Consider the following 50,108-nt stretch of genomic DNA (forward strand, 5'->3'; position numbering starts at 1 on the left):
GCTGTCAAAAAACCTGTAACTGATCCTCAGCATAGGAAATTGCTGCTGCAACGCGCTGAGCTCACTGTCGCTCAGGCACGGTCGTGACGAGGTGTCGCCAAGCGCCAGGATGATGTCGGCGCACACCCCCGCCTGCAGGGCGAGTTCGGCAGCGCGCGCCAGGCTGGTCGCTGCCCTGGCGATCGCATCATGGTCGAGGTGATAAATGATTGACTGTACCTGAACGCAGCGTGCCTGCGTTTGTACATGGCTGGCAGGGATATCTGTCATGGTGTTTCGGCGCGCCTGTTTGCTCAGATGAATCCAGAGGCTTGCAAATAGCGGCCGACCCGTTCCGCCCCCTCTTCGAAGCTGACAGTTGCCCTCACACCTGTCACTTCATACATCGCGTTTGTCGCAGCGACGGCGGAACGTACATCCCCATCCCGAAACGCCCCGCAGACGACAGGTGGCGGAGCGTTGTGCAATCTGGCGATGATCCTGGCCGCCTCATGTATAGTGGTCGCCTCGCCTGAGCCGACGTCGAATTTGTGATTGTCACGTCCGGGCTCTTGTAATAGTCTGGATAAAACGCGCGCGACATCCTCAATATGAATGAAATCACGGGTAATATTGCCGTCTTCATACAATGGGATAGATTGGCCTGACCGGGCAATCCGGTGAAATATATTGATAATGCCTGTATACGGATTATGAGGAGACTGCCCTTCACCGTATACATTTTGCAGGCGCAGGATGCTGAGTGGAATTGTGTAGGCGGCGCACCAGCCCTGAAGAATATGCTCCTGCGCCAGCTTCGTCGCGCCATAGATGCTTACGGGATTGGGGGCGACGGTCCCTGCATCATGGGGCGCCGCCGTCGCGGGCAATCCATCGCGCCCTCTTGGCTCCCATTGGCCGCAACTGAGCGCATAATGGCTGCGCAAAGGTGGATAAAACAGTTCGCCGGAAGCGCTGCGCCACGCACCCTCGCCATAGACGGCGCGGCTGGACGTCAGGATGATCCGTTCCGGAAAGCAGCCGACGAGACGCACCGCGTCCAGCATGCGCGCCGTACCCAGCACGTTCGTGGCCGCATGGCGGCTGGCCTCTGTCAGTGACTGGGCCGTTCCTGTTTCCGCAGCCATGTGAATGATTTGTCTTGGACGCCACCGAGCGAGCAGGCTGTGCCAGAACGCGGCGTCGGCAATGTCGCCCTTTTCAAGGATGACACGCTTGTCAAGCCACGCGGGTCGTGCGCCTGAGTGGTGGACCTGGCCAAGCATGATATCTGCCGCAACAACGGTAAGGCCCATCTCACAGATTTTGGTGCTCAGCGCCGAACCGATGAAGCCGGCGCCGCCAGTCGACAACACGCAATCCAGCATGTTCGCCTCATATAGTATATAAAGGAATATTATATTTAGAATATATGCATATCATGGCAAAAAGCAGATGTGATGAGAAAATGTAAATGATACAATTTGGCCTGAAATGAAATTCGGCGCAAAATTGGCGGGTGCTCCCGCGATTGGCGTTGAATACATGGTGGGACGACAAATTCAGTCCCGCTTGGGGCATATGGCATCCGGCCGCTAATAACGCTGGCCCAAGCACGTGCTGTCGCACAAGCAAACGGGAAACGGTGATACGCGTCGCCTCTTTATGAGCGGGATGTCAGGCTCGGTTTAGGCTTGCGTTTCAACCTGGCATGCGAGGGTGATGACCTCGTGCAATTGGCGTCGGCGAGACGGCGCGATGCACTGTGCAACGGGGTCGGTGGCTTATGGCGGGGCAAGATACCCCCGTGAAGACCTCACGCGCATCTTTTTCAAGCGAGGCCACTCATTCCCCTTCATCCAGCAACCGCTCCAGCGCCGCCAGTTCGTCAGCCTCGGCGGGTGGCTTGTCCCAGCGGATGCGGTGGATGCGGGGGAAGCGCATGGCGAGGCCGGATTTGTGGCGCGGAGAGCGGCGCAGGCCTTCGAAGGCGATCTCCAGCACCAGGCCGCGGTCTGGTTCGTGCGCCACTTCGCGCACGGGTCCGAAGCGGTTGATGGTGCTGTTGCGGACGAAGCGGTCGAGTTGCGCCAGTTCCTCATCGGTGAAACCGAAATAGGCCTTGCCCACCGGGGTCAGCCGGCGCCCGCCATCCTCCTGCGGCTGCCAGACGCCGAAGGTGAAATCCGAGTGGAATGATGAGCGCTTGCCGTGGCCGCGCTGGGCGTACATCAGCACGGCGTCGACCAGATGCGGATCACGCTTCCATTTGAACCACGGTCCCTTGGGCCTGCCGCTGACATAGGCGCTGTCGCGGCGTTTGAGCATGCAGCCCTCGACGGCGGCTGCGTCGTCGCCCGCGCCAGCGCTGGCCGGGTCAGCGCGCGCCGCCGCCAGCGCGGCCCAATCGGCGAAATCAATGATGCGCGACAGGCTGATGCGCGGATGCGCCAGCTGCGCCGCCAATTGCTCAAGCCGGGCGCGGCGGCTGCTCCACGGCAGGGGGGTGAGGTCCTCGCCATCGAGCGACAACACATCCCAGGCCCTTATGTGCGCCGGGTAGTCACGCTGCAGTTTTGGCGTGGCCTGCTTACGGTTCAGGCGCTGCTGCAAGGTGTTGAAGCTCTGCACGGCGCCGTCGCGCAGCACCAGCAGCTCGCCGTCAATGGCGCCGTCGAAGCGCGCCGCGCCGGTCAGTTCGCCGATCAGGTCCGGGAAGGTCGCCGAAATATCCTCGCCGCTGCGCGACCACAGCCGCGCCACCGGCTGGCCGTCGCTATCCGTGCCGACGGAGGCCTGCACCCTGATGCCGTCCCACTTCCATTCCGCTACGTAATCGTTGGCATTCAGCCCTTGCAGTTCGTCCCAGTCGATCGGCTGCGACAGCATGGGTGAACGGAAGGGCGTCAGCGACTGGGCGGCAGGGCGTGGGCCACGGCCCTCAAGCCAGGCAAACAGGCTGGCGTAAGGCGGCTCGAGGCCATGCCACACCGCTTCAATCTCGTCGATGTCGCGGCCGCCAAACTGGGCCAGCGCCGTGCGGGCGAGGCGGCCAGAAATGCCGATACGGAAACTGCCCGTCACCAGCTTGAGCAGCGCCCAGCGCCCGGTTTCATCCAGCGCGTCGAGCCAGCCTGCCAGCAGCGGCGCCATCTCTGGCCTGAGCGCCCCGGCCATGGTCTCCACCACGGCCGACAGCGACAGATCGTTGCGTCGCGCGGACTCCGGCGCCTCCGTAGCGCCGTCATGGCCGGCAGGCTCTGCGGCGGGCCAGAGCAAGGCGACTGTCTCAGACAGATCGCCAACATAATCATAGGAAATCGCGAACAGGGTGGGGTCAGTGCGCCCGGCGATCAGCTGGCGGATCAGCGCTGGCTTGGCGTTGGGGAAGGTCAGGCCGCCGGTGAGGGCGGCGAGGGCGTAGCCGCGATCCGGATCAGGGGTTGAGGCGAAATAGTCCTGCAGGATGCGCAGGCGCGCGTTGCGGCTGCTCTCATAGGCCAGCTGATCGACCAAAGCGGCGAAGCGCTTCATGCCAAATCCCCCGGCGTCGCTCCGGATCGGGCCTGCGGCGGCGGCTGGCTCAGGTCGTCGCCATCGTCCGCCTCTTCATCGCCATAACCGAGCATGTTCAGGGGGCGCGCATCCAGCCCCTGGGCGCCGCACCAATAGACCAGCGCGTCTTCCTGGCCATGGGTGACAAGAATTTCACCGGCGCCGGTCTCGCGAATGGTCCGGCACAGGTCCGGCCAGTCGGCGTGGTCGGAGATCACCAGCGGCAATTCCACGCCGCGCTGGCGGGCCCGCGCCCGGGTGCGCATCCAGCCGGAGGCGAGGCAGTGCACCGGATCGGCGAAGCGCCTGCTCCAGCGATCCTGCAAGCTGCCCGGCGGGCACAGCACGATGGCGCCGGGCAGGTCGACGCCCTGGCGGCGGCCCTCACGCGGCGGCACAGGCGGCAGATCGCCAAGGGCGACGCCGAACCGCCGGTATACGTCGGTGACGCGCTGCATGGCGCCATGCAGATAGATTGGCGCGTCGTAGCCGGCGGCGCGCAGCAAAGCGATCAACCTTTGGGCCTTGCCCAGCGAATAGGCCCCGACCAGATGGGTGCGTTCGGGAAACATGCGCAGCGAAGCCAGCAGGCGACCGATCTCATCCAGCGCCGGCGGGTGACGGAAGATCGGCAGGCCAAAGGTCGCCTCGGTGATGAACACGTCGCAGGGCATGACCTCAAACGGCAGACAGGTCGGATCAGCCTCGCGCTTGTAATCGCCCGAGGCCACAAGCCGCGTGCGGGCGCCGCGTCGGTTGCGGGCTTCAATCAGGATCTGCGCCGAGCCCAGCACATGGCCGGCGGGCACGAAGCTGACTGTAGCGTCGCCGATGGTCAGGGGTTGGCGCAGCGTGACGCTCTGCTGGGCGCCGGCGAAATCAGCGCCATAGCGCGCCGCCATGATGGCGAGGGTCTCAGCCGTCGCCAGCACCTGACCATGGCCGGGCCGGGCGTGATCCGCGTGGGCATGGGTGATGAGCGCGCGCGGAACCGGCCGCAAAGGGTCGATATGGAAGTCGCCCGCAGGGCAATACAGCCCCTGGGGCGTCAGCGACAGTAGCGACTCCGCCGTGGGGCTAACCGTGATCGCCGCAGGCTCCATGCTGCCTCCCTGGCTGTTTCAGTCGCCTTGAGCGAACTAAGCGACGCCTGCGGCATGATTGCTGGTCGAAGCGCCGGCGGCAACGGCGTGCGGATGAACAGGATGAGACCTGCCTTAGCTAACGCGGCGCCGCCTGTCGGGTTCCGCGCGCCGCGCCGCCTGGCTGCTGTGACGGACAAGCCGCACAGGCTGGGCGGTGACCGGGCGACGTCATCAACGCCATGGCGCGCGGCGGCGCACAGAAAAAAAGCCCGCCAGCATCGCTGCTGGCGGGTCGGATCGTGTAATGGCCGGTCGTGTCATGGCCGGCGCAAGCGGTCGGTCACAAGGCGGCCATGGGCTGAACAATCAGCCCTGGCGCAGAGGACGGCTTACTTGCCGGTCCACACCGGAGCGCGCTTTTCGGCGAACGCGATGGCGCCTTCGCGGGCGTCGTTCGACTTGAACACCGGCTCGATGTAGGCCTTCTGCTTCTCCCACATCTCGGACGCCGACCACTCCTGCTGGTCGTTGATGATCTGGCGCGACACGGCGACGGCGAGCGGGCCATTGGCGGCGATGATGCGCGCCAGCTTCAGGGCTTCTTCCAGCGCCGTGCCGTTCGGCACCACGCGGTTGATCAGGCCATAGGCTTCGAGCTTGGCGGCCGGAACCATGTCGCCGGTCAGGGCCAGCTCCATGGCGATGCGATAGGGGATCTGGCGCGGCAGGCGCATCAGGCCGCCAGCAGCGGCGACGAGGCCGCGCTTCACTTCCGGCACGCCGAACTTCGAGCCCTCGGTGGCGACGATCAGGTCGCAGGACAGCGCCAGCTCGCAACCGCCAGCCAAAGCGTAGCCTTCGACAGCGGCGATCAGCGGCTTCTTCGGCGGCGCTTCGGTCAGGCCGGCGAAACCGCGACCTTCGATCGACACCACTTCGCCCTTGACGAAGGCTTTCAGGTCCATGCCAGCGCAGAACGAGCCGCCAGCGCCGGTGATCACGGCCAGACGGATGTCGTCGCGGCTGTTGATCTCGTCCACGGCGGCGGCGACGCCACGGGCCACATCGCCATTCACGGCGTTCTTCGCCTCAGGGCGGTTCAGCGTGATGATGGCGACGCCATCTTCGACCTTGAATTCAACAGCGCTCATCAAACGTCCTCCAGAAACGATCCGCCGGTTGCAGCGGAGCAATGTCGCGGCGTGTCCAGGATGCGTGCGGCGATTCCCGGCAGACCTGCAAAGGGGTTGATGCACCCCTATCAGATTGCCGGGGCGCCTTTCCAGTGGGCGCGCTGCGAATGTCGGCGTCTTTCACGCGGTCTGCGGCGCCGGCGCCGGGGCCAGCCGCAACACCAGCGCGCCAAGGATGGCCGCCAACACCGAGCCGCAGATGATGCCGAGCTTCACCTCGCTCTGCAGCGCCGGATTGTCGGCGAAGGCCAGCAGGCCGATGAACAGGCTCATGGTGAAGCCGATGCCGCACAGCAGCGACACGCCCAGCACATGCACCCAGCGCGAATTGGCTGGCATCTCGACGAGGCCGCTTTTGACCACCAGGAAGGTGGCGCCGAACACGCCGACCAGCTTGCCCAGCAGCAGGCCGCCGGCGACGCCGAGGGTCAGCGGATCAATAAGATTGCCGAGGGTCATGCCGCTGAGCGACACGCCGGCATTGGCGAAGCCGAAGATCGGGATGATGATGAACGGCGTGACGTCGCGCAACGCATGCTCCAGCCGGTGCAGCGGCGAGGCGTGCAGGTCGCCGGCGAGGCCAGGCGACCGGCGCAACGGGATGGTGAGCGCCAGCAACACGCCGGCGATGGTGGCGTGGACGCCAGATTTCAGCACGAAGAACCACAGCAGCGCGCCGAGCAGCAGATAAGGCCCAAGGTGCAGCACGCCGCGCCGGTTGAGCGCAATCAGCGCCGCCAGCACCACCGCCGCGCCGCCCAGCGCCGGCAGCGACAGATTGGCGGTGTAGAACAGGGCGATGATGATGACTGCCCCGAGGTCATCGATAATGGCGAGGGCGGTGAGAAACACCTTGAGCGCCGCCGGCACGCGATTGCCGAGCAGCGACAGCACGCCGAGGGCGAAGGCGATGTCGGTGGCGGTGGGGATGGCCCAGCCGCGCATGGTCTGCGCATCGCCATGGTTGAACCAGACGAACACCAGCGCAGGCGCGATCATGCCGCCGAGGGCGGCGACGCCGGGCAGAATGCGGCGCGGCCAGCTGGCCAGCTGGCCATCAAGCATCTCGCGCTTGATCTCAAGGCCGACGAACAGGAAGAACACCGCCATCAGCGCGTCATTGATCCAGTGCGCGACGCTGAGCGGGCCGAGATAGGCGGAGAGGGCGGCGAAATAGCTGGGCGCCAGCGGCGAATTGGCGACGACCAGCGCCGCCGCCGCCGCGAACATCAGAACAAGACCGCCAGAGGCGCTGTTATCGAGAAACGCCCGGAACATCGAAAACGGGCGCCGTACAGGCCTCATGGTCATGTTCACCTCAAAGGTCTATTTGCTTCAGATGCGCTGGCGGCGACCAACCGCAGGCCATTTGGGCCAGCATTCACGGCGATGCTGGAGCCATGACCGAGACGGCAAGGCTGCGGTTTGCGATCCCGGTTCCCTCGGGCCGTCGGCGCAGTCAGGGCGGCGCCTTATCCACCGGATGCAGCGCCCGGTTTGTCGCGCACGGCACAATCTGGGCGGCGGCGCAGGTCACGCTAGCAACAGAGCGTAATGGCCATCAGCCAGAACGCGCTCTGGGGCTGGTATGCCAGCCGGTTGTATGGCCTGTCCAGAATAACCGGATGGGGAGGTCAGGTGCCGCAGAAGGTGAGGTGCAGGCCCTCGCCAGGCGTCCGCCATGCCACGTCGCCGGTGAATGGCTCATAGGGATTGGCCAGCGTCTCAAGCGCCGCCTCAAACGGCGCCATGTCGCCAGCGACCGCCGCCGCCAGCACCGATTCCACCATATGGTTGCGCGGAATGACGGCGGGATTGGCGGCGCGCATCATGGCGTTGGACTGCGCGCGATCCATGGCGTTGCGCTCCCGCCGCGCGTCCCAGCCCTGCCTCCACGCCACAAAGGCCGGATCGGCGAATGCCTCAGGCACAGGCGCAGTTTCATCGCACAGGGCGCGGAAGCTGTTGGTGTAATCAGCCCTGGCGGCGCGCATCCAGTTGAGCAGATCGGCGACCAGCGCCATGTCGTCGGCCTCGTCGCCGTCGAGGCCGAGCTTGCGCCACATCATGTCGCGCCAGCGTGTCTGGTAGAGCGCGCCATAAGCGTTGAGCAATTCACCGGCCTGCCGGATCGCCACATCCTTGTCGGCGTTGATCAGCGGCAGCAGCGCCTCGGCGAGCCGGGCGAGGTTCCACTGCACGATTGCTGGCTGCTGGCCGAAGGCATAGCGGCCGCCCTGGTCGATCGAGCTGAACACCACCGCCGGGTCGAAGGCGTCGATAAAGGCGCAGGGGCCGTAGTCGATGGTTTCGCCGGAGATGGTCATATTGTCGGTGTTCATGACGCCATGGACGAAACCGATGCGCAGCCAGTTAAGCACGAGATCGACATGGCGCTCCATCACCTTGCGCAGGAAGGCCAGCGCCGCCCCTGGCGTGCCGGCGAGGTCAAAATCATGGCGGGCGATGGCGTAGCCAAGCAACTCCCCGAGCAATTCATCGCGCCCGAGCGCCGACGCATACTGGAACGTGCCGAAGCGCAGATGGCTCGCGGCGACGCGGGTCAGCACCGCGCCTTGCAGCGCCGTCTCGCGGTAGACGGTGTCGCCGGTGGCGACGACGGCGAGGCTGCGCGTGGTGGGAACGCCGAGGGCATGCATCGCCTCAGACATCAGATATTCCCGCAGCATCGGAGCAATCGCCGCCAGGCCATCGCCATTGCGGGAAAAGGCGGTGGGGCCTGAGCCCTTGAACTGCAGGTCGAAGCGCTCGCCATCGGGGGTGATCTGCTCGCCGATCAGCAACGCCCGGCCATCGCCCAGCATGGTGAAATTGCCGAACTGGTGACCGGCGTAAGCCTGGGCGATCAAAGCGGCGCCATGCGGCAGACCTGTGCCGGCGAACAGCGGGGCGAGGGATTGGGCATCAATTGCCGTGGCGTCGTCCGCGCACAGGCCGAGTCGCCTGGCCAGCGGCTGATTGAAGACCAGCATATGCGGCGCGCTGGCCTGACGCGGCGTCGCAGGGGCCCAGAAGGCTTCCGGCAGGCGGGCATAGGAATTGTCGAGCCGAAAGGTCAGGGCGGCGTTGGCGTCAGTCATCATGGCCTCCGGGCGGCGCGGCGGATGGTTGCGCGCCTGTCATGACCGGCCTGCGCCCGCCTGGCAAGCGGGCGCGGCCCGCACGCTCCGCCCCCAGTAAGGGCAACCGCTGGCGGCCCCTGCGGTTCCCCATTGTCCAGACCCCCGGCCGGGCAGGGATCATGCCTGCGATGGCCTAAGCGCCCTATTCGCCGAATGTGCCATGGCGTCCGGCGCCTTGTTCAAAGCGCGCCGCGCCGGCGCGGCCTTCCATGGCGACGATCGGGGCGCCGTCGCGGCCTTCTTGGCGCAGGGCGGCGTCGAGCGGCAGGTCCCACTGGCTATAGGCTGAGGCGCGGTCGGCCAGCATGCAGGCCTGGGGGAAGGCGGCGATTTGTAACGCCAGGGCTTCGGCCGCCGCCCGCGCCTCGCCATCGGCGACGACACGATTGGCGAGGCCCATGGCCAGCGCCTCTTCGGCGCCAACCGGCCGGCCGGTGAGGATCATGTCGAGGGCGCGGCCCATGCCGACAATGCGCGGCAGCCGCACCGTGCCGCCATCGATTAGCGGCACGCCCCAGCGCCGGCAGAACACCCCAAAGGTGGCGCTGGCCTCAACCACACGCATATCGGCGAGCAGCGCCAGCTCAAGCCCGCCGGCCACGGCATAGCCGGAGACGGCGGCGATCAGCGGCTTCGACAGCGCCATGCGTGATGGCCCCATCGGGCCATCGCCGCCGCCTTCCGGATCGAGCACATGGCGGCGCGCCGGATCATTGACGGAGGTGAGATCGGCGCCGGCGCAGAACACGCCATGGGCGCCCCACAGCACCGCCACGCGCAGGCTTGCATCCGCCTCAAACTGCTGGAAGGCGGCGCGCAACGCCGCCGCCATCGGCCCATCCACCGCGTTGCGCCGCTCGGGGCGGTCCATGATGATGGTGGCCACCGGGCCATTGCGCTCCAGCCTGACCACTTCGGCGGGGGTATTGTTCATCTGCGTCGTCTCCCTTGTCTGACTGGCGCGGCCTGGCGTCGTTGTCTGGCGTAAGCTTTGCGCGCCGGACGCCGGCATTGCTGCGCTGGCGCTTGTTGCGGACAAGTCTAGAGTGGAATGTCAGCGGGAGAAATCAGCCAATCCATCAGATTGGCTCCCGGTGAGGCCGCTAGCGCGGCCCTAGACAGGTCCTTTCCGGGCGTACCGGCCAGGCGCCGCTGATTAGATGTGGTTTGCGTCAGCGCTTACGCTTCCCGTCATTCTCTCGCCGCCGCCGCCAGGTCATGATAGGCGCGAGAAGGGCCAAGGGCCGCGACCATCGCCAGCGCCGGACATCGCAGCATGTCCGCCGGGCGATCAACGCCGCCACACAGGGAGAATGCCTCATGTTCATGTGCACGGGTTTCGCCGCCGGCGATCCACAGACGCCGCTGGCGCCATTCTCATTCGAGCGGCGCGATCCCGGTCCCCAGGATGTGCTGATCGAGATCAGCCATTGCGGCGTCTGCCACTCCGACCTGCACACGGTGCGCAATGAATGGGGCGGCACGCTGTATCCGTGCGTGCCTGGCCATGAGATCGTCGGCAAGGTCACGGCGGTCGGCGCTGAGGTGACGAAGTTCAGGGTTGGCGATACGGCGGCGGTCGGTTGCCTCGTCGATTCCTGCCGCACCTGCGACAATTGCCAGGATGGACTGGAGCAATATTGCGCCCGGGGCGGCACAGGCACTTATAACGGCAAGGACCGGGTCAGCGGCGGCCACACCTTCGGCGGCTATTCCAGCCATATCGTGGTGACGCAGGATTTCGTGCTGCGGGTGCCGGATAATCTCGACCCCGCCGCCGCAGCGCCGTTGCTATGCGCCGGCATCACCACCTGGTCGCCGTTGCGTCACTGGCAGGCAGGGCCGGGCAAGACCGTCGGCGTCGTCGGTCTCGGCGGGCTTGGCCACATGGCGGTCAAATTCGCCCACGCTCTGGGCGCGAAAGTGGTGCTGTTCACCACCTCGCCGTCCAAGGTTGCGGATGGCAAGCGCCTGGGCGCCGATGAGGTGGTGCTGTCCACCGACCCCACAGCGGTCGCCGCGTGGCGGTCGAAGCTCGATCTGATCATCGACGCTGTGGCCGCCCCCCATGACATCAATGTCTATCTCAACATGCTGAAGCGGGATTGCACGCTGGTGCAGGTCGGCGCCCCCGACAAGCCGCTGCCGGTCAATGTCTTCAGCCTGCTGCCCAACCGGCGCAGCCTGTCTGGCTCGATCATCGGCGGCATCGCCGAGACCCAGGAGATGCTGGATTTCTGCGGCGCCAACAATATCGTCTCCGATATCGAGATCATCCCGATGCAGGAGATCGAGACCGCTTACGCCCGCATGCTGAAGAGCGACGTCAAATACCGTTTCGTCATCGACATGACGACGCTGGCTGGCGGCGCCGCGTAACGCCTTACGTTGCGTGCTTCCGCCCTTGCGCGCTGCTGGCCGGCGGCGCCATGGGCGGAACGGAAATGCCCCGGGCGCATTTCCCCTCCGGGCATATGGAGGGATCATGGGCAAATCGCAGGCCGCCGCCAGCAAGGGCAAGAAGCGCAGCAGCGCCTCCAGCAAGACTGAGGCTAGCCAGATCGCGCCGGTCGTCGCCAGCGGCATCGCCGCCCATGGCGCGGCCCAGCTGTCGTCGGTGCTGGTCGACAATTACAATCTGGAAATCCGCGACGGCGATGGCTTCATCGGCGACCGCGCCAGCGGCCGCGCCTTCCGCGCCACGCTCGATGACATCCGTAAGGTGCTGCGCCGCACCGATGATGATCCATTGGGCGACGACCCCAGCGCCAGCATCAGCAAATCCCAGCTCGACCTCGCTTTGACTCGTGGCGATGCGGCGGCGGCGGCGGTGGTGCTAGGTGCCATCGAGCGCTTCGCCGGCGAGCTCGCCCATGTCACCGGACGCTTTCTCAAAGAGCCGGCGTGGAAAAAGGTCGAGCGCATCGTGGTCGGCGGCGGCCTCAAGGATAGCCGGGTCGGCGAGATCGCCGTCGCCCGCGCCGAAATGCTGCTGAAGGCCAGCGGCGCCGATGTCGATATGGAGATCATCCGCCACCACCCCGACGAGGCCGGACTGATCGGTTGCGCCCATCTGGCCCCTGCCTGGGTCTATGAGGGCCACGACGCCATTCTGGCGGTGGATGTCGGCGGCTCGAACATTCGCTGCGGCGTGGTCGACGTTAACATCAGGCAGCGCGCCGACCTGTCGCGCGCCAAGGTCTGGAAGTTCGAGCTGTGGCGGCACCGCGAGGACAAACCAGGCCGCAATGAGGCGGTGGGGCGGCTCACCGACATGCTGGCGTCGCTGCGCAAACAGGCCGAGAAAAAAGGCCGTCGTCTCAGCCCGCTGATTGGCGTCGGCGTTCCCGGGGTGATTGAGGCCGATGGGGCCATCGCCCGGGGCGCACAAAATCTGCCTGGCGACTGGGAGAGCGCCCGCTTCAATCTGGCCGAGGCCATCCGCAAGGCCATGCCGGAGATCAGCGGCCATGAGACCATGGTGGTGATCCACAATGACGCCGTGGTGCAGGGCCTGAGCCAGACGCCGTTCATGCAGGACGTCACCCGCTGGGGCGTGCTGACCATCGGCACCGGCCTCGGCAACGCCTGCTACAGCAACCGGTCAAAGCTGGCCGACTGAGTGCTGCCGGCATAGGCCCGCATGGTCCGGCCAGCACGCGCAGCGACGCTTTCGGTGTCTCGGCGCCGCGCCTGAATGGGAGCACGGCGCCTGGCGCTTGAAGCCCAGGCGCCGGTGAGGCCTACCATCAGATCCCGATGAGCATGACAGATCGGGATTTGGCCAGGCCCGTGCTGCGACTGGGCATTCCAGGTCTCGGATGCGTCAGCAGCCTCGCAGCCTGGATAAAGCTCGCTCAGGTCCTGTCGCCCTGAAGCTTGTCCTGGGTCTTCGTGTCAAAATCCGAGGCGTCGTGGCGCTCGTGCAGCTGGTTTTCCGGCTTGCCATTGACGTTGTTGACCTTGCGGCCGCGCTGCACGGCGGGCCGGGCCAGCATCCGGTCGGCCCAGGCGTTGAGGTGGCGGTACTCGTGCACGGAGAGGAAGGTCCCGGCGTTGTAGATCAGCCCCTTGGCCAGCGCGCCATACCAGGGAAACACGGCGATGTCGGCGATGGAATAGTCGTCGCCGGCCAGCCAGGGCGTTTCGGCCAGCCGACGGTCCAGCACGTCGAGCTGGCGTTTGGCCTCCATGCTGAAGCGGTCGATGGCATATTCGATCTTCACCGGCGCATAAGCGTAGAAATGGCCGAAGCCGCCGCCGAGATAGGGCGCGCTGCCCATTTGCCAGAACAGCCAGGACAGGCACTCGGCCCGCGCCGCCGGGTCGGTGGGGACAAACGCCCCGAACTTCTCCGCCAGATACAGCAGGATGGCGCCCGACTCGAACACCCGCACAGGATTGTCGCCTGAGCGATCGAGCAGGGCCGGAATTTTGGAATTGGGGTTCACCGCAACGAAACCCGAGCCAAACTGCATGCCCTCATTGATGCGGATGAGCCAGGCGTCATATTCGGCGCCGCTATGGCCCGCCGCCAGCAACTCCTCCAGCAATATGGTGAGCTTCTGACCATTGGGGGTGCCCAGCGAGTACAGCTGCAGCGGGTGCTTGCCGATGGGCAGCTCCCTGTCATGGGTCGGACCGGCGATGGGGCGGTTGATGTTGGCGAAGGCCCCGCCATTGGCCTTGTTCCACGTCCACACCTCTGGCGGCGTATAGTTGACGGCGTCGCTCATGGCAGTCTCCCTGGCGGGCCAAGGCCCGCGCAACTGATTCAGGCGGCCACGGTGGCGCCCATCGGCGCAGGGCGCAATGGCGCGGCGGCGGCGCGCGCACGAGGTCTCGCCAGGGTTCGCAAGGGCGCGTCAGGCGCGAGCCTTTGGCAGGCAAGCGCCAAACAGGTGGCCAGGGCTCCGGGACATGAGGCGGCTGCATGTCCCATATGCGCCCGCCTGCGCGCCCTTCGGCGGAAAGCAGAAAAATCTTCCACGCCCGCCCTCCGCGCGGGCTCTCGCCGCTCATCAAACCTGCGCCAATGCGCCGTCGCGCCATTGACCGGCATCGCCGCGAAGTCCGACACTCACGACTGCAGCCGGAACACCGGCGCATGGCGCATGGCGATCTTCGCCACGCCAGACAAAATGGAGGAAACGGCATGACCAGTCATGGCATGAACCGGAAGGCGGCGGCCGTTGGGCTATCAGCTGTGATGATGGCGCTCGCCTTGAGCTGTGCTCCGGCCCTGGCCCAGAGCAAGGCGGGTGAGAAAAGCGATCTGCGCGTCGGCAATGTCAACGCCTATAGCGGGCCGGCGGCGGTCTATGCGGTGTTGGGCAAGATCCCGGCGGCATATTTCCGCAAGATGAATGATGAGGGCGGCGTCAATGGCCGCAAGATCAGCTTCATCACCTATGACGACGCTTACAGCCCGCCCAAAACGGTGGAGCAGACCCGCAAGCTGGTGGAGAGCGACCAGGTGGCGGTGATGTATGCTTCGCTCGGGGCGCCGACCAGTTCAGCCACGCTGAAATATCTCAACAGTCAGAAGATCCCACATATCTTCATCGCCTCGGGCGCGACGAAGTTTGGCGACCACGCCAACTACCCGTGGACCATGGGTTTCCAGCCCAGCTACCAGACCGAAGGCAAGGCCTTCGCCGCCAATATCCTTGCGACGAAGCCAGATGCGAAGATCGCCGTGCTGTACCAAAACGACGACTTTGGCCGTGACGTGCTCAAGGGCTTCAAGGACGGGCTCGGCGACAAGGCCAATATGATCGTCGCTGAAGCCTCCTATGAGAGCACCGACCCGACCATCGACTCGCAGATCGTCAAGTTACGCGCCTCTGGCGCCGACACTTTCATGAACATGACCACGCCGAAATTCGCCGCCCAGGCCATCCGCAAGATCGCCGAGCTGGGCTGGAAGCCGACGCATTATCTGGGCAGCAACGCCAATTCGATCGCTGCGGTGATCGGCCCGGCGGGCAAGGATAACGCCAAAGGCATCATCTCCAGCGCCTATCTCAAGGATCGCGATGATCCGACGTGGAAGGACGATCCGGCGTTCAAGGAGTGGAACGCCTTTTACGACAAATATCTGCCCGAGGCTGACCGCAAGGATGCGCTGACCGTCTATGGCTATGTGGTGGCCCAGGCCATGGAGCAGGTGCTCAAGCAGGCCGGCGATGACCTGTCGCCCGCCAATATCATGAAGCAGGCGCAGAACCTGAAGAACTTCCGTTCCGAGCTGATGCTGCCTGGCGTCAGCGTCAATACGGCGCCAGACGACCACTTCCCCATCGAGCAGTTGCAGCTGATCCGCTTCAACGGCGAGCGCTATGAGCGCTTCGGGCCGGTGATCGACAGCGCGACGAAGAAATAACCGTCTGCGACCATGGCCAGACGGCGCCGCTGGCGGCGTCTGGCGCGCCAACCAGGGGCATGATCGCCGCCGACCGGCTCATGCCCGGTTCCCCAGTCACGGCCCGCCGCGCCCGGCGGCGCCCACGCTTCCCGCGCAAGGGCAAGGTCCGCGCTGGAACGGAGCTTTGTGCATGCACCACATCCCCCCAGAGGCCCTCGAAGGCCCAACCGTCAGCGCCATCTTCACGGCGGTCGCCGCCGCCTGTCCCGACCTGCCGTTCCTCGCTGTCGGGCCGCTGGCCAGCCGCGCCTATCTGCCCGAGGGCCGCTCCTGGACCTATGGCGAAACCCGGACGATTGTTGAGGCGCTCGCGACGCGCTACCGCGCCGCTGGCTATGGCATGGGCCACCGGGTCGCCGTGTTGCTGGAGAACCGGCCCGAGCATTTTTTCCATTTTCTGGCGCTGAACAGTCTCGGCGTCTCGCTGGCGCCGGTGAACCCGGACTATCGCCCGGATGAGATGCGCTATCTGCTCGAACATGCCGAGGCGCAATTGCTGGTCGCGCTGCCCGAGCGCCTGGACCAGGCGCAGCGGGCGCTGGAGCTGTGCGCCACGCCGCCCGCGCTGGCCGACGTCAGCTCCGACGCGCCATTTCCTGCGGCGCGCACGCCGGCGGCGGCGGGCGTCCCTGGGCTGTCGACGGAAACCTGCCTGTATTACACCTCCGGCACCACCGGGCGGCCCAAGGGCTGTGTCGCCGACAACCAGTATTACGTCGGCGTCGGGCGCATGTGCCGCAACAACACCGGCATGGCGCAATATCGCATCGGCGAAGAACGCATCTACAATCCGCTGCCGCTGTTCCACATCAATGCCGGCGTGTTCAGCTTCATGGCCGGGCTGACCACCGCCGGTTGCCTGATCCTGCCAGACCGCTTCCACCCCCATAGCTGGTGGCGCGAGCTGATCGACAGCAAGGCGACCATCGCCCATTACCTCGGCGTCATCCCCGGCATGCTGATGAAGCTGGAGCCAACGCCGGAGGAGACGGCGCATGGCCTGCGCTTCATGCTCGGCGCCGGGGTGGAGCCGGAGATTCACGGCCCGTTCGAGGAACGCTTTGGCGTGCCGCTGATCGAATTGTGGGGCATGACCGAGACCGGCGGCGGCTTTGTCGCCGACAGCGAGCCGCGCATGATCCACACCCGCGCCTTCGGCCGGCCGCTGGGCCGCCCGGGCCTCGACATGGACGCGCGCGTCGTTGACGCCGACGACGTCGATGTGCCGGTGGGGCAGGAGGGGCAATTGCTGGTGCGACGTTGCGGCGACAACCCACGCCTCGGCATGTTCCGCGAATATCTCAAGAACCCGGAGGCGACGGCGGAAGCCTGGCGCGGCGGCTGGTTCCACACTGGCGATGTGGTGCGCCAGGACGATACTGGCATGCTGTATTTCGTCGACCGCAACAAGAACATCATCCGCCGCTCTGGCGAGAACATCGCCGCCGCCGAGGTGGAGGCGACGTTGCTGGCCCATCCCGATGTGGCTGAGGTGGCGGTGATCGCCGCGCCCGATGAGCTCCGCGAACAGGAGGTGTTCGCCTGCATCGTGCCACGCCATCCCGAACAGGCCGGCGAGGCGCTGGCGCAAGCGCTGTTCGCCTGGGCCAATGAGCGGCTCGCCTATTACAAGCCGCCGGGCTGGGTGCTGTTTCTGGGTGAGCTGCCCAAAACCAGCACGCAAAAGGTGCAAAAGGGCGAATTGTTCGCCGCTGGCGCCGACCCACGGGCAGCCCCTGGCGCGATTGATCTGCGGGCGCAGAAAAAGCGCGGCTGATGCCAGAACCCGATGAGCGTGACTCATGGGGTTCTGGCCAGGCCAGTATGGCGCCTGAGCATTTCAGGATGCGGATGCGTCAGCATCTTCGCATCCTGGTATGACCGTACGACGGAAAGGCTTGCATCCTGCCAGGGCCTCGTCCAGGTGTCTGGCCGAGGATGGCGGACTGAAACCGCCACAACGAAATGCGGCAGGGAGAGCATGATGAGCGGCGCACACACGGCCCAACACCACCGTCCGGCTTTGGCGCGGGCGGATTTTGGGCCGGTCACCGTGTTCTTTGGCGACAAGAACGGCAAATATCCCGACGGCAATCAGGTCATTGTCCGCGGCGCCGATGCGGTGGCGGTGTTCGATTCGCCCATCAGCGCCAATTATATTGGCGCCGCGTTCAATGACGCCGATCTGTGCATCCTTGGCCATGTGCACGAGGACCATATGGCCGGCCTGCATCTGCTGGCCGGAAAGCCGGTGCATGTGCATGAGGCGGACCTTGCCGCCATCCAGAGCTGGGATGGCCTCGCCGGGGCCTTCGGCTATGAGGGCGCGGAGCGCGAGGAGACCCGCAAGCGCTTTGAGGAAGAGTTCCACTACCAGCCGACGCCAGACGCCATCCCTTATCAGGATGGCGCCAGCTGGGATTTGGGTGGCGGCGTCACCGTGCGCGCCATTCATTTACCCGGCCACACCCCCGGCCATTGCGCGCTGCTGGTCGACCCTGTGGGCGTCGCCTTTATCGGCGACATCGATCTGAGCACCTTCGGTCCCTATTACGGCGACACCAATGGCAGCCTCAGTCAGTTCCGCCAGAGCCTCAAGGCCGTCGCCGACATTCCGGCCACCACCTGGATCACCTTCCACCACAAGGGCGTCTATACCGAGCGGGAGCGGTTCGACGCCGATCTGGCCGCCTATGCGGCGCGCCTCGACGCGCGTGAACACAAATTGCTGGCCATGCTCGCCGACGGGCCGCAGAGCATCGCCCAGATGGCCAAACGCCGGCTGCTCTATCCGGCCCATGTCACCGAGAGCTGGGTCGATGGCGTCGAAGCCCGCTCCATCGCCATGCATCTGGAAGAGATGGTCGCTGACGGGCGGGTGAAGGCGGAAGAGGCGGGACTTTATCGCTTGGCGTAATACCAAATGCCGGTGAGCATCACGCACCGGGTTCTGGTTAAGCCCGTGCGCCGTCTCGCTTCGCCAGCGTGGCGCGCCTCGCCCTATTGGGCCCGGATGTCGTTATATTCCGGATGGCGCTGCGCCACGGCGCGGACATAGCCGCAACGGGGGATCATGCGGCGGCCGCTGGAGCGCAGCATGTCGAACACGCCGAGCACCAACTGGCTGGCGAGGCCGGAGCCGCGCAGGGCCGTTGGCACCTCGGCGTGGTCGAGGCTGACGATGTCGCCGGCCTGGCGGTAACTGATGAAGGCCAGCCCCGCCGGGGTCGGCATCTCAAAGCGTCCGGCGGCGGCGTTATCGGTGATCTCGGCGGCGTCAGCCATAATGCTCTCCCTTGCCTCAACCCGGCGCGGCGCAATCCGCCGTGAGCGGCGCTCAATCCGGCAGCGGAATGAACTCGTCGCGGTCGGTGGGCGGCAGGTCGAACTGGCCTTCGCCCCATTTGCCGGCGCGCCACTCATCCTTGGCGTGCTCAATCTTATCGCGCGACGAGGCCACGAAGTTCCACCACACATAGCGCGGCCCGCCCAGCGTGGCGCCGCCGAGCGCCATCAGTCGCGCGCCCTGGGGGCCGGCGGCGATGGTGATCAGATCGCCAGGCCGGAACACCATCATGCGCCCGGCCTCAAAATCCTGGCCGGCGATGCTCACAACGCCCTCCATCACATAGACGCCGCGATCCTCGTGATCGTCGGGCAGCGGAAACAGCGCGCCTGGCTCCAGCGCCACATCGAGGTAGAAGGTTTCGGAATACAGCGTGGCGGGAGCGCTGGCGCCGAAGGCCGTGCCAAGCACCAGCCGCGCCTTGACGCCGCCATCCTCAAGGGTCGGCAAATCGGGCTTGCCGAAGTGCTGGAAAGACGGCGCCACCTCCTCGTGCTGCTCGGGCAGCGCCATCCAGGTCTGCACGCCGAACAGTTTGTGCGGATTGGCGCGGGTTTCCGCGTCGGTGCGCTCGGAATGGGTGACGCCCTTGCCGGCCACCATCCAGTTGACCTCGCCAGGCTTGATCGGCTGTTCGGTGCCGAGGCTGTCCCGGTGGTGGAACTCGCCGCGATACAGATAGGTGACGGTGCCAAGGCCAATATGCGGGTGCGGGCGCACGTCGATGCCGCCGCCGGTGAGAAACTCGGCGGGGCCCATCTGGTCGAAGAAAATAAACGGGCCGACCATCTGGCGGCGCGGCGCTGGCAGGGCGCGGCGCACCTCAAAGCCGCCGAGATCACGGGCGCGCGGGATGATCAGGGTCTCGATGCTGTCCATGCCGAGGGCGTCGGGGCAGCCTGGCGTCAGCGCCGGGTTCCAGCTCATGTGATGTCTCCCTTGCATCCGGCGCGCCGCGCGCCTGCATCCCGACCGCCGCGCATTGACAGGCTGGCGCGCAGCGGGCGATGACCTTGCGTCCATAATGGAGTGCGTAATGTGCCTTGCAAGCGTCAAGGCGTTTCTCGCCGAGAAAGCGCCAGACATTTCCGTTATCGAAACCGGCCAGCGCACGGCGACCGTCGCCGAGGCGGCGGCCGTGCTCGGGCTGCCGCCAGCCCGCATCGCCAAGACCCTGTCGCTGCGCAAGGGCGACGACGTGTTCCTGGTGGTGGTGCGCGGCGACGCCCGGCTCGACAACCGCAAAGCGCGCGAGGCGTTTGGCGGCAAGGTGCGGATGCTTGACCTGGCCGAGGTGGAGGCCCTCACCGGCCATCCCGTGGGCGGCGTCTGTCCCTTCGGTCTCGCCCAGCCCCTGCCAGTCTATTGCGACGTGTCCTTGCAGGCCTTTGATGAGGTGGCGCCCGCCGCCGGCTCCATCGACAGCGCCGTGCGCCTGAGCCCCGACCGGCTGGCCGCCATCACTGGCGCGACCTGGGTCGATGTCTGTCAGCCGATCAGCCCGGCGGATGGCGTGGACACAGCTGGCGAGGCCGCCGCCGCCGGCTAGGCGCGCGGCCCGAAACACGAAAACAAGGCCCAGCCTTTTAACGCGTCGCTTGCCAGCCGCCCGCACCGTTGTGGGCGGCTTTGTCATGGAAGCACCATGACAGGCGCATGGCGGCGCGCTACAGATAAAGGATATCACAAATCACAAGCGCCGCCGGCCAGGCGGCCACCGGGAGAACGACGATGGATATGGCAAGCGCGCGTCCCTATGGCGGGCCGCTGGCCCTGATGGGGGCTGGCCTGACGCTGGGCGATCTGTTCGTGGCGGAGGCGGCGCGCGGGGCGCAGCGTCCAGCCGTGCAGCACGGCGCGCGGGTGCTCAGCTATGGGGCGCTCAACGCCAGGGTCAACCAGCTGGCGCACTGGCTGCTCGGCAAGGGCTGTGTGCGTGGCGACCGCGTGGCGATCTTCGCCGAGAACTGCCCTGAATATATCGAGTTGCAACTGGCCGCCGCCAAGCTCGGGCTGATCGTCGCCTGTCAGAACTGGCGGCTCGCCCAGGAGGAGCTGGAACACTGCCTGTCGCTGGTCGCCCCGCGGCTGACGCTGGTTTCGGAGCGCCACGCCACCATGCTGGCGGGGTTCGATTGCGATGGCGGCGAGACGCTGGTGCTTGGCGAGGCCTATGAGCGCGCCCTCGCTGGCCAGAGTGATCACGAGCCGCCCGCCGGGGTGGCCGAGCCGGAGGATGGCCTCGTCATTCTGTACACCAGCGGCACCACTGGTCTGCCCAAGGGCGCGGTGATCAGCCAGCGCGCCATGATCGCGCGGGCGCTGGTGGGTCAAATCGACGGCACCTTTATCGCCGGAGCGACCTTCATCGCCTGGGCGCCGATGTTCCACATGGTCTCCACCGACAATATGCTGGCCACGCTGATCACCGGCGGCAAGGTGATCGTGATCGATGGCTTTCAGCCCGAGGTGATTGTCGCGGCGGCGGCGGGCGAGACCATTGGCTGGCTGCAGGTGATGCCCGGCACGGTGGAGCAGATCCTGGCCGAGCTGAAATCTACCGGCCAGCGACCGGCGCGGCTGGGCAGCGTCGGCTGCATGGCGGATCTGGTGCCGCGTCAGCAGATCGCCGAGCTGACCGATCTGTTGCAGGTTCCTTACATCAACAGCTTCGGCTCCACCGAAACCGGCAGCCCGCCGGCCAGCCGCAACCTGTTGCCGCCTGGCCATGCGCCGGCGCGTCTGCCCAAGCAGCAGAATTCGCTGTGCCAGATCCGTCTGGTCGATCCCGATGACCAGGATGTGGCCGACGGCGAGCCTGGTGAGCTGGCGTTTCGTGGCCCCACCCTGTTCAGCGGTTACTGGCGCGTGCCCGAGGCCAGGGACTTCCAGGGCGGCTGGTTCCACATGGGCGATGTCTTCGTGCGCAATCCGGATGGCGGGCTGGAGTTCGTTGACCGGCGCAAATATCTGATCAAATCCGGCGGCGAGAACATCTATCCGGCCGAGATCGAGCGGGTGCTGCTGGCTTCGCCGCGCATCGCCGAGGCGGTGGTGGTGCGCCAGGCCGACGCCCGCTGGGGCGAGGTTCCGGTGGCGTTCGTGGTGGCCAATGACCAGGAGCTGACCGGCGAAGAGGTGATCGCCATGTGTCGGGGCAAGATCGCCGGCTACAAGTTGCCCAAGCGGGTGCGTTTCGTCGCCGACGCCGATCTGCCGCGCAGCACCACCGGCAAGATCAAGCGCCACGAGCTGGAGGACGTGCTGAAAGGCGAGGTCGCGACAGCTTGAATTGCACCTTCCTTCCCCGGCGGCATGCTCAGGGCTGTCGCGTGCTGCGTGGCGGAGCACGCCGTGGGCTGGGAGAAGGCGATGGGTATCAGAAACGACGGGCGCGCCCGGTTGCGCCGGGCGTGCGCTGTGGCGTGTGGCGTGCTGACGTTTGGCGTGCTGGCGATGGCAGGCGGTATGGACGGGCCGGCGCAGGCGCAGGACCCGACACGGGTGTTTCTGCAGGTCGATGTGCCAGGCCGGGCCAACGCCAATCGCCACCGCCTCACGGTGATGCAACGCCAAGCCGATGGCCGCGACAGCATGCTGGCGCTGTCGTGCCGCGTCGCCGACCCGTCGGCGCTTGGGGCGGTGCTGCAACTCGGCGAAGGCGCGGCGATCCCGCCTGACGGCTTGCGCGTCGCCATCACCACCCAGGCGCCAGTCCATCGGCTCAGCCGGCGCATGGGTTCCAGCGACGCATATCTGTTCATGAACGGCGACGAGGCCATCGCAACCTTCCGCCAGTTGCTGGCGGCGGAGGAGGTGCGTTTCGACGCAGGCGCCGCCGGCGACGCCAGCTTTCGTCTCGCCGCTGACCGGCCGCGCGTCGAACGCTTCCGGCAATTATGCGCGCTGCAATAGCCAGGGACGCGGCGCGCCGCCTCCAGCCAGGGCCAGGCGCGGGTCAGAACAGGCGCACGTCGAGGATAAAGCTCTCGACGGATGCGATGGTGATGCGGGCAGCGTCAGGATGTCGGTGATTGATCAGCACATTCATATCGGGCGAGCCCGACAGGGGGACGATGGCCGAGGGAACGCGCAGCAGGGGGGTGGCGCCGCCGCCCAGCCATTGATCGCCGCGACGCTGGGTCCAGCTCTCCTGGCGTCGCCAGTTGCGCGGCAGATCGTCGACCTCAAGGGTCTCAATCGCCAGATCGTCGGGCGCGTCATAGCGCACCATGCTGAGCGCCGGCAGCAGGTCGGGGTCTTCCACATGCACCAGCTTTTCCAGCACGCACAGGGCTGGCGAGGTGGCGCAATAGGTGAGGGGCCGCCCGGCGGTGTTCCAGCGGCCGTCATATAGCAGCCCATAGCCGCCATCGAAGGACTGGGCGAAAGACGCGCCCGACAGCCGCCACAACACCATCAGGCGGCGGCGCCCCAGGCGATGCGCGCCAGCAAGCCCTCGATCACCCGCGCGCCAGCTTCCGTCTGGGCGACGTCGAGCGGCGCCTCGCCATCCAGCGCCGCCAGCGGCCGCCGCAGCCACAGGCTGGCCTTCTCGCGGTCGTCAAAGGTGTCCTCGGCCAGGGTCTGGATGCGCAACAGGCGCACGGCGCGGTCGGATTCCTCAACCGTCAGCGGTTGCTGGCTGGCGGCGCGGTGGCGACGGGTGCGCTGGGGGATGACGAAGCGGTCAATCTCCTGCTCGGTCAACCCCGCAGTGGCCAGGCCCTTCAGCGCCTGCAGCGGCAGCCGCTCGCGCACCAGCAGCGCCAGATCGGCCTGGGAACGTACGGCGCGGCCCAGAACGCTCTGGCCGCCAAGCTTGCGCGCAACTTCTGCAATAACGCCCGACATGATCCATCTCCGGCAACCTGCCGTTAATGTAGCGGCAAATTGCCGAATTGCAAGCGTAAGGCTGGGCCAGGCGGTTTCGCAAGCGTATGAAAAACTTGGTATTCCTGCCAGGCAGTCATGATCGGGCGCGGCGTCGCGCCCGAACAAGCGGCGAAGGCGGCGTCTTCAGCGTGCCTGTGGGGCCTGCCGCTAGCGGTTGAACTGGTTGGCGTTGCGCGCCGTGGAGACCATCATGTTGTAGTCGCGCACCAGCCATTCGAGGTCGCGCGCGGCGCCCTTGCGCACGTCGCCTTTGGAAGCCTGCAGTTTCTCCCGGAATGACCGCAGCTTGCCGAGGAAATCGCCGGGCCGCGAGGCGAAGACGAAGAACGCATTGGGGTGATCCGCCGCATAGGCGTCCATGTCCTTGACGGTGGCGGCGTAGCTCTGGATGGCCTGCTCAAAGGGCGGCAGCGCAATCACCGGCTGGTTTTGGGATGGAAACAGGTCGACGACGCGGCGGGCGTGCAGCATGACATTGGCGACGTGCCAGCGCGCCGTGCGCCCTTCAGTCTGCTCTATCAGCGCCAGCTCCGCCAGATCGGCGCGCGCCTTCTCGGCCCCCAGCAGGGCGTCGGCGCGGGCGCGTTCCTTGCGATAAGTCTCGATTAGCGGGGCCAGTCGGGCGTGCAGCGCCTTGCCGCCAGCCATGGCGTCGTCGGTGTAGTCCTTGCGCGTGTAGTAACGCTCGGCCTCGGCCACCACGGGCGCCAGCGCCTCATAGGCGGCGATGTAATCGGGCATCGCCGCATCAAGTTCGGTCAGCTTCGGCTCCTCGGCCACAGCGTCCTTCGCCTTGCCGATTTCACTGCGCACGTCATAGAGCGAATACATCCCATAGATCACGCGCTCCTTGCCGGTCGGGCCGGTGCGCATATTGACCCAGCTGGCGTAGCGATTGACTGAATCCGAAGCGCGCATGGTGCGGTTCATCAGCGCCACATAAGCGTTGAGCTTGCTGATCAGCGCGCGGGTCTCCGCCTCATCGGCTGGCGGTTTCGTCGCCGCGCCAGCAGGCGCTGCCGGCTTTGCCAATGGCGACTGCGCCTGCGCCGCTGACCACGCAACCGGCGTGAGCGCAGGGGCGAGGCTGGCCCCCAGGCCAAGGGCGACGCCCAGCGTCGCGCCAGGCAGATGGCGGCTGATCAGGGGAACCCTCGTTGCACGCAAAAATGTCACCGTAACGCTCCATGTGTCTATGCGCCGCTCGCCAGAAACGCATCGCGTGGCCGCGACCTGGAGCCGCCCAGGCGAACGGTATGGACAAGCCACTATCCATGCCCAGGTCGCATGGCTACTCACAAATCCGGCGCCGCGCGGCGGCGTTTGGTCGAGGTCAAGCCATTGCAATATCAGTAAAAGCACCGTTCAAGCTTGCCCGCGCAGCGTGCCGTCAGCCTGGCTGATGCGTCGGTCGTCGCGGTGCCCGCCGCTCGGCTGGTTTGTGTGGCGCGCATGGCTGCTGCTAACAGTTTTTCGTGGCTCTGGCGGCCAATGCCATGAAACGACGCGCATATTCGCCGCATTCGCTGCGCGGACATGGCGGATTTTCTTCATGCATTTGGTCTTGATGGTTGTGAAGGCGGCTGATCTGGCGGTCAATTCTGGCGCGCCGTTCCAGATTAGTCATGCGAAATCAGCAATACTTTTCGGTCGGTAGCTACAATAATACTGATGCGCCAATCACGCGCTGTGTCCGGGTAATCGTGGCTGTCGCGGGGCGCCTGGCAAGACGGTCTACGTGCGGGGGCACGTGACGCGTTCTGGTCAGAAGCGGGGGGAACATGAGTCACGATATGCGCGAGCTCAGCATCATCGTCGGGATCATCCTGTTGTTGGGGGCGCTGTCAATGATCTTTATCGGCTAGGGCGGCCGGCGTTGCGCCGGGGGGCGCGGCGTCTGACGTCCGTCAGCAGGAAGCCAGAGTGAACCCCTCCTCGACGAAAGATACCAACTGGTCGGTATTGAAGGTCAGGGGGCGCCGTGCATACATCCTCGCCACGTGCGAGGGAGATGACCGGCCATGGCCGCGACAAAACGCAAGAAGCAGCCAGATGCGGTGAAGCGGGCGTTGCTGGACAACGCCGCCCGGCTGGCGCTCGCCCATGGCCTTTCGGCGGTCACCGTTCAGGCGGTGGCTGAAGCTGCTGGTGTGTCCAAGGGCGGCTTTTTCCATCACTTTCCCAACAAGCAGGCGCTGGCTGAGGCGGTGGTCGCCGATCTCACCGGGCAGTTCGAGCAGGAGATCGACGCGCTGCTCGCGCAGGAGCCGATGGCGCCTGGTCGCTTCACCCGCGCCTATATCGCCGCCAGCCTTGGTAATCTGCAGAACGCGCCGGCGCGGCATTACGCTGCGCTGCATGTGGCGGCGCTGGCCGAGCCCGCCGCCGCCCATGCGTTGGGCCTGCGCTTCAACGCCATGCTGGCGCGTCACGCCGCCACAGACGGCGATCCATATTTCGAAATCCTGCGTATGGCGGCGGATGGGGCGTGGGGGGCGGCGTTGCGCGCCCCTGCCGACGCCCCGGGCCCGGATATTCCCGCTTTACGTCAACGTCTCATCGCAATGAGCAGGCAGCATCAGGCATGAACTTCTTTCGCGTCGCGCAGGCCTGCCTGCTGGGCTCCCGTCTTCGTCCTGACGCTGCAGCAAGGCGCGGCGGCCAGCGCGCATCGGCAGCTGGCATGGCGCAGCGCTGTCTGCTGCTGTTGGGCGCAGCCATGGTGCCCATGGTCCTGCTTGCCCCATCTGGCCTGATCAGCGCGGCCATGGCGCGCGACGACGCGCCGAAGGACGACAGGGCCGCCGCCCGCGCGCCGCTGGTCAGCGTCGTCACCGTCGACCGGGCCCCACTGGTGCAGTCCGTGGTGGCGACGGGCTCGCTGATCCCGCGCGACGAGATTCTGGTCGCGCCAGAGATCGATGGCCAGCAGGTGATCGCCGTACTGGTGGAGGAGGGCGACCGGGTCGAGAAGGGCCAGGTGCTGGCGCAATTGTCGGCGGAGCTGATCAATCGGCAGATCGCCCAGCAGCAGGCCGTGGTGGCGCGGGCCGCCGCCGCCATCCCCCAGGCGCAGAGCAATATCGCCCAGGCCCAGGCCGCCAATACCGAGGCGCAGCTGGCTTATGAGCGCGCCAGCACATTGCTGAAGGGCGGCAACACCACGGCGGCGGTGATGGAGGGGCGCGTCGCCACCCTGCGTCAGACCGAAGGCCGGCTGGCCCACGCCAGGAGCGGCCTCGCCGCTGCTGAGGCCGAGCTGGCCCAGGCCCGCGCCATGCTGGCCGAGCTGGAGCTGCGTCTCGCCCGCACCCAGATTCGCGCCCCCGAGGCAGGAGTAGTCAGCCGCCGCGCCGTCCGGCTCGGCATGAATGTCGCCGCCGGCGGCGAGCCGCTGTTCCGGCTCATCGCGCGCGGCGAGATCGAATTTGAAGGCGAGGTGCTGGAGACGGCGCTGCCGCAAATCCGCGCCGACGCCCCGGCAACGGTCGAGGCCGGCGGCCAGAGCTTCAGCGGCACGGTGCGGGCGGTCTATCCCGAAGTTGATCGCGCCACCCGGCTCGGCAAGGTGCGGGTGCGCCTGCCGGCCGATCCGCGCCTGCGCATCGGCTCCTTCGCCACCGGCCGGATTGAGCTGGCGCGCAGCGACGGGGTCGCCGCGCCGGTCAAGGCCGTGGCGTTCAGTGGCCCAGGCGAGGGCCGCGTGCTGGTGGTGCAGGATGGCGTGGTGCGGGAGCGCGCCGTGCGCACGGGCATCACCGAGGGCGACCAGGTGGAGATCCGCGAAGGGCTGGCGCCCGGCGACATGGTGGTCGCCCAGGCCGGCAGCTTTCTGCGCGACGGCGACGCGGTGCGCGTCCGACAGACCCGTACGCCGGACCCCGCGCCTGCGGTCAAATCCGCGGCGCGCGAGCCGCAGCCAGACCGCCGGTCGACGTCTCATTAAGGCAGCCCATCGCCGCCCCCGCCCATCGCCCTGAGCTTCGCCTGACGCCTGTCACGCAACATTGGACACCATCATGCGTCTGAATATTTCGGCATGGGCCATCCGCAACCCGATCCCGCCGGTCGTGCTGTTCTTCGTGCTGACCATGCTTGGCCTGTTCAGCTTCCGCAGCCTGCCGGTGACGCTGATGCCCAATGTCGACATCCCCGTGGTGTCGGTGACGGTGACTCAGGCCGGGGCGTCGCCCGCTGAGCTACAGACCCAGGTCACCCGCATCATCGAGGATTCCATCGCCGGCGTTGCGGGCGTCAAACACATCCTCTCGACCATCAATGAGGGCGCCTCGGTCACCACCGTACAGTTCGTCATCGAGACGGGCGTCGACCGGGCGGTGAACGACGTCAAGGACGCCGTGGCCAAGGTGCGCATCGACCTGCCGCGCTCCATCGACGAGCCGGTGATCCAGCGCGTCAATGTCATGGGCATGCCCATCCTCACCTATGCGGTGCGGGCCCCGGCGATGACGGGCGCCGATCTGTCATGGTTCGTTGAGGATACGGCGGCGCGGGCGGTGCAGGGCGTGCGCGGCGTCGGCGGCGTCACCGTGCTCGGCGGCGTCACCCGGGAAGTGCGGGTGGAGCTGAAGCCTGACCGGCTGCAGGCGCTGGGCGTCACCGCCGCCGAGGTTAACCGGCAATTGCGCGCCACCTCCGTCGACATGGCCGGCGGCCGGGGCGAAATCGGCGGACGCGAGCAATCGATCCGCACCCTCGCCGCCGCCAACACCATCGACAAATTGAAGGCGACCAGCATCGCCCTGTCTGGCGGGCGCAAGATCCGCCTCGATGAGCTGGCCGATGTGCATGACAGCCATGAGGAGCCGCGCACCTTCGCCCGCCACGATGGCGCCCCGGTGATCGCGCTCGCCGTGTCGCGCGGCGCAGGCGCCAGCGACGCCACCGTGGCGGAAGCGGTGCAGAAGAAGATCGACGCGCTGAAGGCGCGCTATCCCGAGGTGCAGTTCGACCTCGTGGACAGCACGGTCGGCATGACTTTGGGCAGCTATCGCTCGGCCATGCAGACCCTGCTGGAGGGCGCGGCGCTGGCGGTGATTGTGGTGTTCATCTTCCTGCGCGACTGGCGGGCGACGATCATCACCGCGCTGGCCCTGCCGCTGTCGGTGCTGCCCACCTTCTGGATCATGGAGTCCATGGGCTTCACGCTCAATATGGTGAGCCTGCTGGCCATCACCCTGGTGACAGGCGTGCTGGTGGACGACGCCATCGTCGAGATCGAGAACGTGGTGCGGCATTTGCGGATGGGCAAATCGCCCTATCGCGCGGCGCTGGAAGGCGCGGACGAGATTGGCCTCGCCGTCATCGCCATCACCGCCTCGCTGATCGCAGTGTTTGCGCCGGTGTCGTTCATGGGCGGCATCGCCGGGCGCTATTTCGTGCAGTTCGGCCTGACCATCGCCGTATCCGTGTTCATGTCGCTGCTGGTGGCGCGGCTGATCACGCCGTTGCTGGCGGCCTATTTCCTGCGCGACCACGGCCATCAGGCCAGGGAAGATGGCTGGCTGATGCGGCTGTATATGCGGATGGTGCGCTGGTCGACGCGGCATCGCGTGCTGACGCTGGCGCTTGGGCTGGCGCTGTTCATTGGCTCGCTCGCCTCGGCCGGCCTGCTGCCATCGGGCTTCCTGCCCCGCCAGGACAATTCGCGCACCATGGTGGTGGTGGAGCTGGCGCCAGGCGCCCGCCTCGCCGACACCATCGCCACTACCGAGCGGATCTCGAAGAACATTCGCACCTTGCCAGAGGTGGCATCGGTGTTCGTTGACGGCGGCCGCCAGGGCGTGTCGAAACAGGAGACGCGCGCCGCCAATATCATCATCAACCTCAAGCCGAAGGCGCAGCGCGACCGCAAGCAGGAGCAGGTTGAGGCGGCGATCATGCAATTGCTGCGCGACGAGCCGGACATCCGTTTCTGGACCATGCGCGACAATGGCCAGCGCGATCTGGCCCTCGTGGTCAGCGGCGACAATATCGACCAGGTGACCGAGGTGGCGGCGCGACTGCAGCGCGATATGGCCAAATTCCCGCAATTGGTGTCGGTGATGTCGACCGCGCCGCTGGACCGCAATGAAATCCGCATCCAGCCGCGTGAAGCCGTGGCGGCGGAGCTTGGCGTCGCCACGGACGTCATCGCCGAGACGGTGCGGGTGGCGACCATTGGCGACGCCGGGATGAATTTGCCGCGCTTCAACGCCGAGGATCGTCAGGTGCCGATCCGGGTGATGTTGCCGGAATATTATCGCGACAACATGAGCCATCTGGAGAATCTGAAGGTGCCCACCCGCTCCGGCGCGGCGGCGCCGCTGGCGGCGGTGGCCAGCATCAGTTTTGGCCAGGGCCCGGCGGCGATCGAGCGCTACGACCGCGCCGTGCGCGTGGCGGTGGAAGGCAATATGGCCGGCACCGACGCTCTGGGCTCACTGCTCGCTGCGGCGCTTGAAACCCCAACAGCCAGGTCGCTGCCGCCAGGCGTCACCATCAGCCAGACCGGCGACGCCGAGGTGATGGAGGAGGTGTTCAGCGGCTTCTACATGGCCATGGGCGCTGGCGTGATGATGGTTTACGCCGTCCTCGTGCTGCTGTTCCGCTCGTTCCTGCAGCCCATCACCATTCTGTTCTCGCTGCCGCTGTCGATCGGCGGCGCCATGCTCGGCCTGCTGCTGAGTAATATGGCGATCTCGATGCCCGTGGTGATCGGCATGCTGATGCTGATGGGGCTGGTGACCAAAAACGCCATCATGCTGGTGGACTTCGCCGTGGAAGCCATTCGCCGTGGCGTCGACCCGGTCACCGCCATCATCGACGCCGGTCACAAGCGGGCCCAGCCGATCATCATGACCACCATCGCCATGGCGGCTGGCATGGCGCCCTCGGCGCTGGCGCTGGGTGAGGGCGGCGAGTTCCGCGCGCCCATGGCCATCGCCGTCATCGCCGGCCTCATGGTCTCCACCTTGCTGACGCTGGTGTTCGTGCCGGCGGTGTTCCTGCTGATCAACAGCCTGGAGGGCTGGCTGGGGCGCAGGCTGGGCGTGCTTGTCGGGCCGCGCGATGAGCCCGATGCGCCCGAACGCGAGGCTGGCGCAGGCGCCGGCTGAGCCAGGGCGAGGCTTACGCACGCAATTAGATGTTGACCATCATCATTATGCGTTTATATGATGATTAACATCTAATTTGATGAGCGGAGCCGCCATGAAAGTCACCCGCGCAAAGGCTCATGAAAATCGCGCCCGCGTGGTGGCGGAGGCGAGCCGAATGTTTCGCCGCAATGGCACAGAGGCGGTGGGCATCAGCGAACTGATGCGCGCCTCGGGCCTCACCCATGGCGGCTTCTACAAACAGTTCCCGTCGAAAGAGGCGCTGGTCGGCGAAGCCTGTCGCGCGGCGCTGGAACATACCCATGCCCGTTGGCAGGCCTGGCTGCCCGAGGGCGCCGGCCGCCGCAGCGCTTTCATCGCAGGTTATCTGTCGCAACAGCATCTGGCCGATGCCGGCGATGGCTGCGTGTTGCCGGCCCTCGCCGCCGAAGCGCCGCGCCATGGCCCGGAGGTGCGCGCCGTATTCACCGACGCCATCGCGACCTATGCGCAGCTTCTAACCGACGCGTCGCAACCTGGCGCAGAGCGTGATGGACCAACCCAGGCCGGCGTCGCGCAAGAACAGGCCTCTACGCAAGAACAGGCCTGCTGGCAAGAATTGGCCCCGTCGCCCGCCGCCCGTCGCGAGGCGCTGGCCGCGCTGTCGCAAATGGTCGGCGCCGTGCTGCTGGCTCGCGCCACCAATGATCCCACCCTCGGCGCTGAATTGCTCGACGCGGCCCGCGTCGCGCTCGGCGTCGCCACTTCCGCCAGCCCAGGCCCGCAGGCCGAGGAGAGCACGCCATGATTGACATGATGACTGCCGACGCCGCCGGCCTCGCCTTCGTACGTAGCCTGCGCGACGGCGCGCTGACCCCGCCGACGATGATCGGCCTTGTGCCGGCGAGCATCGCCGAAGCCAACCCTGGCAAGGTGGTGATGGAAGCCACCCCTGGCCCTCGCCACGACAATGGCGCGGGCATGGCGCATGGCGGCTGGGCGATGACCCTGCTCGACACCGCCATGGGCCTCGCCGTCCGCACCCTGCTCGACGGCGATCGCACCTGCGTCACCACCGATCTCACCGTGCGCTTCCACAGGCCGGCGCGCCCCGCCCAGGGCCCTTACCAGATCATCGCCCAGGTGCTGGTTGACGCCGGGCGCAGCTTCACCACGCTCGCCCGCATCGAGAGCGCCGACGGGGTGATCCACGCCTCGGCCACCGGCGCGTTTCAGGCCGTGTCCCTGCCTGCCCATTGAGCCGGGCAGGCGGTCGCGGCGCTGGCTCGTCGTCATACCACCGTCGCAGCTATTGTTGGCGTCGCCGCTCAGGCGGCGCGCGTTTCAACCCGCTTGATGCGTCGCCACACCTGATCGACGTCGGCAATGGCGAGGTGAAGCGTCCCGGCCAGCGTGGCGGCGAAGTCTTGCGCATCGACAATCTGGCGCTCGCTGACGCCGCCCGCCGTCACATGGCGCAGCGTCGCGTTCTTGAGCGCCACATAGCCGTCGGGCCTGTGGCGGAACATGGCCAGCGCATTGGCGAAGGGCGAACCTTTGTCCTGCATCAGCCAGGCGTGGGCGGCGGCCATCGCCGCTTCATCACTGTAGTCTGGCCGGAAGTCAAAACTCGGGGCGACGCCGAGCCGGTGATTGCGGAACCGCAGCCAGCCGTCGTCGGTCTGCTCAATCGCATAAGCGAAGCCGCGTTGGCGCAGTGAGCCGACGCGCATGGGCGTGGGCGAAAGAATGGCGTCGCCGACGCCGACCTCGGCGAGATAGGGCTGGTCAAGGTCGACGCGCAGCGTCAGGTGATTGCCGACCGCCATGGGGCCAAGCTTCTCGCGGTCAACGCCGCCACACAGCCGGGTGACCTGAAAACCAAGGGCGGTGAGGGCGGCGCCGAACAGGCCATTCATCTCATAGCACCAGCCGCCGCGGCCCTGCCGCACCAGCTTGTCAAAGCCGGTGGCGGGCGGGGCCTGCTGCGGCCAGCCCATGAAGGCGTCGAGCGTCTCCCAGGTGAAGCTGAGCAGATGGGCGCGGTGCAATTGCGTCAGGCCCGCCAGATCAGGCGTGACCGGCTGGCGCACGCCGATGCGCGCCAGATAGGCGGCGCATTGTTCCGGCGACAGCGAGGGCGCGGCGGTCGTCGCCGGCGCAGGGGTCGGGGCGTTCATGTTGGGCATCCTTTTGCACAAGAGCTGCGGCTGGCCATCAGTGCGGCGCTGTCCTGGCGACAGCGGCAGGCGCGTCCTGTGGCGACACATGCACCGACGTCGGCAGGGCGCGACAGGCTGCGCCTCCGGGCCAGCCGCCGGCATGACACAGTTATAGTCGTCGGGCGGGTCCGCCATTTCCTAAATGATTGTCAACTCCGGCCGCCACATACTAAAACAATGCTCACCCCATGGCCTTGATTGAAGCAGACCCATGCAGGCAGACTCTGCAATACTTGCGTTGTTACAGGCCCCGCTCATGGGGCTGGCGGCGGCCAGTGACGCCGGCGGCCGGCCGTCGGTGGGGCGGGTGGTGGGCGTGGAGGCGGTTGAGGGCGGGCGCATGTTCGACATCTGCTTCTCCGCCTGGCAATGGCCAGCGCTGGCGGCGGATGTGCGCGGTCATGGCCGGCTGGCGGTCACCCTGGTGCGCCCCGCCGATTATCTCTGTCACCAGCTCAAGGGGCGCGCCGCCCTGCGCGCCGCCAACGCCGCCGATCACGCCGCCGCTGCGCGCTTCATCGCCCGTGCGAAGACAGAGCTGGCGCGGCTCGGCGTGGCGGAGGCGATGAGCGATCTGTGGCTGTGCGACCGGGATCTGGTGACGGCGCGTCTGCGGCTTGAGGAAGTCTATGAGCAGACGCCAGGCCCGCGCGCCGGCATGGCGGCTGTGGCTCCGGCGGCGGGCGCAGCGCCATGAGCCTGCGCCTCGCCGATCTGTCACGCTGCTTTGACGGGGTGATCCCTTCGGTGATCGCCACCGCCGCCGCCGACGGCACGCCAAATGTCTCCTATCTGTCGCATGTGGTGCGGGTCGACGCCGATCACATCGCTTTGTCCAATCAGTTCTTCGCCAAGACGGCGGCGAATGTCCGCGCCAATCCGCAGGTGACGGTGTTGCTGGTCGATGGCCTGACCGGGGCGCAATTCGCGCTCGACGTCAGCTTCGTGCGTCCCCTTGACCACGGCCCGTTGTTTGACCGCATCGCCCGCCAGCTGGCGGCCAGCAGCGCCCAGGCCGGCATGGCGGATGTGATGCGCCTGCGGAGCGCCGACGTCTTCCGCGTGAAGTCGATCAGCGCCGTGGCGGCGCCGGAACCCTCCCTCGGCCTGGCGGCGCACGGGGGCGATGACGCCGGGGCCGGACAGGTGGGCGGCGCCCATGTGCAGGAGCCGCCGCATTTGCCCGCCCTTGCCGATGCGGCGCGCGCCATCCTGCAGCAGGACGACGCGGCGGCGATTATTGACACGCTGCTGATGGCGATCCGCGAGACCCTGGGCTGTAACCACGCGCTGGTGCTGATCCGTGACCAGCGTCGCGGTCGTCTCGTCACCACAGGCGGCATGGGCTATACGCCGCCCGGTATTGGCTCTGAAGTGAGCGAGCACGATGGGCTGGTTGGCGCCGCCATGGCGCAGGGGCGCACGGTGCGGATCAGCGACCTCAGCCGGGTGCGCCGCTTTGGCGCCGCGATGGGCGCGACGATCGATGACGATCCGGGGCGCATGGTGGCGCTGCCCCGGCTCACCGGGGCCATGAGCCAGATGGCGACGCCCCTGATCGCCCGGGGCCACAGCCTTGGCGCGGTTTTCGTGGAGAGTCGCGCGCGGCTCGCCTTTAGCGAGGAATGCGCTGCGGCGCTCGAGCTGCTGGCAGGCCATGCCGCCATGATGTTGTGGGCCAATGAGCGCGACGCCCAGCCTGTCGACGGCGCCAGCGCCGGTGCGACGGATGGCGTTGCGCCGCCAGGCCCGTCGCCAAACCCGCCTCCAGGCCCGCCACCAAACCCGTCGCAGCAGACCCAGCCGCCGCCAGCCGCCAGTCTGGCGATGGCCCGGCAGGCGGGCGGACGGCCCATCAAGGTGACGCATCACGCCTTCGACGACAGCATTTTCATCGACGGCGTCTATATCGTGAAGGGCGTCGCCGGGGCGCTGCTGCAACTGATGTTGCAACGACATCTCGCCGATGGCCGCACCGCCTTCAGCAACCGCGAATTGCGCCTCGCCGCCGGACCACGCATGCCCGACATCAAGGACAATCTCGAGACGCGGCTACTGCTGCTACGGCGACGGCTGGAGGAAAAACAGGCCCCCATACGGCTGCTGCGCACCGGTCGCGGCCAGATCCAGCTGGACATGACAGGCGCGCCGCAGCTGGAGCAGGCCCCCTGAGGGCGCGTACCCTCTGCAGCGCGCGCCGGGCCGGCCCGCCGTTCAGGAGGCGACGCCCTGGAGCGCTTTCCGGTCAAACGGAATAGTTTGATCGATCCGAATTCGCTCCCTGCACAGAGCGCTTTCCGGTCAAACGGTTCGTTTGATCGATCCGAATTCGCTCCCTGCACAGAGCGCTTTCCGGTCAAACGGGTTCGTTTGACCGATCAGAATTCGCTCCCTGCATAGAGCGCTTTCCGGTCAAACGGGTTCGTTTGACCGATCAGGATTCGCTCTCTTCATAGAGCGCTTTCCGGTCAAACGGTTCGTTTGACCGATAAGAATTCGCTCCCTGCATGAACCCGGTGAACATGTGGCGTTCCTGAGAGATCGACGCATGCTAGATGCTCTGTCCGCCCGAGGCCTCGATGCGCTGCCCGGTCACCCAGCCATTGTCGTCGCGCAGCAGGCTGGCGATCATCGGGCCGATGTCGTCGGGTTGGCCGACCCGGCCAAGGGCGGTGATGGCGGCGAACCGGGCGTTGACGTCGGCATTATCGCGCACCAGCCCGCCGCCAAAATCGGTGGCGATCGCGCCGGGCGCGACGGTGTTGACGGTAATGCCGCGCCCGCCAAACTCGCGCGCCATATAGACGCCCAGCATCTCCACTGCGGCCTTCGCCGCCGCATAAGCGGCGAAGCCGGGATAGGATATGCGCGTCAGCCCCGACGACAGATTGATGATGCGACCGCCGTCGGCAAGCAGCGGCGCCAGCCGTTGCACGAGAAAGAAAACCCCCTTCACATGCACATCGAACAGGCCGTCAAACTGCGCCTCGGTCGTGTCATTGATCAAAGCGAATTCGCCATGGCCGGCGTTATTGACCAGATGATCGAACCGCTCGCGCCGCCAATGCGTCGCCAGAAGGCGCTGAAGCTGCGCCGCGGCCTCAGGAAGTTCAGCGAACTTGCCGACATCGAGCCGTAACGCGGCGGCCGTGGCGCCAAGGGCGCGGGCTTCGGCCACGACGGCTTCGGCCTGCCCGGCGGCGCCGCGGTGCGCGATGATGACGTCGCCGCCGCGCGCTGCGATGGCGAGGGCGGTATTGCGGCCAAGGCCACGATTGGCGCCGGTGATAAGAGCGATTTTGCGCATCAGCCTGTCCTTTCGCTGTCTGATGCGCTGAACATGCGGCGCCAGCGAGCGGCAAACTTGCCTGATCCTCGCGATTGTTTGCCCGATCTTCTGGCGCTCCACCCGGAGCGGGCGCGGGAGGCGCGCCATGGGTTGGGCCACGACCAGACGGCGGCGACAATTTACAAGAAAAATCAGTGTCGAAGCCCTACGTCGCCAACTGCCGAAGAGTTATTGCAATCTGGCGCGCCAGGCGCAAAATGCCCCCCGCGATCGCCCGGCTTGCCTGAAAGCATCCCATGTCCGCCAATCTTCTGGATCTGTGTCGTCGGTATGCCGACGCCCACGCCGGTCCCGACGGGGTGGCGGCGACGCCTGCGCAGGGCGTGTCGGTGGTCCGCATCCTGCGCCCCGGGGAGCTGCAGATTGCGGTTCAGAAGCCGCTGATCGCCATGCTGCTGTAGGGGCGCAAGCGCGTCACCACCGCGCGCTTCAGCTTCGAATATGCGGCGGGGGAGGCGATGGTCATCGCCGCCGACGTGCCGACGGTCAGCCAGGTGACGGTGGCGAGCCGCGTCGCGCCTTATTACGCGCTGGTGCTGGAGTTTGACCCGGCGTTATTGCGCGAACTGGCCGACGCCGCGCCAGTGCGCCCCGGCGCTCCCGGCGCGGTGCAGGTCGCGGCGATCGATCCGGATGTGGCCGATGCGGCGCTGCGGCTGGCGCGGCTGTTCGACGAGCCTGCAGCGATGACCGCGCTGGGCGCCGGCCTGTTGCGCGAATTGCATTACTGGCTGCTGGCGGGCCGCCATGGCGCGGCGATCCGGGGCCTTGGCGCTGCGGACAGCCACGCTATGCGCATCAACCGCGCCGTGGCGATGCTGCGGGATGGCTTCGCCCGCACCATCCGGGTGCAGGAGCTGGCGGCGGCGGCGGGCATGAGTGAGCCGGTGTTCCACCAGCATTTCCGCGCCATCACCACGCTGTCGCCGCTGCAGTTTCAGAAGCAGTTGCGGCTGATCGAGGCGCGCCGCCTGATGCTGGCGCAGGGCCTGAACGTCGCCCAGGCGGCCCACGCCGTTGGCTACGCCAGCGCGCCGCAATTCACCCGCGACTACAGCCGCCTGTTCGCCTGCCCCCCAGGCCGCGACGCCCGCCTCGCGCGGGCCGGCGCCGGATGACCGGCGGCAAGGGCAGGAGGATTGGACTGAAGGTGCTGCGGGCAAGGCGAAATTCGCCCTGACAAGGTAACATGATACCAGGATGCGAAGATGCTGACGCATCCGCATCCTGACATGCTCAGGCGCCGCACGGGCTTAACCAGAACCCGATCTGTCATGCTCATCGGGTGCCGGCATAAGCCAGGGGCACGCCAGGGTACGCCAAGGCTGTGTCCACGCTGCGCCGATTGCGCCAGGCTGCGCTTTCATGGGCGCCCGAAAGACTAACCCCACCCTCGAAAAGCTTAGACGCCGCGCCGAACGCACAGTTTGCGCCAGCGCGCGCCCCAACAGGAATATGCCTCAGGAAAGCCTGAATGACGGCATGACGCCAGAACCCGATGAGCATGACTCATCGGGTTCTGGCCAAGCCCGTGCGGCGCCTGAGCATTTCAGGATGCGGATGCGTCAGCATCTTCGCATCCTGGCATGACGCCTGTTGTGGAGCATCGCCATGATCATCGTCCGAAGCCCATTGCGCGTGTCGTTTTTCGGCGGCGGCACAGATCACCCGGCGTGGCTCGATCGCAACGAGCCCGGGGCGGTGCTGTCGACCACCATCAACAAATATGTCTATGTGCAGATGCGTCGCCTGCCGGCGGTGTTTGATTTCAACTATCGCGTCGCCTGGGGCATGCTGGAAGAAGTGGCCAGCATCAATGAAATACAGCACCCGGTTGTGCGTGAATCCTTGCGGCATTACGGCGCTGACGGCGACAGCGGCTATGAGATCATCTACAACGCCGACCTGCCGTCGCGCACCGGGCTGGGTTCAAGCTCGGCGTTCACCGTCTCCTTCCTGCATGCCTATTTCGCCAATCTTGGCCGGCTGTCGCACAAGGGGGCGCTGGCGCGCGAGGCGATCTTCGTCGAGCAGCAGCTGCTGAGGGAGACCGTTGGCTATCAGGATCAGGTGGCCGCGGCGCATGGCGGTTTCAACCGGATCGATTTTGATCAGGGCGGCGATTACCGGGTCAAACCGCTGAATATCCTGCCCGCCCGCCGCGCCGAGCTCGAAGGCTCGCTGATGATGTTCTTCACCGGCTTCAGCCGGTCGGCCAATGCGATCGAACAGAAGAAGGTGGCGCATTTTGGCGAGCGTCGCCGCGAGCTGCGCGCCATCTATGACATGGTCAATGAGGGTGAGCGTATCCTGACCGATCACAGCCGGTCGCTGTCCGATTTTGGTGATCTGCTGCATGTGGCCTGGTCGGAAAAGCGCAAGCTGGATCCCTGCGTCTCCACGCCCATTATTGATGAATACTATGAGCGGGCGCGCAAGGCCGGGGCGCTGGGCGGCAAATTGCTGGGGGCGGGCGGCGGCGGCTTCCTGCTCACTTTTGTGCCGGAGACAGCCCGCGCCGCTGTGATGGAGGCCATGGCCCCGCTGGCCTATGTGCCGTTCGGCATGGAGCGCGATGGCACGTCAGTGGTGCTGTACAACCCCGACCTCACCGCCAATTACCTTACGGCCTGCGCAAGGGTGTCCTGACCATGACCACGCATGTTCACCCGATGCCGTCTGCGCCATCTGTCGCCGGCGCACATGAGGTCGCGCCCTACGTCTGTCCGTCGGGGAGCGGTCTGTGGGCCGCCATCGAGCAGGCGCTGGATAATGGCGATGGCGAGTTGTTCGTCACCGACGACGGCGGGCGCTTTTTGCGGCAACTGAGCCTCGCCGACCTGCGCGCCGCCGTCCGCTCCGGGGCCTATCGCACGCAATTACGGCTGGGCGATATCGCGGCGCAGGCTGAGACCGGGCGGCCCGCGCCGCCAGTCACCCCCGTGCTCGACGACGCGAGGCGGGTGGTCGGAGTCCGCCGGCATGCGGAAGCGGCCTTTGTGCCGGTGGCTGAGCCGGATCTCACCCACGCCGAATTGCGCCATGTGCTCGACGCCTTTTTGTCGACGTGGATTTCGTCGAGCGGCGATTACATCGGCCAGTTCGAGCAGGCCTTCGCCACGCGCATGGGGTGCAGCCATGGCGTCGCCACGTCGAATGGCACAGTCTCGCTGCAGCTGGCGCTGGCGGCGCTCGGCATCGGCCCCGGTGATGAAGTCATCGTGCCCGATCTGACCTTCGCCGCCTCGGCCAATACGGTGATCCATGCCGGCGCGACGCCGGTCATCGTCGATGTCGACCCCTACAGCTGGTGCGTGACGCCGGAGGCCATCGCCCGGGCCATCACCCCCCGCACGCGCGCGGTGATGCCGGTGCATGTCTTCGGCCGCCCCGCCCCCATGCGGGAAATCCGCGATCTGGCCCTGCGCCATGGCCTGTATGTGATTGAGGACGCGGCTGAGGCCCATGGCGCGGGTTATGACGGGGCGCCGGTCGGGTCCTATTCTGATATCGCCAGCTTCTCATTCTTCGCCAACAAGATCATCACCACCGGAGAAGGCGGCGTTTGCCTGACCCGGAACGCTGATCTTGCGGCGCGTCTGCGCATGTTGCGCGATCACGGCATGCGCCCTGAACGCAAATACTGGCACGAAGAGGTCGGCTTCAATTTCCGCATGACCAATATCCAGGCGGCGATTGGCTGCGCGCAGCTCGAACGCATGGACGAGCTGCTCGCCATGCGGCGCGCGGCGCATGCCCTGTACGAAGCCGCTCTGGGCGACATCCCTGGCGTGACCTTGCCGCCGCCCATGCCGGAGCGCTGCCAGCCAGTGACCTGGTTCTCCTGCGTGCTGGCGCCGCCGGAACACCGCGCGGCGCTGATCCAGGGCTGTCGCGACATCGGCGTCGACTTGCGGCCATTCTTCAACGGCCTGTCCGCCATGCCGGCCTACCGGCGTTACGCCCGCAATTGCCCGGCCAGCGCTGCGCTCTCCGCCAGCGGACTGAACCTGCCGACCTCGCGCAAGACTGACGCGGCCCTGGTGGGTCGTATCGCCGGTGTTTTTCGTCGCGTGCTCTCACCGGGGCTTCAACGCGCGGCGGAATAGTCCGGCCACGCGCAACCCTTTTCTCCGAAGGAACTGATGATGGCGTCACCCGTCCTGTCCGTCATTATCTGCACGCATAACAGGGCGCCAGACGTGCGCGAATGCCTGGAAGCGCTCCACCCGCAGCTGGAACTGACTGACACCGAGCTCATCCTCGTCGACAGCGCCTCCAACGCCGCCCATCGCGCCGAACTGGAGTCGCTTGCGGCGCAGTTCGCCAGGGTCAATCTGGTGACCATGGCCGAACCGGGCCTGTCAGCCGCGCGCAACGCCGGCATGGCGGCGGCAAACGGGGCATGGCTGGCCTTCGTTGATGACGACGCGGTTCCTGCCCCCGACTGGCATGACAATCTGCAGGCGGTGCTGGGCGGCGCGGCGGCCGATTGGGGCGCCATCGGCGGCCGCATCCTGCCGCGCTATCCCGCAGCGCTGCCGGCGCCGGAAATAGGCAGTCGCTGGAAGGTTTATCTGTCGCTGAATGAACGCACTGGCGCGCGCGACTGCAGCGACCGCTTCGAGTTGATCGCCGCCAATAGCTGCTTTCGCAAATTGGCCTTGCAGGGCGTTGATGGCTTTCCGGCGAAGCTCGGTCGCGAGAAAGGCTCTCTGCTCAGCGGTGAGGATGTCTATGTGATGCACCGGCTGCGACAGGCAGGCTGGCGCATCCGCTACGACGGCTCGTTCTGGGTCTGGCACAAGATACCGGCGGAGCGGCTGACCAGGCGCTGGGTGCACACGCGCGCCTTCTGGGAAGGCGTCACCACCATGCGCCTCAAGGGTCTGATGCATGATCGCCGGCGTTTCCCGCTGCTGATGAAGGCGCTGGTCATGACGCCGGCGGTCGGGCTGCTGTCCCTGATGGTGGGCGGCGGCGCCGAATGGGATCTGCGCTTCTGGTTTGACTACGGCCTGCTGTTCGAAGGTTTCCGCTTCGGTCGCGACGACGCGCGCAGTTGATGGTTTGACGGTCTGCAACGTCCGCCTGCGGCCGGCGCCATGGAGACGTTGCGGATGATTGATCGAGGAATGTTACAATGAGCACCCCGGGCCAACCCCAATATCTGATGGATTTCTCACTTGGCCTGATCAATCGCACGGGCGCTTATGTTATTTGCCGCGATCTGTTGCAGGAATTACCGCAGCATTTCTCCGCCGTGCGTTATTGGCGGATGCTACGCCGCCAGACGCCAGATGGTTTGCCCCGTCGTATCGCCGGGCGGCTGATGATGTGGGAAATCCGCATGCTGCGCGGCGCCAGCGCGTTGCGCTGGCCTGATGGACCGGCGCGCAGCGGCGCCCCGCGGCTGATCACTGATCCGCTCTATGTTCTTCGATCGGGCTTGTCGCGTCAGGATATTGTCCAGTGTCATGACATCGGCCCCGTGAGCCACCCCGAGTTGTTCGGTCCGTCAGTGTCGGGGCTCTATGCCGAGGCCTATGACCGGATCAGGGAGGTCGGCCCTGGCATGGTGTTTGTCAGCGACGCCACCCAGCAGGCGTTCCGCGAGCGCTATGGCGACCAGTACCGTTTCATGCAGACCGTGGCGCAATATGTACGGCCGGGCGTGTTGAGCGGCGATATGGAGCCCTGCCCAGGCCTCGACCGGCCATTTCTGCTAACGGTCGGCGCGCTGGAGCTGCGCAAGAACCATCTGCGGGTGATCGAGGCCTACCGTCGCTCCGGCCTGTTCGAGCGTGGCGTCGATTATGTGTTTTGCGGCGCGCGCGGCATCGGCGCCGACGCCATTCTGGCCAAGGCGGCGGAGACCCCTGGCGTCAGGGCGCTGGGCTATGTCAGCGAAGCGCAACTCCGCTGGCTTTACGCCAATGGAACCGGCTTTGTGCTGCCCAGCCTGCTGGAAGGCTTTGGCCTGCCGCCGATCGAGGCGGCGCAGCGCGGGCTTGTGCCGATGGTCAGCGCCGGCGGCGCCCAGGAAGAGGCGATCGGCGGCGCAGCCGTGCTGGTCGACCCCGAGTCGGTGGAGTCGATCGAAGCCGGGCTTTTACGCCTCGTCGAGATGAGCGGCGTGGAGCGCCAGAGCATTCTGCGCCGGGCGGTGCATCGTGGTTCGGTGCTGACCTATGAGCGCTATATCGCCGGTTGGGACCGGGTGCTGGCGCGCAATGACGCATTCCCGGACACCGATGGCTGGGCGCGTTCTGATCGCGAAGAGGGCGGCTTCACCTTCACGCATCCGGTGTTTCAGGGCGGCGTTCAAGCGCAAGCCCGCGTTTGATCGTTCCATGTCTGCGCTGGCGTCGGCGTGGCGTGATCCGCCATGCCCCTGGCGCAATGCACGGCAGTCGCGGCGCCGCCTGCCGCCCACGGGAGGAAGACCACGCCACCCTGGGCTGATGCGGTTTGCTGCGGCGTCCTCACCGCAGCATCAGGGCGCCGCGCGCAACGTCAGATGCGCAACACCGGCTGGATCAGCCGCACAAGGCGGCTGGTGAAGCGTAGCGGCGCGTCGGTGACGGCGAGGCAGATGCAGTCTTCATCCTCGGTCGCGATCGGCTGGTGCACCACATCGTCATGGGCTTCCTCAATATCGCCGCGCCGGAAGATCGCCGCGCCGTCGCGGAACGCCCCTTCCAGCACCACGGTGAGTTCGCGCCCGCCGTGACCGTGTTCAGGCACGGGCTTGCCGGCGGGAATTTTCAGCAAGCGGACGCTGGTCTCGCCATCGCGCACCGGCAGCAGGATTTGCGCCGCGCCGCCGCCCAGCCGCCGCCATGGCAGGCGATCGAGATCGGCGCCGATATAGTCGCGCAACGGGCCAGGCGTAGGCCGGCCGGCGACGGCTGACATCGCAGGCAGCTTGGCCTGGGCGGGGGCCATATCGCCGGCCTGCAACCGCGCCAGCTGCTGCGCCCAGGCTACGTCCATGTCGTCGGCAATTGTGGGCAGGGCGTCGAGCAATTGCCCGCCGACCCGCTCAAACGCGGTGAGGCGCGTGCGGCAGGCCGGGCACAACGCGAGATGGGTGGCCACCGCGAGGCTCCAGCCTTCGGCCAGATTGCCGCCGGCGTAGCGGGCCAGCAGCGCATCGCTGACGTGATGGGTCATGGCTGGCGTCCTTTCGTTCCGCCGTCGCCGCTTCGTCCGGATGTCGCCGGCCGGTCGCCCAGCGCCGCCCGCAGGCGGCCGAACGCCAGACGGATGCGCGATTTGACCGTGCCGAGCGGGATATTCAGCCGTTCGGCGATCATGGCGTGGGACTGGTCCTGAAAATAGGCGAGCTCCAGCAAGGTAATGTGCTCGGCTGGCAGCCGCGCCAGCTCCTCGCGTAGCCGGGCGGCGTCCTGGCCGAGAGCCAGGGCCGCTTCCGGGTCGGGCGCGGCCTCTGGCGTTAACGCCGGGTCCGCCGGGTCAAGCTCCGGCCGCCGGTCGCGGCGCAGCGCGTCGATGCGCTTGTTGCGGGCGATGGTGAAAATCCAGGCGGAGATGCCGCCGCGCGACGGGTCATATTGCGGCGCCTTGCGCCAGACCGTCGCCATGGTTTCCTGCATCAGCTCTTCGGCCAGCGCCTGATCATGAGTGAAGCGGGTGAGATAGGCCCGGACACGCGGGCCATAGTGCCGGAACAGCTGCTCATAGGCCTTGATGTCGCGATGGGCGGCCACCGCCTGCATGCAGGCTTCCCATGGCTCAGCGTCTGGCGGGCGCGCTGGCTCCGGCCCCGGAACCAGCGGGGTCTCCACGTCAGGCATCTGCACCCCGCGCAACTGTCCGCCGGCGGACGCTGAGGAAGGTCCGGCCCCCCTGTTTGACCAGGCGGCGCCGCCACGGTCAAGCAAACAAATGGCGGCGGATTGCGCCTCGCCTGCGCGGGCGGCGGGCGCCAGGGCGGTCTGGCGCGCCTGGGCCATGCGCCGTCGCACTGGCTGCGTCCGGCTACGCGCGCCGCCGGCGCGGAACTGTTGGGCGCGGCTCATCGGTCGCTCCTCCCCTGGTCGCCGGGCGGTTGGGCGAGCCCATGGCCAAAGCGCTGTGGCGCCGGCTGATGTGCATGCCAGGGAATGCGCTTCAGCAACAGGCGCAGCGCCTGCCAGTAAATCGCGCCTGTCACTTTCAGGGTCATCAGCGGGTAACGCAGCAGGGCCCGCAGCAGATTGGCGTCGCTCAGCGGGTTGCGGCGCCCGCTAAAACTGGCGGAGAGCAGCAGCCCTTCCGCGTCATGCTCATGAATCCGCACCTGCACCAATTCACCCGGCGGCGTGATGTGGAAGTCGTAAACGCAGGCCATGGCGATGAATGGCGAGACGTAGAAACGCTTCTCGCTTTGCTGGCGGATGACGCCGGTGCGCGGGTCGCGCGCGCCATCGCGAACTGGCGCCACATAGGTGTGGCGTTCCCCCAGAGTATTGTGCACCTCATACAGGATCGCCTGCAGCGCGCCATGACGATCCTGGCAGAAATAGACGGTCAACGGGTTGAATACATAGCCAAACAGCCGCGGGTAACACAGCGCCAGGATGCGCCCGTCGCTGGCGTCCAGCCCGGCTTCGGCCAGCAGCGCACGCGCCCAGGCCACCACATCCTCGCCGCCATCGCCATGATCGCGATCCCAGAACGACAGCAGCGCCGGGCGGTTGCGGCGCAACAGTCGCAGCCGGGGCGGCGCCGGATCGGTGAGGTCGATCAACAGGGAGAACACGGCGTAGCGCAGGCGATGCCGCCGTGGCCGCAGCCGCGTATGCGACACCTTTCCGACATAGATGCCGGAGCCAATGCGGGCATCGGCGTTCATGCTATCCCTCCGGGATGGCGGAAAATGCGCTCATCCGCCGGGTGCGCCGACCATGGCCGCTTCAGGCCAGCGAGGTCCTCGGCCACGGCGAGGCCCGCCTGCACGCCATCCTCATGGAAGCCATAGCCGCACCAGGCGCCGCAGAACCACAGCCGGTTCTGGCCCTGGATGGCCCAAAGCCGGCGCTGGGCCACCAGCGTGTCGGCGTCAAACACCGGGTGACGATAGTGTTCCGTCCGGTAAATCTGGCGCGGCGGCTGGAGTGGGTTGAGGGTCACGAACAGATCGGAGCCGGGCAGACCCTGCAGGCGGTTCATCCAGTAGCTCACCATCAGGCTGCGGTCGCGCCGCGCGCCGAGGTAGTTCCAGCTCGCCCAGGCCGCCCGGCGCGTCGGCATCAAGGAGGCGTCGCCATGCAGCACGGCGGTGTTGTCGCTATAGCGAAACGTGCCGAGCACGCTGCGTTGCGCCTCGGTCGGCGCCGCCAGCAGGGGCAGAATGGCGTCGGCATGGGTGGCGAACACAACGTCAGTGAAGCTGTCCTCGGCGCCAGCGGCGTCGCGCACGATGTGACGCCCGCCCGAGTGGCGGACGTGGGTCACCGGCGCCCCCAGCCGCACCCGCTCGCCGAGCACGGCGGTGATACGGTCGACATAATTTACGCTGCCGCCGCTCACCGTGCGCCATTGTGGGCGGTCGCTCAGGCTGAGCAGGCCGTGGCTGTCGAAAAACCGCACGAAAGTGGTGAGCGGGAACGACAGAATATCGGCGGGAGACGACGACCAGATCGCCGCCGCCATGGGCAGCAGGTGATCATCGCGAAACGCCGCGCCATAGCCATGGGCGACGAGGTAATCGCCGAGCGTCGCGGAGGCGGCGTCGGGATCCTGCAGCGCCAGCGGCGCCGCGCGATAGAACCGGCGCAGATCGCTGAGCATGCGCCAGAAGCGCGGCGACACGGCGTTGCGCCGCCGGGCGAACAGGCCATTGAGCCCGCTACCGGAATATTCCACCGCGCCGCCCTGCAACGACACGGCGAAGGACATGTCGGACGCCTGGGTCGGCACGGCGAGCGCATCAAACAGCGCCACCAGATTGGGGTAATTGCGGTCGTTATAGACGATGAAGCCGGTGTCGACGCTGACCGGCCCATCGGGCCGCTGCGCCACCACCGTATTGGCGTGACCGCCGGCGCGCGGCGCGCGCTCATACAGCGTGACGTCGCAGCCTTGCGCCAGCAACCACGCGGCCGACAACCCGGCGACGCCGCCGCCAATCACCGCAACCCGACGCTGTCCTGAAAACCCTGAAACTGGCACAAACGCTCTCCCCACTTTGCCTGCTGCATTACGCGGGGCGGGGCGGGGTGGATCACCAGGACGCGCAGACGTCTTGTCGCCTCTTGTCGCCTCTCGCGGTGTGACGCCCTCAAAGCGCCGCCTGGCGTGGGCGGGCTGCACCGCCGCGCGGCGTCACCGGCGTACTAACCTGAGGCTGTCGAGGGCACGGCGGCGGCCGGCGTCGAGGTTGGGGGTAAGGCGCGGGGCAGGAGCGCGTCGCCAGGCGGAAGGAATGGCGGCGGCATAAGCCCGAGCGCCGGCGGCGTCGTCGTCCAGCCAGTAAGCGCGATAGGCGCCGGCTGGATCATATTGCGCCGCCTGGCGCTCTGGATTGAAAATGCGGAAAAACGGCGAGGCGTCGGGACCGCAGCCGGCGACCCATTGCCAGTTGACCGCGTTGCAGGCTGGGTCCCAGTCGGCGAGGGTAGCTTCAAACCAGCGCTGGCCCACGCGCCAGTCGGTCAGCAAATGTTTGGTCAGATAGCTGGCCGCCACCATGCGGACGCGGTTGTGCATGCGGCCTGTGGCGTACAGCTCGCGCATGCCGGCGTCGACCAGCGCCACGCCGGTGCGCCCCTGACGCCAAGCCTCCGCTTCCACGCTGTCGTCGCGCCACGGAAACGACTGCCAACCGTCGCGCCAATTGTGGCTGGCGAGATCCGGGAACGCCGCATAGAGCTCCCGCGAAAAGGCCCGCCACGCCAACTGACGCAAAAACGCTTCAACGCCAACGCTGTCCGCCGCCTCGCTGGCCATGGCGCGCCGCCAGACCTGACGGGCGCTGATTTCGCCGACCGCCAGCGCTGACGACAGGCCGGAGGTCGCGTCGGCGCGCCACGGCGCGTCGCGCCTTGCCGGATAGTGCGCGGCGGCGTCAATGAGAAAGCGGTCGAGCTGGTCAATCGCCGCGGCCTCGCCGCCGTCAATGCCGGCCATGACCACGGGCCAGCCCCGGCTCATGGCGGCGCGGGCCTCGGGCCAGTCGAGACCATCGCTGGCCGGCCAGCTGGCCGGCGCCCTGAGCACCGGAACCGGCAAGGGCGCAGGCGAGGGCCTGCTGCGCAGGGCGCGCCAGAACGGCGTGAACACACGAAAAGGCGTGCCCGACGCGGTGAGGAGCGCGCCCGGCCTCGTCAGCTCGCCGCCGTCATGAAAATGCAGCACGCCTTCAGGAAAGGCCTCGCGCAGGGGGGCATCCGCGGCGAACGGAAATCCCGCCGTGGTGTGGATTTCGCGCGCCGCGCTCTCCTGCATCACCGCCCTGAGCACGTCCTGAGGCGCGCCGCGTCTGACGATCAGCCGGCTGCCCGCCCGGGCCAGCGCAGCGGCCAGCGGCGCCAGCGCGGCGGTCTGGCGCGCCGCCGAGGCCGGTCGCCGCTGCGCCTCCTCCGGATCGAGCACGACAAGCGGGATCACCGCCCCGGCCTCGGCGGCGGCGACAAGGGCAGGGTGGTCGCCCAGTCGCGCGACCCGTCGGAACCAGCAGATGACCGTCAAGGCATTATCCAGATTTGGCAAGGCAAGGAGACGCCCGGCGGGAAGAGGTTAAGAGGGCATGGCAGGCGAAACTGCGCCACGCTGGCCGCAACCAACCAGGCGGTGGCGATGCTCACCATACGGCGTCTGGCGCCCGGCGGATCAGGCCTGTTGGCAGAGAAAGCAACGACGCCCAGCCCTCGCCGCCGCGACAAGGGAACCTCGCCCGCCGCATGAGGCCGCCGTCACGCCTCGTGTCGCACCGTGCCGTTCATCATGGTCAGCTCCACCCTGGCCTTGTGGATGTCGTGCGGTGGGCAGGTGAGGATATTGCGGTCGAGCACGATGAGATCCGCGCGCTTGCCAACCTCCAGCGATCCCACCAGATGGTCGAGACGCAATTGCCAGGCGGCGCCCATGGTGTTGGCGTGGATCGCCTCGGCCACGGTCAGGCGCTCATCGAGCGGTTGCAGCACGGGCGCGTCCGGGCGGCCGACCAATTGCCGCGTCACGGCGACTTCAATGGCGTAGAGCGGGCGGTAGGTGGAGAAATACCCTGCCGCCGGCCAGTCCGTGCCGAACGACACCCTGCCGCCCTGCTTCAGGATTGTCCTGGTGCGATACATGCGGCTCTGACGCGCCGGACCATAGCGCTCCAGCATGTTTTGCATGGTGTCCGGGTCGGCGGATGACCAATTGGCGGAGAATTGCGCGGTGACGCCAAGCTGGCCGAAGCGCCGGTTGTCGTCGCCCTCGACATAGACAAGGTGGGCGATGGTGTGGCGGCGGTCGCGCGGCGGGTTGCGTCGCATCGCCAGCTCAATGCAGTCGAGCGCCACCCGGGCCGTACGTTCGCCGCAGGCGTGGACATGCACGTCGAAGCCCGCGGCGTCCACGGCGCCTATCAATTCCTGCCATTGCTGCAGGCTGAAGGGTGACGCGCCGGTTGAATCGGGCCTGTCGGCATAGGGCTCAAGTAGCCAGGCGGTGTAGCCGCCCTGGGAGCCGTCGCCGACGATCTTGACCACATTGACCTGCACCAGCTCGGTGGCGATACGCTGTTGCAAGGCGCGCAGCCTGTCGACGGCGTCATCAACCGGCGGGCTCTTCACCGAATAGGACGCCGCCACGCGAAATGGCAGCCTGCCCGCCCGCTCATTGGCGGCGTAAATCTCGATGAGCGCGCCCTGGTCATCGCCAACAGGCGGCACGCCGGCGTCAAACACCGTGGTGATGCCAGCCTCGCTGGCTTTCGGCAGCCATTGCTCAAGCAAGCCGGCCATGGCCTCGGCGGTGATCGGTTGCACCGCATTGACCAGCCCCAACACGGCGTTGACCTCCAGCACATAACCGGTCGGCTCGCCGTCCCTGTCGCGCGCGTAATAGCTGAAGCCAGGGACCGGGTCTGGCGTATCGCGTTTCACCCCGGCCATCTCCAGCGCCTTGCTGTTGGCCCACAGGCTGTGGCCGTCGATGGCGAAGAAGAAACCTGGCCGGTCGGGCAGAATCCGGTCGAGTTCAGCGCGTGTCGGCCCCTCCGGCGGGAACATGTCGACACGCCAGCCGAAGCCGCGCACGGGGCCTCCCGGGTGCGCTGCGGCGTAAGCGGCGATCGCTGCCAGCGCGTCCTGCAGCGTGGCGACCTGCAGATCGACCCCCGTGGTCAAAAAGGCGCCGAGAAAAGGGTGGGTGTGTCCTTCGACAAAGCCCGGCGTCAGCAGGCGGCCTTTGAGATCGATCACCCGGGTGCCTGGCCCGATGAAGCGGGCCACGCCTGCGTCGTCGCCAACATAAGTGATGTCGCGCCCGGTGACCGCGAGCGCCTCCGCCCACGGGCCGGCGCTGTTGAGCGTGTAGATGGGCCCATTGCGAAACACCACATCCGCCTGCGCGGCGCCCTGATGCGCGCCTGTGGTGCTGGCGCCGGTTTGGGCGCTTGATTCGATGGCGGCGAAGCCCGGCAAGGCCGCCAGGGTTAGCCCCGCGCCCAGTCGCAACACCGCGCGCCGGTCGGCGGTCGGGCGTGCGCGGGTGTTCTTCTGTAACAGCGCCGCGACGTGTTCCGCCCAGTTGCAGGACATGCACATGTCGTCTTCCCCCTTACAGGCGACGCGCAATCAAGGCGCGGGCGCGTTTTGCT

General features: G+C 66.8%; 42 protein-coding genes and 2 pseudogenes. 22 read left to right on the forward strand and 22 right to left on the reverse strand.

The features are described 5' to 3' along the window. The 8 genes and pseudogenes from AC6A67_RS12400 to AC6A67_RS12435 all read right to left on the reverse strand — a co-directional run. Positions 1-270: pseudogene (locus AC6A67_RS12400) on the reverse strand (hypothetical protein); the annotation flags it as partial. Positions 271-293: 23 nt separating this feature from the next. Next, a complete protein-coding gene (locus AC6A67_RS12405) occupies positions 294-1,367 on the reverse strand; it encodes an NAD-dependent epimerase/dehydratase family protein (protein ID WP_498036861.1) in 1,074 nt (357 codons plus the stop codon). A gap of 457 nt (positions 1,368-1,824) precedes the next feature. Then, positions 1,825-3,513 (reverse strand): cisplatin damage response ATP-dependent DNA ligase, encoded by a 1,689-nt coding sequence (locus AC6A67_RS12410; RefSeq protein ID WP_498036862.1) that lies wholly within the window; start codon positions 3,511-3,513, stop codon positions 1,825-1,827. Beyond that, complete coding sequence (locus AC6A67_RS12415; RefSeq protein ID WP_498036863.1) at positions 3,510-4,637, reverse strand: ligase-associated DNA damage response exonuclease; 1,128 nt, start codon at positions 4,635-4,637, stop codon at positions 3,510-3,512. Before AC6A67_RS12415 ends, AC6A67_RS12410 begins: the two co-directional genes overlap by 4 nt. A 371-nt stretch (positions 4,638-5,008) precedes the next feature. Further along, a complete protein-coding gene (locus AC6A67_RS12420; RefSeq protein WP_498036864.1) occupies positions 5,009-5,770 on the reverse strand; it encodes a crotonase/enoyl-CoA hydratase family protein in 762 nt (253 codons plus the stop codon). Between the two features lie 162 nt (positions 5,771-5,932). Next, positions 5,933-7,123 carry a Na+/H+ antiporter NhaA gene (gene nhaA / locus AC6A67_RS12425; protein ID WP_498036865.1) on the reverse strand — a complete coding sequence of 397 codons (1,191 nt, stop codon included), beginning with the start codon at positions 7,121-7,123 and terminating at the stop codon, positions 5,933-5,935. Positions 7,124-7,446: 323 nt separating this feature from the next. Further along, positions 7,447-8,913 (reverse strand): protein adenylyltransferase SelO, encoded by a 1,467-nt coding sequence (locus AC6A67_RS12430; protein ID WP_498036866.1) that lies wholly within the window; start codon positions 8,911-8,913, stop codon positions 7,447-7,449. 184 nt (positions 8,914-9,097) lie between these two features. Beyond that, positions 9,098-9,889 carry a crotonase/enoyl-CoA hydratase family protein gene (locus AC6A67_RS12435; protein ID WP_498036867.1) on the reverse strand — a complete coding sequence of 264 codons (792 nt, stop codon included), beginning with the start codon at positions 9,887-9,889 and terminating at the stop codon, positions 9,098-9,100. Positions 9,890-10,275: 386 nt separating this feature from the next. On the opposite strand from AC6A67_RS12435, the gene AC6A67_RS12440 reads away from it, so the two are divergent. Continuing rightward, positions 10,276-11,334, forward strand: coding sequence for an NAD(P)-dependent alcohol dehydrogenase (locus AC6A67_RS12440; RefSeq protein WP_498036868.1), 1,059 nt, complete (start codon positions 10,276-10,278; stop codon positions 11,332-11,334). A 106-nt stretch (positions 11,335-11,440) separates the two neighbouring features. Next, on the forward strand, positions 11,441-12,577 hold the full coding sequence (locus tag AC6A67_RS12445; protein ID WP_498036869.1) for an ROK family protein: 1,137 nt from the start codon (positions 11,441-11,443) through the stop codon (positions 12,575-12,577). Positions 12,578-12,812: 235 nt separating this feature from the next. Here AC6A67_RS12445 and yghU read toward each other — a convergent pair whose 3' ends face one another. Continuing rightward, a complete protein-coding gene (gene yghU / locus AC6A67_RS12450) occupies positions 12,813-13,691 on the reverse strand; it encodes a glutathione-dependent disulfide-bond oxidoreductase (protein WP_498036870.1) in 879 nt (292 codons plus the stop codon). A 419-nt stretch (positions 13,692-14,110) separates the two neighbouring features. Here yghU and AC6A67_RS12455 point away from each other — a divergent pair, with 419 nt between their 5' ends. The 3 genes from AC6A67_RS12455 to AC6A67_RS12465 all read left to right on the forward strand — a co-directional run bounded on the left by AC6A67_RS12455 (position 14,111) and on the right by AC6A67_RS12465 (position 18,299). Further along, positions 14,111-15,340 (forward strand): ABC transporter substrate-binding protein, encoded by a 1,230-nt coding sequence (locus AC6A67_RS12455; RefSeq protein ID WP_498036871.1) that lies wholly within the window; start codon positions 14,111-14,113, stop codon positions 15,338-15,340. 172 nt (positions 15,341-15,512) lie between these two features. Further along, positions 15,513-17,159: an AMP-binding protein gene (locus tag AC6A67_RS12460; protein ID WP_498036872.1), complete on the forward strand. Its 1,647-nt coding sequence runs from the start codon at positions 15,513-15,515 to the stop codon at positions 17,157-17,159. 207 nt (positions 17,160-17,366) lie between these two features. After that, positions 17,367-18,299 (forward strand): MBL fold metallo-hydrolase, encoded by a 933-nt coding sequence (locus AC6A67_RS12465; RefSeq protein ID WP_498036873.1) that lies wholly within the window; start codon positions 17,367-17,369, stop codon positions 18,297-18,299. A gap of 83 nt (positions 18,300-18,382) precedes the next feature. Here AC6A67_RS12465 and AC6A67_RS12470 read toward each other — a convergent pair whose 3' ends face one another. Together AC6A67_RS12470 and AC6A67_RS12475 are read right to left on the reverse strand one after the other, a co-directional pair. After that, the gene (locus AC6A67_RS12470; RefSeq protein ID WP_498036874.1) at positions 18,383-18,667 is read right to left on the reverse strand and encodes a GNAT family N-acetyltransferase; all 285 of its coding nucleotides are present in this window, start codon (positions 18,665-18,667) and stop codon (positions 18,383-18,385) included. 52 nt (positions 18,668-18,719) lie between these two features. Then, the gene (locus AC6A67_RS12475) at positions 18,720-19,655 is read right to left on the reverse strand and encodes a pirin family protein (protein WP_498036875.1); all 936 of its coding nucleotides are present in this window, start codon (positions 19,653-19,655) and stop codon (positions 18,720-18,722) included. Between the two features lie 109 nt (positions 19,656-19,764). Between AC6A67_RS12475 and AC6A67_RS12480 the strand changes: the two genes are divergently transcribed. From AC6A67_RS12480 to AC6A67_RS12490, 3 genes are all read left to right on the forward strand, one after another. Next, a complete protein-coding gene (locus tag AC6A67_RS12480; protein WP_498036876.1) occupies positions 19,765-20,277 on the forward strand; it encodes a YbaK/EbsC family protein in 513 nt (170 codons plus the stop codon). A 182-nt stretch (positions 20,278-20,459) separates the two neighbouring features. Continuing rightward, the gene (locus AC6A67_RS12485; RefSeq protein WP_498036877.1) at positions 20,460-22,019 is read left to right on the forward strand and encodes a class I adenylate-forming enzyme family protein; all 1,560 of its coding nucleotides are present in this window, start codon (positions 20,460-20,462) and stop codon (positions 22,017-22,019) included. An 81-nt stretch (positions 22,020-22,100) separates the two neighbouring features. Further along, the gene (locus tag AC6A67_RS12490) at positions 22,101-22,643 is read left to right on the forward strand and encodes a hypothetical protein (protein ID WP_498036878.1); all 543 of its coding nucleotides are present in this window, start codon (positions 22,101-22,103) and stop codon (positions 22,641-22,643) included. A gap of 43 nt (positions 22,644-22,686) precedes the next feature. Here AC6A67_RS12490 and AC6A67_RS12495 read toward each other — a convergent pair whose 3' ends face one another. The 3 genes from AC6A67_RS12495 to AC6A67_RS12505 form a co-directional block, all read right to left on the reverse strand. Beyond that, positions 22,687-23,148 (reverse strand): RES family NAD+ phosphorylase, encoded by a 462-nt coding sequence (locus AC6A67_RS12495; protein WP_498036879.1) that lies wholly within the window; start codon positions 23,146-23,148, stop codon positions 22,687-22,689. After that, positions 23,148-23,582 (reverse strand): Xre family toxin-antitoxin system antitoxin, encoded by a 435-nt coding sequence (locus tag AC6A67_RS12500; protein ID WP_498036880.1) that lies wholly within the window; start codon positions 23,580-23,582, stop codon positions 23,148-23,150. The genes AC6A67_RS12495 and AC6A67_RS12500 overlap by 1 nt, the downstream gene beginning before the upstream one ends. A 189-nt stretch (positions 23,583-23,771) precedes the next feature. Continuing rightward, positions 23,772-24,800: a YiiG family protein gene (locus tag AC6A67_RS12505; RefSeq protein WP_498036881.1), complete on the reverse strand. Its 1,029-nt coding sequence runs from the start codon at positions 24,798-24,800 to the stop codon at positions 23,772-23,774. Positions 24,801-25,645: 845 nt separating this feature from the next. On the opposite strand from AC6A67_RS12505, the gene AC6A67_RS12510 reads away from it, so the two are divergent. The 5 genes from AC6A67_RS12510 (at position 25,646) to AC6A67_RS12530 (ending at position 31,981) form a co-directional block, all read left to right on the forward strand. Continuing rightward, positions 25,646-26,212, forward strand: coding sequence for a TetR/AcrR family transcriptional regulator (locus AC6A67_RS12510; RefSeq protein WP_498036882.1), 567 nt, complete (start codon positions 25,646-25,648; stop codon positions 26,210-26,212). Positions 26,213-26,307: 95 nt separating this feature from the next. Then, positions 26,308-27,570 (forward strand): efflux RND transporter periplasmic adaptor subunit, encoded by a 1,263-nt coding sequence (locus tag AC6A67_RS12515; protein ID WP_498036883.1) that lies wholly within the window; start codon positions 26,308-26,310, stop codon positions 27,568-27,570. 73 nt (positions 27,571-27,643) lie between these two features. Next, positions 27,644-30,742 carry an efflux RND transporter permease subunit gene (locus AC6A67_RS12520; protein ID WP_498036884.1) on the forward strand — a complete coding sequence of 1,033 codons (3,099 nt, stop codon included), beginning with the start codon at positions 27,644-27,646 and terminating at the stop codon, positions 30,740-30,742. Between the two features lie 94 nt (positions 30,743-30,836). Further along, positions 30,837-31,529, forward strand: coding sequence for a TetR/AcrR family transcriptional regulator (locus AC6A67_RS12525; protein ID WP_498036885.1), 693 nt, complete (start codon positions 30,837-30,839; stop codon positions 31,527-31,529). After that, entirely contained in the window at positions 31,526-31,981 is a 456-nt protein-coding gene (locus tag AC6A67_RS12530) for a PaaI family thioesterase (protein WP_498036886.1), read from the forward strand. Before AC6A67_RS12525 ends, AC6A67_RS12530 begins: the two co-directional genes overlap by 4 nt. 68 nt (positions 31,982-32,049) lie before the next feature. On the opposite strand, the gene AC6A67_RS12535 is transcribed toward AC6A67_RS12530, so the two are convergent. After that, positions 32,050-32,901: an arylamine N-acetyltransferase family protein gene (locus AC6A67_RS12535; RefSeq protein WP_498036887.1), complete on the reverse strand. Its 852-nt coding sequence runs from the start codon at positions 32,899-32,901 to the stop codon at positions 32,050-32,052. A 253-nt stretch (positions 32,902-33,154) separates the two neighbouring features. Between AC6A67_RS12535 and AC6A67_RS12540 the strand changes: the two genes are divergently transcribed. Beyond that, the gene (locus AC6A67_RS12540; protein WP_498036888.1) at positions 33,155-33,640 is read left to right on the forward strand and encodes a pyridoxamine 5'-phosphate oxidase family protein; all 486 of its coding nucleotides are present in this window, start codon (positions 33,155-33,157) and stop codon (positions 33,638-33,640) included. After that, a complete protein-coding gene (locus tag AC6A67_RS12545; RefSeq protein WP_498036889.1) occupies positions 33,637-35,115 on the forward strand; it encodes a pyridoxamine 5'-phosphate oxidase family protein in 1,479 nt (492 codons plus the stop codon). The genes AC6A67_RS12540 and AC6A67_RS12545 overlap by 4 nt, the downstream gene beginning before the upstream one ends. A 379-nt stretch (positions 35,116-35,494) precedes the next feature. Here the strand turns inward: AC6A67_RS12545 and AC6A67_RS12550 are convergent, their stop codons facing one another. Beyond that, positions 35,495-36,250 carry an SDR family NAD(P)-dependent oxidoreductase gene (locus AC6A67_RS12550; RefSeq protein WP_498036890.1) on the reverse strand — a complete coding sequence of 252 codons (756 nt, stop codon included), beginning with the start codon at positions 36,248-36,250 and terminating at the stop codon, positions 35,495-35,497. Positions 36,251-36,528: 278 nt separating this feature from the next. Here AC6A67_RS12550 and AC6A67_RS12555 point away from each other — a divergent pair, with 278 nt between their 5' ends. The 7 genes and pseudogenes from AC6A67_RS12555 to AC6A67_RS12585 all read left to right on the forward strand — a co-directional run bounded on the left by AC6A67_RS12555 (position 36,529) and on the right by AC6A67_RS12585 (position 42,638). Next, on the forward strand, positions 36,529-36,693 hold the full coding sequence (locus AC6A67_RS12555) for a hypothetical protein (RefSeq protein ID WP_498036891.1): 165 nt from the start codon (positions 36,529-36,531) through the stop codon (positions 36,691-36,693). 12 nt (positions 36,694-36,705) lie between these two features. After that, positions 36,706-37,035 (forward strand): annotated as a pseudogene (locus AC6A67_RS12560) (AraC family transcriptional regulator); the annotation flags it as partial. Between the two features lie 72 nt (positions 37,036-37,107). Further along, positions 37,108-37,410: a helix-turn-helix transcriptional regulator gene (locus AC6A67_RS12565; protein ID WP_498036902.1), complete on the forward strand. Its 303-nt coding sequence runs from the start codon at positions 37,108-37,110 to the stop codon at positions 37,408-37,410. A 493-nt stretch (positions 37,411-37,903) separates the two neighbouring features. Further along, positions 37,904-38,941 carry a GHMP family kinase ATP-binding protein gene (locus tag AC6A67_RS12570; RefSeq protein ID WP_498036892.1) on the forward strand — a complete coding sequence of 346 codons (1,038 nt, stop codon included), beginning with the start codon at positions 37,904-37,906 and terminating at the stop codon, positions 38,939-38,941. Positions 38,942-38,943: 2 nt separating this feature from the next. Then, a complete protein-coding gene (locus AC6A67_RS12575) occupies positions 38,944-40,401 on the forward strand; it encodes a DegT/DnrJ/EryC1/StrS family aminotransferase (RefSeq protein ID WP_498036893.1) in 1,458 nt (485 codons plus the stop codon). Between the two features lie 39 nt (positions 40,402-40,440). Continuing rightward, positions 40,441-41,358: a glycosyltransferase gene (locus AC6A67_RS12580; protein ID WP_498036894.1), complete on the forward strand. Its 918-nt coding sequence runs from the start codon at positions 40,441-40,443 to the stop codon at positions 41,356-41,358. A 77-nt stretch (positions 41,359-41,435) separates the two neighbouring features. Continuing rightward, the gene (locus AC6A67_RS12585; protein ID WP_498036895.1) at positions 41,436-42,638 is read left to right on the forward strand and encodes a glycosyltransferase; all 1,203 of its coding nucleotides are present in this window, start codon (positions 41,436-41,438) and stop codon (positions 42,636-42,638) included. 170 nt (positions 42,639-42,808) lie between these two features. Here the strand turns inward: AC6A67_RS12585 and AC6A67_RS12590 are convergent, their stop codons facing one another. The 6 genes from AC6A67_RS12590 to AC6A67_RS12615 form a co-directional block, all read right to left on the reverse strand. Beyond that, positions 42,809-43,468, reverse strand: a complete 660-nt coding sequence (locus AC6A67_RS12590) for a ChrR family anti-sigma-E factor (RefSeq protein WP_498036896.1) — start codon at positions 43,466-43,468, stop codon at positions 42,809-42,811. Beyond that, positions 43,465-44,337 (reverse strand): sigma-70 family RNA polymerase sigma factor, encoded by an 873-nt coding sequence (locus AC6A67_RS12595; RefSeq protein ID WP_498036897.1) that lies wholly within the window; start codon positions 44,335-44,337, stop codon positions 43,465-43,467. Before AC6A67_RS12595 ends, AC6A67_RS12590 begins: the two co-directional genes overlap by 4 nt. Next, on the reverse strand, positions 44,334-45,152 hold the full coding sequence (locus tag AC6A67_RS12600) for a DUF1365 domain-containing protein (protein ID WP_498036898.1): 819 nt from the start codon (positions 45,150-45,152) through the stop codon (positions 44,334-44,336). The genes AC6A67_RS12595 and AC6A67_RS12600 overlap by 4 nt, the downstream gene beginning before the upstream one ends. Next, on the reverse strand, positions 45,149-46,471 hold the full coding sequence (locus AC6A67_RS12605; protein WP_498036899.1) for an NAD(P)/FAD-dependent oxidoreductase: 1,323 nt from the start codon (positions 46,469-46,471) through the stop codon (positions 45,149-45,151). Before AC6A67_RS12605 ends, AC6A67_RS12600 begins: the two co-directional genes overlap by 4 nt. 153 nt (positions 46,472-46,624) lie before the next feature. After that, entirely contained in the window at positions 46,625-47,989 is a 1,365-nt protein-coding gene (locus AC6A67_RS12610) for a cryptochrome/photolyase family protein (protein WP_498036900.1), read from the reverse strand. 224 nt (positions 47,990-48,213) lie between these two features. After that, positions 48,214-50,049, reverse strand: coding sequence for an amidohydrolase (locus AC6A67_RS12615; protein WP_498036901.1), 1,836 nt, complete (start codon positions 50,047-50,049; stop codon positions 48,214-48,216). Positions 50,050-50,108 lie beyond the last annotated feature (59 nt).

The sequence above is a fragment of the Camelimonas sp. FR25 genome (assembly GCF_059740505.1).

Excerpts from the sequence above, each read along its gene's own strand:
- AC6A67_RS12405 (WP_498036861.1), bottom strand. The coding sequence starts at position 1,367 with ATGCTGGATTGCGTGTTGTCGACTGGCGGCGCCGGCTTCATCGGTTCG.
- AC6A67_RS12410 (WP_498036862.1), bottom strand. The coding sequence starts at position 3,513 with ATGAAGCGCTTCGCCGCTTTGGTCGATCAGCTGGCCTATGAGAGCAGC.
- AC6A67_RS12415 (WP_498036863.1), bottom strand. The coding sequence starts at position 4,637 with ATGGAGCCTGCGGCGATCACGGTTAGCCCCACGGCGGAGTCGCTACTG.
- AC6A67_RS12420 (WP_498036864.1), bottom strand. The coding sequence starts at position 5,770 with ATGAGCGCTGTTGAATTCAAGGTCGAAGATGGCGTCGCCATCATCACG.
- nhaA (WP_498036865.1), bottom strand. The coding sequence starts at position 7,123 with ATGACCATGAGGCCTGTACGGCGCCCGTTTTCGATGTTCCGGGCGTTT.
- AC6A67_RS12430 (WP_498036866.1), bottom strand. The coding sequence starts at position 8,913 with ATGACTGACGCCAACGCCGCCCTGACCTTTCGGCTCGACAATTCCTAT.
- AC6A67_RS12435 (WP_498036867.1), bottom strand. The coding sequence starts at position 9,889 with ATGAACAATACCCCCGCCGAAGTGGTCAGGCTGGAGCGCAATGGCCCG.
- AC6A67_RS12440 (WP_498036868.1), top strand. The coding sequence starts at position 10,276 with ATGTTCATGTGCACGGGTTTCGCCGCCGGCGATCCACAGACGCCGCTG.
- AC6A67_RS12445 (WP_498036869.1), top strand. The coding sequence starts at position 11,441 with ATGGGCAAATCGCAGGCCGCCGCCAGCAAGGGCAAGAAGCGCAGCAGC.
- yghU (WP_498036870.1), bottom strand. The coding sequence starts at position 13,691 with ATGAGCGACGCCGTCAACTATACGCCGCCAGAGGTGTGGACGTGGAAC.
- AC6A67_RS12455 (WP_498036871.1), top strand. The coding sequence starts at position 14,111 with ATGACCAGTCATGGCATGAACCGGAAGGCGGCGGCCGTTGGGCTATCA.
- AC6A67_RS12460 (WP_498036872.1), top strand. The coding sequence starts at position 15,513 with ATGCACCACATCCCCCCAGAGGCCCTCGAAGGCCCAACCGTCAGCGCC.
- AC6A67_RS12465 (WP_498036873.1), top strand. The coding sequence starts at position 17,367 with ATGAGCGGCGCACACACGGCCCAACACCACCGTCCGGCTTTGGCGCGG.
- AC6A67_RS12470 (WP_498036874.1), bottom strand. The coding sequence starts at position 18,667 with ATGGCTGACGCCGCCGAGATCACCGATAACGCCGCCGCCGGACGCTTT.
- AC6A67_RS12475 (WP_498036875.1), bottom strand. The coding sequence starts at position 19,655 with ATGAGCTGGAACCCGGCGCTGACGCCAGGCTGCCCCGACGCCCTCGGC.
- AC6A67_RS12480 (WP_498036876.1), top strand. The coding sequence starts at position 19,765 with ATGTGCCTTGCAAGCGTCAAGGCGTTTCTCGCCGAGAAAGCGCCAGAC.
- AC6A67_RS12485 (WP_498036877.1), top strand. The coding sequence starts at position 20,460 with ATGGATATGGCAAGCGCGCGTCCCTATGGCGGGCCGCTGGCCCTGATG.
- AC6A67_RS12490 (WP_498036878.1), top strand. The coding sequence starts at position 22,101 with ATGGGTATCAGAAACGACGGGCGCGCCCGGTTGCGCCGGGCGTGCGCT.
- AC6A67_RS12495 (WP_498036879.1), bottom strand. The coding sequence starts at position 23,148 with ATGGTGTTGTGGCGGCTGTCGGGCGCGTCTTTCGCCCAGTCCTTCGAT.
- AC6A67_RS12500 (WP_498036880.1), bottom strand. The coding sequence starts at position 23,582 with ATGTCGGGCGTTATTGCAGAAGTTGCGCGCAAGCTTGGCGGCCAGAGC.
- AC6A67_RS12510 (WP_498036882.1), top strand. The coding sequence starts at position 25,646 with ATGGCCGCGACAAAACGCAAGAAGCAGCCAGATGCGGTGAAGCGGGCG.
- AC6A67_RS12515 (WP_498036883.1), top strand. The coding sequence starts at position 26,308 with ATGGCGCAGCGCTGTCTGCTGCTGTTGGGCGCAGCCATGGTGCCCATG.
- AC6A67_RS12520 (WP_498036884.1), top strand. The coding sequence starts at position 27,644 with ATGCGTCTGAATATTTCGGCATGGGCCATCCGCAACCCGATCCCGCCG.
- AC6A67_RS12525 (WP_498036885.1), top strand. The coding sequence starts at position 30,837 with ATGAAAGTCACCCGCGCAAAGGCTCATGAAAATCGCGCCCGCGTGGTG.
- AC6A67_RS12530 (WP_498036886.1), top strand. The coding sequence starts at position 31,526 with ATGATTGACATGATGACTGCCGACGCCGCCGGCCTCGCCTTCGTACGT.
- AC6A67_RS12535 (WP_498036887.1), bottom strand. The coding sequence starts at position 32,901 with ATGAACGCCCCGACCCCTGCGCCGGCGACGACCGCCGCGCCCTCGCTG.
- AC6A67_RS12540 (WP_498036888.1), top strand. The coding sequence starts at position 33,155 with ATGCAGGCAGACTCTGCAATACTTGCGTTGTTACAGGCCCCGCTCATG.
- AC6A67_RS12545 (WP_498036889.1), top strand. The coding sequence starts at position 33,637 with ATGAGCCTGCGCCTCGCCGATCTGTCACGCTGCTTTGACGGGGTGATC.
- AC6A67_RS12550 (WP_498036890.1), bottom strand. The coding sequence starts at position 36,250 with ATGCGCAAAATCGCTCTTATCACCGGCGCCAATCGTGGCCTTGGCCGC.
- AC6A67_RS12555 (WP_498036891.1), top strand. The coding sequence starts at position 36,529 with ATGTCCGCCAATCTTCTGGATCTGTGTCGTCGGTATGCCGACGCCCAC.
- AC6A67_RS12565 (WP_498036902.1), top strand. The coding sequence starts at position 37,108 with ATGCTGCGGGATGGCTTCGCCCGCACCATCCGGGTGCAGGAGCTGGCG.
- AC6A67_RS12570 (WP_498036892.1), top strand. The coding sequence starts at position 37,904 with ATGATCATCGTCCGAAGCCCATTGCGCGTGTCGTTTTTCGGCGGCGGC.
- AC6A67_RS12575 (WP_498036893.1), top strand. The coding sequence starts at position 38,944 with ATGACCACGCATGTTCACCCGATGCCGTCTGCGCCATCTGTCGCCGGC.
- AC6A67_RS12580 (WP_498036894.1), top strand. The coding sequence starts at position 40,441 with ATGGCGTCACCCGTCCTGTCCGTCATTATCTGCACGCATAACAGGGCG.
- AC6A67_RS12585 (WP_498036895.1), top strand. The coding sequence starts at position 41,436 with ATGAGCACCCCGGGCCAACCCCAATATCTGATGGATTTCTCACTTGGC.
- AC6A67_RS12590 (WP_498036896.1), bottom strand. The coding sequence starts at position 43,468 with ATGACCCATCACGTCAGCGATGCGCTGCTGGCCCGCTACGCCGGCGGC.
- AC6A67_RS12595 (WP_498036897.1), bottom strand. The coding sequence starts at position 44,337 with ATGAGCCGCGCCCAACAGTTCCGCGCCGGCGGCGCGCGTAGCCGGACG.
- AC6A67_RS12600 (WP_498036898.1), bottom strand. The coding sequence starts at position 45,152 with ATGAACGCCGATGCCCGCATTGGCTCCGGCATCTATGTCGGAAAGGTG.
- AC6A67_RS12615 (WP_498036901.1), bottom strand. The coding sequence starts at position 50,049 with ATGTCCTGCAACTGGGCGGAACACGTCGCGGCGCTGTTACAGAAGAAC.